The sequence below is a fragment of the Pseudovibrio sp. Ad46 genome (genome assembly GCF_001623065.1).
Taxonomy (GTDB): Bacteria; Pseudomonadota; Alphaproteobacteria; order Rhizobiales; family Stappiaceae; genus Pseudovibrio.
Map to the genome: position 1 here is coordinate 1 of NZ_LMCG01000050.1, position 57,164 is coordinate 57,164.

Annotated in this window: 52 protein-coding genes and 1 pseudogene (1 of these 53 running past the window's edge); 26 read left to right on the forward strand and 27 right to left on the reverse strand. The window is 51.0% G+C overall.

Annotated elements, in window-relative coordinates; all coding sequences use genetic code 11:
• Positions 1-534: 534 nt before the first annotated feature.
• Positions 535-2,181: a DUF1963 domain-containing protein gene (locus tag PsAD46_RS14655; RefSeq protein WP_063291833.1), complete on the reverse strand. Its 1,647-nt coding sequence runs from the start codon at positions 2,179-2,181 to the stop codon at positions 535-537.
• A gap of 383 nt (positions 2,182-2,564) precedes the next feature.
• Here PsAD46_RS14655 and PsAD46_RS14660 point away from each other — a divergent pair, with 383 nt between their 5' ends.
• Positions 2,565-2,831 (forward strand): transposase, encoded by a 267-nt coding sequence (locus PsAD46_RS14660; protein WP_063291834.1) that lies wholly within the window; start codon positions 2,565-2,567, stop codon positions 2,829-2,831.
• Positions 2,832-2,964: 133 nt separating this feature from the next.
• Here the strand turns inward: PsAD46_RS14660 and PsAD46_RS14665 are convergent, their stop codons facing one another.
• From PsAD46_RS14665 to PsAD46_RS14675, 4 genes and pseudogenes are all read right to left on the reverse strand, one after another.
• Positions 2,965-4,692: a M10 family metallopeptidase C-terminal domain-containing protein gene (locus PsAD46_RS14665; protein WP_084404425.1), complete on the reverse strand. Its 1,728-nt coding sequence runs from the start codon at positions 4,690-4,692 to the stop codon at positions 2,965-2,967.
• 278 nt (positions 4,693-4,970) lie between these two features.
• A complete protein-coding gene (locus PsAD46_RS28745) occupies positions 4,971-5,162 on the reverse strand; it encodes a helix-turn-helix domain-containing protein (protein WP_084404426.1) in 192 nt (63 codons plus the stop codon).
• Entirely contained in the window at positions 5,159-5,728 is a 570-nt protein-coding gene (locus PsAD46_RS14670) for a hypothetical protein (RefSeq protein WP_063307233.1), read from the reverse strand. Before PsAD46_RS14670 ends, PsAD46_RS28745 begins: the two co-directional genes overlap by 4 nt.
• Positions 5,729-5,730: 2 nt before the next feature.
• A pseudogene (locus PsAD46_RS14675) lies at positions 5,731-5,996 on the reverse strand (DUF2312 domain-containing protein).
• Positions 5,997-6,559: 563 nt separating this feature from the next.
• On the opposite strand from PsAD46_RS14675, the gene PsAD46_RS14680 reads away from it, so the two are divergent.
• Complete coding sequence (locus PsAD46_RS14680; RefSeq protein ID WP_063307234.1) at positions 6,560-8,590, forward strand: methyl-accepting chemotaxis protein; 2,031 nt, start codon at positions 6,560-6,562, stop codon at positions 8,588-8,590.
• A 67-nt stretch (positions 8,591-8,657) separates the two neighbouring features.
• Here PsAD46_RS14680 and PsAD46_RS14685 read toward each other — a convergent pair whose 3' ends face one another.
• A complete protein-coding gene (locus tag PsAD46_RS14685) occupies positions 8,658-8,954 on the reverse strand; it encodes a hypothetical protein (protein ID WP_063291838.1) in 297 nt (98 codons plus the stop codon).
• 303 nt (positions 8,955-9,257) lie between these two features.
• Here PsAD46_RS14685 and PsAD46_RS14690 point away from each other — a divergent pair, with 303 nt between their 5' ends.
• Positions 9,258-10,550 carry an RsmB/NOP family class I SAM-dependent RNA methyltransferase gene (locus PsAD46_RS14690; RefSeq protein ID WP_063291839.1) on the forward strand — a complete coding sequence of 431 codons (1,293 nt, stop codon included), beginning with the start codon at positions 9,258-9,260 and terminating at the stop codon, positions 10,548-10,550.
• An 80-nt stretch (positions 10,551-10,630) separates the two neighbouring features.
• Here PsAD46_RS14690 and PsAD46_RS14695 read toward each other — a convergent pair whose 3' ends face one another.
• Positions 10,631-11,854, reverse strand: coding sequence for a tetratricopeptide repeat protein (locus PsAD46_RS14695; protein ID WP_063307235.1), 1,224 nt, complete (start codon positions 11,852-11,854; stop codon positions 10,631-10,633).
• Between the two features lie 308 nt (positions 11,855-12,162).
• Here PsAD46_RS14695 and PsAD46_RS14700 point away from each other — a divergent pair, with 308 nt between their 5' ends.
• The 3 genes from PsAD46_RS14700 to PsAD46_RS14710 all read left to right on the forward strand — a co-directional run bounded on the left by PsAD46_RS14700 (position 12,163) and on the right by PsAD46_RS14710 (position 15,102).
• On the forward strand, positions 12,163-12,657 hold the full coding sequence (locus tag PsAD46_RS14700) for a MarR family transcriptional regulator (RefSeq protein WP_057460936.1): 495 nt from the start codon (positions 12,163-12,165) through the stop codon (positions 12,655-12,657).
• Positions 12,658-12,772: 115 nt separating this feature from the next.
• On the forward strand, positions 12,773-14,323 hold the full coding sequence (guaA, locus tag PsAD46_RS14705; RefSeq protein WP_063291841.1) for a glutamine-hydrolyzing GMP synthase: 1,551 nt from the start codon (positions 12,773-12,775) through the stop codon (positions 14,321-14,323).
• A 140-nt stretch (positions 14,324-14,463) separates the two neighbouring features.
• Positions 14,464-15,102: a class I SAM-dependent methyltransferase gene (locus tag PsAD46_RS14710; RefSeq protein ID WP_063307236.1), complete on the forward strand. Its 639-nt coding sequence runs from the start codon at positions 14,464-14,466 to the stop codon at positions 15,100-15,102.
• Between the two features lie 20 nt (positions 15,103-15,122).
• On the opposite strand, the gene PsAD46_RS14715 is transcribed toward PsAD46_RS14710, so the two are convergent.
• Entirely contained in the window at positions 15,123-15,464 is a 342-nt protein-coding gene (locus PsAD46_RS14715) for a TraR/DksA family transcriptional regulator (protein ID WP_063307416.1), read from the reverse strand.
• 106 nt (positions 15,465-15,570) lie between these two features.
• On the reverse strand, positions 15,571-15,879 hold the full coding sequence (locus PsAD46_RS14720) for a PilZ domain-containing protein (protein WP_057460940.1): 309 nt from the start codon (positions 15,877-15,879) through the stop codon (positions 15,571-15,573).
• A gap of 278 nt (positions 15,880-16,157) precedes the next feature.
• Between PsAD46_RS14720 and PsAD46_RS14725 the strand changes: the two genes are divergently transcribed.
• From PsAD46_RS14725 to PsAD46_RS14750, 6 genes are all read left to right on the forward strand, one after another.
• On the forward strand, positions 16,158-16,736 hold the full coding sequence (locus PsAD46_RS14725) for an NnrU family protein (RefSeq protein ID WP_063307237.1): 579 nt from the start codon (positions 16,158-16,160) through the stop codon (positions 16,734-16,736).
• Positions 16,737-16,904: 168 nt separating this feature from the next.
• Positions 16,905-17,483: an NnrU family protein gene (locus tag PsAD46_RS14730; RefSeq protein ID WP_063291844.1), complete on the forward strand. Its 579-nt coding sequence runs from the start codon at positions 16,905-16,907 to the stop codon at positions 17,481-17,483.
• Between the two features lie 227 nt (positions 17,484-17,710).
• The gene (locus tag PsAD46_RS14735) at positions 17,711-18,382 is read left to right on the forward strand and encodes a tetratricopeptide repeat protein (RefSeq protein ID WP_063291845.1); all 672 of its coding nucleotides are present in this window, start codon (positions 17,711-17,713) and stop codon (positions 18,380-18,382) included.
• Positions 18,383-19,729 (forward strand): PQQ-binding-like beta-propeller repeat protein, encoded by a 1,347-nt coding sequence (locus PsAD46_RS14740; protein WP_057460944.1) that lies wholly within the window; start codon positions 18,383-18,385, stop codon positions 19,727-19,729. It abuts the gene before it with no gap.
• 123 nt (positions 19,730-19,852) lie between these two features.
• Positions 19,853-21,259 (forward strand): ribosome biogenesis GTPase Der, encoded by a 1,407-nt coding sequence (gene der, locus PsAD46_RS14745; RefSeq protein ID WP_063307238.1) that lies wholly within the window; start codon positions 19,853-19,855, stop codon positions 21,257-21,259.
• Between the two features lie 218 nt (positions 21,260-21,477).
• Positions 21,478-22,260 carry an inositol monophosphatase family protein gene (locus PsAD46_RS14750; protein WP_063307239.1) on the forward strand — a complete coding sequence of 261 codons (783 nt, stop codon included), beginning with the start codon at positions 21,478-21,480 and terminating at the stop codon, positions 22,258-22,260.
• A gap of 73 nt (positions 22,261-22,333) precedes the next feature.
• Here the strand turns inward: PsAD46_RS14750 and PsAD46_RS14755 are convergent, their stop codons facing one another.
• The 9 genes from PsAD46_RS14755 to rpsF form a co-directional block, all read right to left on the reverse strand.
• Positions 22,334-23,080, reverse strand: a complete 747-nt coding sequence (locus PsAD46_RS14755; protein WP_063288437.1) for an SDR family NAD(P)-dependent oxidoreductase — start codon at positions 23,078-23,080, stop codon at positions 22,334-22,336.
• A gap of 5 nt (positions 23,081-23,085) precedes the next feature.
• Positions 23,086-24,579 (reverse strand): amidophosphoribosyltransferase, encoded by a 1,494-nt coding sequence (gene purF, locus PsAD46_RS14760; protein WP_063288438.1) that lies wholly within the window; start codon positions 24,577-24,579, stop codon positions 23,086-23,088.
• A gap of 46 nt (positions 24,580-24,625) precedes the next feature.
• Complete coding sequence (locus PsAD46_RS14765) at positions 24,626-25,252, reverse strand: CvpA family protein (protein ID WP_057460948.1); 627 nt, start codon at positions 25,250-25,252, stop codon at positions 24,626-24,628.
• A gap of 81 nt (positions 25,253-25,333) precedes the next feature.
• Positions 25,334-26,737 carry a DNA repair protein RadA gene (gene radA, locus PsAD46_RS14770; protein ID WP_063307240.1) on the reverse strand — a complete coding sequence of 468 codons (1,404 nt, stop codon included), beginning with the start codon at positions 26,735-26,737 and terminating at the stop codon, positions 25,334-25,336.
• Between the two features lie 33 nt (positions 26,738-26,770).
• On the reverse strand, positions 26,771-27,922 hold the full coding sequence (alr, locus tag PsAD46_RS14775) for an alanine racemase (protein WP_063291849.1): 1,152 nt from the start codon (positions 27,920-27,922) through the stop codon (positions 26,771-26,773).
• 135 nt (positions 27,923-28,057) lie between these two features.
• Entirely contained in the window at positions 28,058-29,545 is a 1,488-nt protein-coding gene (locus PsAD46_RS14780; protein WP_057460951.1) for a replicative DNA helicase, read from the reverse strand.
• A 336-nt stretch (positions 29,546-29,881) separates the two neighbouring features.
• Entirely contained in the window at positions 29,882-30,499 is a 618-nt protein-coding gene (gene rplI, locus PsAD46_RS14785; RefSeq protein ID WP_063307241.1) for a 50S ribosomal protein L9, read from the reverse strand.
• A 150-nt stretch (positions 30,500-30,649) separates the two neighbouring features.
• Positions 30,650-30,895, reverse strand: a complete 246-nt coding sequence (rpsR, locus tag PsAD46_RS14790) for a 30S ribosomal protein S18 (RefSeq protein WP_008552033.1) — start codon at positions 30,893-30,895, stop codon at positions 30,650-30,652.
• Between the two features lie 6 nt (positions 30,896-30,901).
• A complete protein-coding gene (gene rpsF, locus PsAD46_RS14795) occupies positions 30,902-31,342 on the reverse strand; it encodes a 30S ribosomal protein S6 (RefSeq protein WP_057460953.1) in 441 nt (146 codons plus the stop codon).
• Between the two features lie 516 nt (positions 31,343-31,858).
• Between rpsF and fabD the strand changes: the two genes are divergently transcribed.
• The 8 genes from fabD to PsAD46_RS14840 all read left to right on the forward strand — a co-directional run bounded on the left by fabD (position 31,859) and on the right by PsAD46_RS14840 (position 40,475).
• Complete coding sequence (gene fabD / locus PsAD46_RS14805; protein WP_063307243.1) at positions 31,859-32,812, forward strand: ACP S-malonyltransferase; 954 nt, start codon at positions 31,859-31,861, stop codon at positions 32,810-32,812.
• A 115-nt stretch (positions 32,813-32,927) separates the two neighbouring features.
• Positions 32,928-33,665 carry a 3-oxoacyl-[acyl-carrier-protein] reductase gene (fabG, locus tag PsAD46_RS14810; protein ID WP_063307244.1) on the forward strand — a complete coding sequence of 246 codons (738 nt, stop codon included), beginning with the start codon at positions 32,928-32,930 and terminating at the stop codon, positions 33,663-33,665.
• Between the two features lie 274 nt (positions 33,666-33,939).
• A complete protein-coding gene (locus tag PsAD46_RS14815) occupies positions 33,940-34,176 on the forward strand; it encodes an acyl carrier protein (RefSeq protein WP_008551920.1) in 237 nt (78 codons plus the stop codon).
• 153 nt (positions 34,177-34,329) lie between these two features.
• A complete protein-coding gene (gene fabF / locus PsAD46_RS14820) occupies positions 34,330-35,595 on the forward strand; it encodes a beta-ketoacyl-ACP synthase II (RefSeq protein ID WP_057460955.1) in 1,266 nt (421 codons plus the stop codon).
• 192 nt (positions 35,596-35,787) lie between these two features.
• Positions 35,788-36,963, forward strand: a complete 1,176-nt coding sequence (mltG, locus tag PsAD46_RS14825) for an endolytic transglycosylase MltG (protein WP_063291852.1) — start codon at positions 35,788-35,790, stop codon at positions 36,961-36,963.
• Positions 36,964-37,209: 246 nt separating this feature from the next.
• Entirely contained in the window at positions 37,210-38,100 is an 891-nt protein-coding gene (locus tag PsAD46_RS14830) for a YicC/YloC family endoribonuclease (protein WP_063307245.1), read from the forward strand.
• A gap of 92 nt (positions 38,101-38,192) precedes the next feature.
• The gene (gmk, locus tag PsAD46_RS14835; RefSeq protein ID WP_063291854.1) at positions 38,193-38,885 is read left to right on the forward strand and encodes a guanylate kinase; all 693 of its coding nucleotides are present in this window, start codon (positions 38,193-38,195) and stop codon (positions 38,883-38,885) included.
• 210 nt (positions 38,886-39,095) lie between these two features.
• A complete protein-coding gene (locus PsAD46_RS14840) occupies positions 39,096-40,475 on the forward strand; it encodes a multicopper oxidase family protein (protein WP_063291855.1) in 1,380 nt (459 codons plus the stop codon).
• An 85-nt stretch (positions 40,476-40,560) separates the two neighbouring features.
• On the opposite strand, the gene rsmA is transcribed toward PsAD46_RS14840, so the two are convergent.
• From rsmA to lptF, 6 genes are all read right to left on the reverse strand, one after another.
• Positions 40,561-41,400, reverse strand: a complete 840-nt coding sequence (gene rsmA, locus PsAD46_RS14845; protein ID WP_063307246.1) for a 16S rRNA (adenine(1518)-N(6)/adenine(1519)-N(6))-dimethyltransferase RsmA — start codon at positions 41,398-41,400, stop codon at positions 40,561-40,563.
• On the reverse strand, positions 41,400-42,416 hold the full coding sequence (gene pdxA, locus PsAD46_RS14850) for a 4-hydroxythreonine-4-phosphate dehydrogenase PdxA (RefSeq protein WP_063304766.1): 1,017 nt from the start codon (positions 42,414-42,416) through the stop codon (positions 41,400-41,402). Before pdxA ends, rsmA begins: the two co-directional genes overlap by 1 nt.
• A gap of 34 nt (positions 42,417-42,450) precedes the next feature.
• A complete protein-coding gene (locus PsAD46_RS14855) occupies positions 42,451-43,392 on the reverse strand; it encodes a SurA N-terminal domain-containing protein (protein WP_063291857.1) in 942 nt (313 codons plus the stop codon).
• 208 nt (positions 43,393-43,600) lie between these two features.
• A complete protein-coding gene (locus PsAD46_RS14860) occupies positions 43,601-46,003 on the reverse strand; it encodes an LPS-assembly protein LptD (protein ID WP_063307247.1) in 2,403 nt (800 codons plus the stop codon).
• Entirely contained in the window at positions 46,003-47,094 is a 1,092-nt protein-coding gene (lptG, locus tag PsAD46_RS14865) for an LPS export ABC transporter permease LptG (protein WP_063307248.1), read from the reverse strand. The genes PsAD46_RS14860 and lptG overlap by 1 nt, the downstream gene beginning before the upstream one ends.
• Positions 47,094-48,287, reverse strand: coding sequence for an LPS export ABC transporter permease LptF (gene lptF, locus PsAD46_RS14870; RefSeq protein WP_208981860.1), 1,194 nt, complete (start codon positions 48,285-48,287; stop codon positions 47,094-47,096). The genes lptG and lptF overlap by 1 nt, the downstream gene beginning before the upstream one ends.
• A gap of 284 nt (positions 48,288-48,571) precedes the next feature.
• Here lptF and PsAD46_RS14875 point away from each other — a divergent pair, with 284 nt between their 5' ends.
• The 5 genes from PsAD46_RS14875 to PsAD46_RS14895 all read left to right on the forward strand — a co-directional run bounded on the left by PsAD46_RS14875 (position 48,572) and on the right by PsAD46_RS14895 (position 53,116).
• Positions 48,572-50,062, forward strand: coding sequence for a leucyl aminopeptidase (locus PsAD46_RS14875; protein WP_063307250.1), 1,491 nt, complete (start codon positions 48,572-48,574; stop codon positions 50,060-50,062).
• A 721-nt stretch (positions 50,063-50,783) separates the two neighbouring features.
• A complete protein-coding gene (locus PsAD46_RS14880) occupies positions 50,784-51,233 on the forward strand; it encodes a DNA polymerase III subunit chi (protein WP_063288455.1) in 450 nt (149 codons plus the stop codon).
• The gene (locus PsAD46_RS14885) at positions 51,230-51,922 is read left to right on the forward strand and encodes a methyltransferase domain-containing protein (protein ID WP_063307251.1); all 693 of its coding nucleotides are present in this window, start codon (positions 51,230-51,232) and stop codon (positions 51,920-51,922) included. The genes PsAD46_RS14880 and PsAD46_RS14885 overlap by 4 nt, the downstream gene beginning before the upstream one ends.
• Before the next feature lie 76 nt (positions 51,923-51,998).
• The gene (locus PsAD46_RS14890) at positions 51,999-52,553 is read left to right on the forward strand and encodes an ATP-binding protein (RefSeq protein WP_063304771.1); all 555 of its coding nucleotides are present in this window, start codon (positions 51,999-52,001) and stop codon (positions 52,551-52,553) included.
• A 110-nt stretch (positions 52,554-52,663) separates the two neighbouring features.
• A complete protein-coding gene (locus PsAD46_RS14895) occupies positions 52,664-53,116 on the forward strand; it encodes a hypothetical protein (RefSeq protein WP_063291864.1) in 453 nt (150 codons plus the stop codon).
• Positions 53,117-53,193: 77 nt separating this feature from the next.
• Here the strand turns inward: PsAD46_RS14895 and PsAD46_RS14900 are convergent, their stop codons facing one another.
• The 3 genes from PsAD46_RS14900 to PsAD46_RS14910 form a co-directional block, all read right to left on the reverse strand.
• Complete coding sequence (locus PsAD46_RS14900) at positions 53,194-55,080, reverse strand: ABC-F family ATP-binding cassette domain-containing protein (protein WP_057465405.1); 1,887 nt, start codon at positions 55,078-55,080, stop codon at positions 53,194-53,196.
• 120 nt (positions 55,081-55,200) lie between these two features.
• Complete coding sequence (locus tag PsAD46_RS14905; protein WP_063307252.1) at positions 55,201-55,638, reverse strand: DUF1801 domain-containing protein; 438 nt, start codon at positions 55,636-55,638, stop codon at positions 55,201-55,203.
• Between the two features lie 106 nt (positions 55,639-55,744).
• Positions 55,745-56,278: a DinB family protein gene (locus PsAD46_RS14910; protein ID WP_057465351.1), complete on the reverse strand. Its 534-nt coding sequence runs from the start codon at positions 56,276-56,278 to the stop codon at positions 55,745-55,747.
• A 493-nt stretch (positions 56,279-56,771) separates the two neighbouring features.
• Between PsAD46_RS14910 and ndk the strand changes: the two genes are divergently transcribed.
• Positions 56,772-57,164: the 5' portion of a nucleoside-diphosphate kinase gene (gene ndk / locus PsAD46_RS14915; protein ID WP_057465350.1), read on the forward strand. It continues 30 nt past the right edge of the window; the window shows 393 of its 423 coding nt (coding positions 1-393); the start codon lies at positions 56,772-56,774; the stop codon falls past the right edge of the window.

Below are 57,164 nucleotides of genomic sequence, written 5' to 3' on the forward strand. Positions count from 1 at the left end.
AACGCAGAACTATTCAAAACCGACGCTTGCGCTACCACGCACAAGCCGCTTAACATCAACACGCAATTGGGCCAGACACTCCACTAATCGAAAGCCAATTTTGTCCAACTATCTTTGACGACGGACACCTCCTTAAAAGTTCGCGACAGAGCATAAGCATGGAACGGAAGAAAGAACGCACTCAAAGTCAGAGGGCCATAATGGTTCATAAGTAACCTGTCCGCTAATTAGACTGTAGGTACGTGCGTATTACCATCAAGGCCACGGCCCGCGTGCCGATAAACAGGTCGGATACATAGTAGCGACTTCAAGGTTCCAAGTAAAAACTCTCTTGCGAAATGCAGGCGGTCCATACTTAATGGCCCGAACTTCTAGACATTCCTGACACGTAGCGCGTGAGCATTGCAGACCTTCGCATGTTTCCAACCGTGGTTGAGAACCGATTAACTAAGTCATTAAGAAACTGCACATTGAACTGGATATTGTCTTTGCCCATTTCCCTGTCGAAGCCATGTGGACCGATGTGGAACAAACTTACCAAGTTTTTTCGCGCATTTCTTCCAAAAGTTGATCATGCATAACGGTGTCTTTTCCATAACTGGCAACAATCGATACCTTTGAGAAATCCCGGTTCAACAGATGATCAGGGTGGATCCAAATAGTTAAACTATTCACGTCCCCGATTATCAAACGCATTCCATCATCGTAGCTAAATTCAGCTAAGAGTATGTACCCATCAGGTGGGTTCTCATTACGGTAAATGATTGTTTGGGCGCCTAAAAACCGATGGAACAATGAATGGTATTGCACGCGTTCATATGGCCCATCCGGATTGCGTGTAGGAAAAACCTCAACACGGCTCAATGGTTTGTGATAATGGCTCTCATACCAAACTATTTCTGGTGGAAAGCCACTTGGGCCACATTCAGGGTGCCAAATTTGGTCTTTTAAAACATCGTGAATAGATCGGTTCAATTCTCTGCCTAAGATAGTTTGCCTAAGATCTAGCACTGACTTTCTGAGGTCAAACTCCCGATTGCTGGTGTCTGCAATAGATTTTAACGAGTTCAGAAACTCCAGACGTCGATTATCTGGCATCACTCCCATAATGGGGTGCTTGTCGGCCTCATTCAGCCAAAACGATAGGTGGTGAATGGCACGCAGAATAAGTTCTTCATTTTCGGAACTTAACTCCTCTTTCTTTAGCTTATGCTTTAGGTCATGGTTCATAGTAACGCAAAATCTGCGAACTGCGAGCCAAGTGATTGGGGTATCTAACGTTCCCTCCCAAGGTGCTTGTCGAAAATGCGGATCAGTTCTTGTCTCACTTACTCCAAAAGTTGCAATCCAGCTTTCCCAGAGTAATTTAGTATGTATTTCGCGCAAAGCTGATTGCTCACTGCAATTAAAAGCAATTCGCTTAATGCGAGGTATATCTGAAGAGTTAGCCTCTTCTGTTTTACCTTCACTTTCGAGTGCGCTGCTTTGGTTCCAGTCATCGCGATAACTATTGAATAAGGCAAACTCTAGCGGCCATTTTGCGAGTACCGTCGGGAATGGCCCTTCTTTGATTTCATGGAGTTTCTGGGGGCCAAATACCGGACCCGATTTACCTTCACCCCATGGACCTTCCCACCATGGGGGAGCATCAGGCGGATTGCGCTCTGAAAGAAAACTCGCATCTATACCACGATAGATAACATGGCTTTCGTCGGTATCAGTTTCAGTCGCATCAAAGTATGCGTTTAAATCTGGGCCAGCAAAGAACCAAAGCGTACCGCTTTTAGGCAACCAATAACGCTCCGTTGAGCGAGGTAAGGTTGCACAATCAATTTGGCCTAGAAACATCCGTGGTTTGTTTGAGATAGGATCCCGAGGCCAAGCAACATCCGCAGGTAATCGGGGCAATCCTCCTAAGTAGGAGGATGCAAATTTTGTTGGGTCGGGTGGATAGACACGTGCCATGCCAATCGCAAGAGTTTTAGTTTCAACAATGATGTCGTGTAATTCATCATAAGTGTATCGCTTCTCTGGACTACTCTCCTCCTGCATTTTCAATGCAATTTCCTTAACTTGAGCACCGATTGGGACATGGGACTCAAAGTCAAGCTGATGTGTGGACGTAGATGAAGGAGGTTTCTTTTGCTTTCCTTTGAACCAGCTATAAAGACTGCGCCGCATATCACCCTCAACAGCAAAGACTTCTATTGAAATCATGGCAAAAAAAGTAATTAGTGGAGGTAGGCCAACCGCCCCAAAAGCCGGTATTTACTATTGGTAGGCTCTAAGCCATTTAGAGGCAACCTCAACATTCAGGGTTCAATGTCACTTTGGGTGAATAGCGTGCGTTCTGCGTAGAGCCGATCTGAATAGGTTTGCTAATTTTGCGTGTAGATAGGTTTCGGTAGTTGTTTCGTGCATAGCCCAGATTGCGTCTGAGAGCTCTGCGTTCTGTTAAGCGCCCGCGTTGGGCTCTCATGCTAGAAGGGATCCAAACTGATGTGTGACAAGCGGTCTTTGAAACGCTCCACGGCATCAGCGTTCGGATCTTGCCTCAACTCTTGATGGAAACCCTCGAATGTCCGTTGTTGGCCCTCACGCGGCCGCCCAAAACATGGCCTTATCTCGACAATGGCTCGCTGGAGCTTGACAACAACACCGCTGAGCGGGCAATGAGACCTGCGGCTCTTGGGCGGAAAAATTATCTCTTCATGGGATCAGAAGGTGGCGGCAAAGCTGCGGCAATCGCCTATACCTTCATCGAAACAGCCAAGCTCAAGAATTTGGACCCTTCAAGCCTGGCTCACGTGGTTTCTGATCCAAATCGCTGATCACAAGATCACTCACATCAACGACCTCATGCTGTGGTGTTACGCTGCAAAGTCAGCGTAACAGGGCCCATTGCTGGTTGGTAGGTCGCCTTCACCAAACGCTTACCTTACACCCCAATGTTGGGATTCTAAATTATACGAAGATGAAGTCCTCGGCGCCAATAAGTGAGAGATCCGTATTTTGTAAAATGATCTCACTATCTCCAAAGGCGACAATGACGTCGGCATCTCTATTGGTCAAAGACAGCTCTGTAAAGGAGTCCGCGCCAAATTCAGAGCCGAGCTGAATAAAGTCAATTGTGTCCTGAAAGTCAGCAATAGTGTCAGTGTCACCTATACTCGTGAAACTAAAGGTATCACGTCCCGCACCACCCTCTAAAAGGTCATCTCCTTGAGCTCCATCAAGGAAATCATCGCCGGAGAAGCCCTGAAGTACATTCTCCAAGGAGTTTCCAACCACAGTATCACTGCCAGCGCCACCAGAAGCATTTTCTATCTCAACACCATTGGCGATGGTATACCCTCCGCGTACACCCTCTGCATAGGAGAGTACACCACCGCCTGTGCTGCTGTAATCAAGAGTAGCGGCTACAAGCGAGATATTGACGCTGCTGAAGCCCGTATACGCGATTGTATCGATGCCGCCGGTGTCCCAGATGCACGAATAAAATGTGCCCGAACCGTTAAGTTCTGGTAGGAGATATGTATTATTATCTATATTCGCGTCTTTTGCTCCGTATTTCTCCTGTAGAAGCGCCAAGTCGAACGCCATAGGGCCCACCGTCGCGCCATAAGTACTCGGCCATTCCGGATAAAGCTCTGCATGGCCGACATTATAACTCATCATGGTATAGATACCTTGATTGAGATCGAAGTCACCGTAATCGCCGCGTGAGCTAGAAACCCCGTTCATCACACTGGAACCGCCACCAGTATCATGAGGGTGCGCCATACCCAGTCCATGACCAACTTCATGTTGAAACACAAAGTACTCAAGTGAGCCTGGATCTAGGTTTGCTAAATTCATATTAGAGGTATTGAAAACGGCTACACCTGGATTTGCTTCACTCGGAGGATTCATATAAGCATAAGTACTGCCGCCAAAGGCAGATGTTACAAATTTAAACTCTGCATTATTTGAGCTGCTTGCTACCGAAAAAGTGAGATTTGTCCCTTGCGATAAGTCGTTTAACGACGCCATCGCCCCATCAATCTGCGCCTGCGTCCAGCCATCTGAACTTTGGCCATCAAAAACTTCGCCAGCTTGCGCAAAGTAGACAGAAATATTTGTTGTATCTACAGCTGAACCACCCCAATCGAGCGCATCCAGCGGTGATGGAGGCAAGGTCTCCTCCACACTGACAGTATAACTTCCGGTCTGCCCATCTGAGTAGGCAGCGGCGCTGATGTAAAATCTGCCTGACGTGGATGCCAGGAAGTCTAAAGATGAATTTAAACCAGACCCGCCGTCATCGTCAAACGCAACTAGGTTTCCGGAGGCATCGTATATTCTTAAATAAGTATCTGTAACCGGCGCAGCTCCGCTCCCATTAAGGTTGATCGTATAATTTGATCCCGCACTAAGGTCGATCGCCACCCAGTCGCGGTCCCCATTGGTTTCAAGTGTACCTGAAAAGCTATCCCCTGCGGCAATGAGGTATTGCGTCGACGGCCCTGCGTCAGCATCTTCTCCCTCATTCAAGACTAGAGTATTTGCGAAGAAATCCGCCACCTCGACCTGTGTTGTAACCTGATCGGCAGCTTGCGCGCTGAGGGCCGCTTTTTGCTCCGTTACGCTTGAGTTGTAGGATATGCTTTCTGCAGTTACATGTAGTTGATTCATCATGCATAATTTACACATTTTCTACATCCTTTAATATAAAAGCAATCATGTAAGTATAAAATTAAATATGATTCTTGCAATATTTAATTACATAAATAGTATTCATTAGTATATTTAATCATTACATATATTATGTGGGGCTGTTCTTCGTATATTTTACATGTATGAGTCATTCGGTGTAAAACTGTGCAAATTACAGTATTGAGTTTCGTAAGTACTTCAAGCGCATTGGTTTTCCCTGGATTGGCCTCCTTGTTCTGGATGCTGTTTCACGCGACTGATTGCAGGGGAAGGTTTCAACCTCCCGTGTGCCTGCAGGTGTTTTGGATAAGGTACTCTTGAAGCGCTTCAGTGGTGTAGCGCACAGTACGTCCGATTTTGCAGAACGCAGGTCCCGTTCCCTTGCAACGCCATATGTTTAGGGTTTGCGGGGAAATTCTCAGGCGGTCTGCGGCTTCTGCTGTGGTGAGAAGTTCGATCGGGTTCATGCGGCTACCCCTTTCGGTTGGAAGTTTGCACAGCTCTCTTCCATCATCTCCGCCCAGTCCAGAGCGGCCATTTCAAGGCTTTGGGGTATGATGGTGGAGGTTAACGGCAGGGTTGGGCCTGACATGCTTCTGCGGGAGAGTTGGTTGAGGGTGGTCGTTACCGCTGCTCGGCGGATCTCCTCCAGCTTGGCGGTTTCAACCATGCTTAGCTTGTCCTGGCGCGGAATGAGCTCACTCAAAGCTTTTGCCAGCTCACACAGGCCACCGGTTGGACGGTGCACCAATGTTTGAGCCTGATCGCATTCAGCTTCCGTGTAAGCCAGATGCGCCAGGATGACCTGTAGGCCGGTCGTCATCATCAAGGGCCGGAGAGCGCGCGGTGTGAACCGCGCTGCCATTATGTTGAACTGCGCCTGCGAAAAGAACGTATCCGTCAGATTGTGCAGGGCAGCCACGCGGCCCAACACAATGCCCAGAGTACGCCAGGTGATCCTGGAGGAGGCCGGGGGTGTCAGGTTGATGTAGTTGCCCTCTGGCAACGGAATGAAGTTCATCGGCTCTGTCATGCTTAAGCATTCTCCGCGACAGGACCTGTCATGCCGAGGGCGTCGAGGTAGAGATCGAGGATCGCTTCTTCTTCCTCGCGCTCATGAGGTTTGCGTTTGCGAAGGGATACGATTTTGCACATGACTTTCACGTCAAAGCCGTTGCCCTTGGCTTCTGCGTAAACGTCCTTGATGTCATCTGCGAGGATGGCCTTTTTTCTTCGAGGCGCTCAATGCACTCTACAAAGGCTCTGAGTTGCCCAACTGCGCCGCCGCCTGCATCTGCCATTTGGGTGTCCCGTGATTTGGGTTGAAAGGGTTCTAAGATTGATTGCTTCTCGCTGAACGAGCAGCATGTTCCATCCTTGAGATGGTGAGGATGGTTGGCTTCAGTTCAGCTGGCGCTTTGTCATAGCCACGGCCGAAACGGCCATTTAGAAAGTAGGTAAATGATCTGACCTGCAGTGGGGGTGTAATTGCGCTTCTTGGCCTAAGGCTGCAAAGGCGCGTAACTGAGCAAATATATTAGATTAAATTTCGCCGGCAAAGTAATTTGAAGTATCGAAATGCGTGCCATAGTTGATTTTTTAGATATGTGATGCGTGCACATTAAATATAAATATTCATCTATATCTAGAGTGATCTCACGTAGAGAATTTAGTTTTGTATATTGGTAAGATATTCGTTTGAGGTAATTAGTTTATATAATGCAATGGTTTAAATAGGTATCAGGTGAGTGCGTCAAAATGTATTACTAGATTTCCTTTGAAAAGAACTAGACTTAAGTTGCAATTAATTTTTCAGGGATAGAGAGGTTGAGAATAAATTGAACTAATTCAATGGAAAATAATCATGTCACTGCGCCTAAGGATATTCGCCGCTGCGAATGCCGTGTTTTTGCTTGGCTTTATTGCACTTATCACAGTTGTTTCCGTCCTTATGTCCAATTCCTCAGAAGAGGCCGGTCAGGAATTACTTATTGAGAATGCCCAGGTTCAAGCGGATCTGGCCAATCAAACAATTAGCGAAGCACAAATTATCACGGCAAGTTTTGCAGACCAGCTCGAACAAACATTGCGCCATGCCGATCTAACTCGTGAGCAGATCGCCCAGATCGCCCGAGACTTCTTTGCCAACAATCCGTCCATTGATGGCCTGACCACCTCCTTCGAGTCAAATATGATTGGCGAAGATGCTAGCCACGCTGGTCAGGATTATTCCGGAAAAACCGGCCGTTTCTCACCTTACTTCTCTCGCAAGGATGGCAAGGTTGGGTGGCGTATTGCAGGTGCGGACGAAGCTGATGCTGATAGCTGGTATGGTCTTCCGCTCAGACTGGGTCACGACGTTGTCACACCGCCGTACAGCTTTGAATCACAAGGGGACACCGTAATGGCTGTCTCCATGTCGTCACCTATCTTCAATGGCAATGGTAATGCAATTGGTGTCATCACTGGCGACGTGTTCCTTAACGGCTTGATCGCAAGTCTGGAAGCTTCCAGAAAATTCAAAAGTGGGTTTGTCGGCCTCGTTAGCAACGATAGCAAATGGGTAGCTCACTCCAATTCGGAGTTGAAAGGCGAAGAAATCCCAGCAGAGATTGCTCAACTCCTCACTGAGGCAGGTACGCAGCCAACTGTTGTTGAGCTTGGTGATAAGGAAATAGCGACCTATCCGCTGACACTGCGTGGTACAGAGCAGGTCTGGTCCGCAATTGTGTCCGTGGATAAGTCTGAACTACTCGCCGCTGCCAACGCAACACGAAACAACGCTATCATTACGGCGCTTATCTGTCTTGCCTTTGGTGTCGTCGTTCTCTGGTTTGTTGGCTCCTCCATTGCAAGACCTGTTGTCGGTATCACTGCACGGATGAACTCTCTGACAAAGGGCAATGTAGATGATCCTGTCGCCTTCACTGACCGTAAAGACGAGATCGGACAGATGGCGAAGGCTTTGGAAGTCTTTGTTAGCAATGCAGTTGAGCGCATGAATCTGCAAAGTGAATCCGAACAGGAGCAAGAAGCCCGTGCACTTCGCCAAAAGCATATTGATGAGCTTATTACTGACTTTGATGAGACCATTCAGGAAAGTCTGACGACAGTCGCGGATAACTCAACTGAAATGGAAGTCTCTGCCAAGGCACTGACTGGCATCGCTGAGCATGCCACTGAGCAATCAACAACGGCTGCCGCCTCTTCTGAGGAAGCGTCTACCAATGTACAAACGGTAGCGTCGGCAGCAGAAGAGCTGGCCGCATCCATTGATGAGATTAGTCGCCAGGTCGGTCAGACTCAGAAAGTCGTCGCAGATGCTACATCTACGGCCCAGGTCACAAATGATAAAGTCTCCAGTCTGGATAGTGCTGCGCAGCGTATTGGCGAAGTGGTCACACTCATCCAAGCGATCGCAGAGCAAACCAACTTGTTGGCTCTGAATGCGACCATTGAGGCAGCTCGTGCCGGCGAAGCTGGCAAGGGCTTTGCTGTTGTTGCAGCTGAAGTGAAAGAGTTGGCCAATCAGACCTCAAAGGCGACCGAAGAAATCTCCAGCCAAATTGTAGGCATTCAGAATTCGTCTCAGGAAGCCGTTGGTGCAATCAGCGCGATCACCAAAACCATGTCTGACGTCAATGATATCACAGCAACTATCGCAGCTGCTGTTGAGCAGCAGGGGGCCGCAACCACTGAGATTAGTGAGAACGTGCAGCAAGCAGCTGTAGGCACTCAAAATGTTGCTGAAGGCATGGCGGGTGTATCATCTGCCGCATCAGAAACCAGCGCAACTGCAAGTCAGGTACTGTCATCCTCTCAGATCCTGAATAAGCAAGCAGACCTGTTGCGGGACAACATTGCAAGCTTCTTGCGCAATGTAAAAAGCGCCTGATAACAATCAAATGCTAATAATTAGATGGCTCATTCTGGTTTCGGGTGAGCCATTTTTTATGTCGCAGTTATCGGTGAATTCTGAGAGTGAAGAAGCTCAGGATGCTTAAATATGTCAAAAGGCACACCACTGAGTAATACCATGTTGCTGAGACAGAAAATGCTAGTTCCAGAAGAGCAAGGCATCCCAGTGTCAGAACCGAAGAGAGCAACGCATCCATAGTAAATGCGCCTGCTGCAAACACGTAATGGTTCTGCTTCAAACCAACTGATGAGTTGGATGCAATCGAAGCACCGATGAGGTCTGCTTTCAGGAAATACAATATTGCATTGCCAAGCAGAAAGATGGAGACCTGATAAAACATGAAACGCAACACGCATTGTTTACAGTGATCTGATGAGTTGCGAGGCAGGATCTACGTTTTTATTAAAATGCGCTATGTGTCATGAGGTAGCGGAAGCAGGCCGTAAATATCTGTATTTTTACTGTTATCTGCTAAATTCAGCATATATGAGTTATGCAACACCCAAGAAATTGTTGAATGAGTTGATGTGAGGTTTGCCTCACACATGCTATGCACTATTGAAAAGCCTTGAGTATTGGCATACACGCTGCAAAGCCAAACAAATAAATCGTAAAATAGAATTCACGGAATTAAGGATCATTCATGCGCGACGGTGGACGAATTGCGGCTGCAATTGAAGTGCTGACAGAGATTAATGAGCGCCGCCGTCCTGTGCAGGAAGCCCTGAAGGACTGGGGCAACAAGCATAGGTTTGCAGGATCCGGTGATCGGGTTGCTATCGGCAATCTGGTGTTTGATGCGCTGCGCCACAAACTCTCCCATGCTCAGGCGATGGGATCTGACAGTGCGCGCGCGCTTGTTTTGGCAACCTACATCTGGGGCTGGGGCAATCAGGTGGAAAAGTTGGAGCAGGTGATGGAAGAAGACCGTCACGCACCAGAAGCGCTTTCCGACGCTGAACGTGACGCATTGATTGAAAACAAGCAAGTCGGCGATGACGACCAGATTTCAGCAAATGTTCCAGAATGGCTCTGGCCGCACTTTCAGGATAACTTTGGTGACGAGACGCTGGCCGTTGGGCGTTCTCTTTCTGAACGTGCGCCGATTGATATGCGCGTGAACACTGTCAAAAGCTCGCAGGAAAAAGTCCTCAAGCGTTTGTCTCACCTTCATCCAGAAGTAAGTGGATTGTCTCCCGTCGGCGTTCGTCTTGAACCTGTAATTGGGCCACGCAAATCACCTCACGTTCAGGCTGAAGAAAGCTTTCGCAAAGGCTGGTTTGAATTGCAGGATGAGGCCTCTCAGATCGCGTCCATCCTGTCAGGCGCTCAACCGGGTGAACAGGTTCTGGATCTATGCGCAGGTGGGGGCGGTAAAAGCCTCGCTTTAGCTGCGCAAATGCAGAACAAAGGACAGATCTACGCTTATGATGCCCATAAGACGCGTCTAGCACCACTTTATGACCGCATGGCCCGCGCAGGGGTGCGAAATATCCAGACGATTGATCCGCAAACCGGTTCTCTTGATATCTGCGAAGGCAAGATGGATCGCGTGTTCGTGGATGCTCCTTGTTCAGGCACTGGTGTATGGCGTCGTCGTCCAGATACCAAGTGGCGTGTAACCGAAAACGCTCTGAATGGACGTGTTGAAGATCAGGCGCAGGTTCTGGAGACTGCGACACGCTTTGTGCGTTCAGGTGGCAAGCTGATTTATGCAACTTGCTCTTTGGTGCCAGCGGAAAATCAGCTGCAAGTCAAAGCGTTCCTTGAAAAGCACGCTGACTTCAAGCTTGTTGATCTAGCGCCGGTTTGGGAAGAGCATTTTGGTGCAATAGCATCCCGTCGTCCACTGTTTAAGGATGGCGGTATGATCACTCTGACGCCTTATCATACCGGTACTGATGGCTTCTTCATCGCGATGATGGAACGTATTTGATATCAGTACCTTGGCTTTAATAAAAAAACATGTCGCATATGAAATGCGACATGTTTCGAAACGGCAAATAAACCATGTGATTAGCTGGAGGCTTTCTCTTCAAGCTCATCAGGTACCTCAGATTTACCCTTGACGACATCTTCCGCCAGCTCTTCAGAAGCGGCATCTTCACTCTGTGCCTCAAATATGCTTTCACCGGCCTCTTCCAAAGCTCTGGCTTCTATGCTTTTGCTGTGCTCTGAAGGCTCGGGTATAACTTTCTCCTCGCGTACAGGCCGCTCATAACCTTGCTCAGCAAGATACTCGACCTCTTTGATCGCAGCTTCAGTCGCCTCTAAAAACTGACTGTTTCTGGATGAAGAGGTCAAGACATCGCGAGCGGCATCAGTGGCACCAGCTGCTGCAAGAGCTGCGCCAAGTGCGTTGCTGACTTGCTTATTGCCTGGTGCAAGCCGCCATGCGGCAGCCGCGTGATAAACTCCGGCATAAACAAGACCAAGTTTGCGCTTGCCAATGCTCAGATGAACGAGCGCAGCCGCGTTCTCAGGCTCACACGCATGAGCCAGCTCAAAGCTTTCTACAGCACTGGAGGTGTTTTCTTCCAGCAAGTACGCGTGCCCCATTGCGACAAGCACTTCAACATTGCGAGGCTGCAGGTCATGGGCCTTGTCCAGATGCGCCAGTGCCTCCTCACTCTTTTTACGAATGATGAGTAGCTTCGCGAGGCCAACCAGAGCAGGAACATATTGCGTGTCAATTCTGAGCGCAGCCCGATAGTTCAGGGTTGCCGCTTCCGCCTTGGTCTCCGCACTCAAAGCATCGCCAAGAAGTGAAAGAGCAGGGGCGCTGTTTGGGATCAGTTGAACAAGGCGTCGGGCATATGGTTCTGCTTCTGCATGCCCATGCATCTTGATCAAAATGGTTGCGAGCCCATAAAGCGCATTCCGGTTCTCCGGCTCAGCTTCCACCACCGCATCAAAGGCTTCTTTAGCTTGTTCCAGGTACCCCAGCAAAAGCAGCGCATTACCCATGTTGGAGCGTGCAGCCAAGTGTTCTGGCTTCATGAACAATACTTTACGCAAATGGGCGACGGATTCCCTCAAATCTCCATTGCGCAACATAATCGTTGCCATCTTGAAAAGAAGCTCGACATCATCAGGGTAGCGTCCAACAAGATCCTGATAGACTGGGATCACTTCATCAAAGCGCTCGTCCTGTTCCAAGTAGGCAATAGCATCAAGTGCAGCATTGATTTTTTCTTGCCGGGCGTTAGTGTCCGGTGTACCGCGCAGTGTCTCTGTCATCTTTTACGGACCCCCTCGTTGGGCAGTGCCGCCCGTAGATCCATTCGGATGGATCTGCTGACAGGCAATTCTGCGAATCAAATTCGTATCTATGCACGATGAAGCCTAAGCGGTTGGCAAATCAGCGTCAAAGGTGGAACGGGTTGATCCTGAAGGAAGGCGTGGATAGATGATATTGAACGCATCAAAACCACATTCAGGGGCTAGTGCCTGGGAAAAATCACCAATATTCAAGACAGCTTAACCATTTTCCGTTTTCTTATCGGTCAATGGAATGAAGCAAAGCATCCGACGCAGGGCAAAGGGTTATGGCGGAGAAATACCGTGCGAAAATAACGACACAGGCAAGTTTGTTTGAAGACGAACATAACGTCGAGTTGTTGAACTATTTGCCTCTGCGCATCATCGCGACTGGCCGCTTTATTGAGCGCCGGCTTTCCGAGCATTTACAGAAGCAATATGGTTTATCGCTTCCCTCGTGGCTCGTGCTGAGTGCGCTGGAGCGGATGGGTGCTGTGTCTGTACGGGAGTTGGGGCCAGTTATTGGATTGGATACGGTGGCTGTATCGCGTGCTGTAAAGCGCCTGTCAGAAGCAAATCTTATCAAAAAACATGAGCACCCTCGAGACCGTCGCCTTGTCCGTTTGAACCTGGCAGAAGATGGACGCGTTGTTTTGCGAGCTCTAGAGGCCCAACTCGAACAGCTGGAGAAGAATCTGCTGCCGCAGTTAGACGTGCAGGAGCGCATCAGATTGGGGCAAATGATGAGCCGTATCGAAGAACACGAGCAGTCGATATTGTAGCTGACTGGACCTTCGGACAAAGCACACAGAAAAACATCATCTGCCCTTAACGGAACCACGATTTTTCCGCGTAAAAGACCTTTCCAAATCAATGCGCACAGAGTAGAAGCTGCGCATGACAGACCGCATCCTCATTATTGATTTTGGTTCTCAGGTCACTCAGCTGATCGCGCGCCGTGTGCGCGAGTCTGGTGTGTACTCCGAGATCGTTCCGTTCCAGTCTGCAGAAGCTGCTTTTAAGGAGATGAATCCAAAGGCGGTGATCCTGTCAGGTGGTCCGGCATCCACGACTGAAATGGGGAGCCCACGAGCACCCCAGATCGTATTCGAGGCAGGCATTCCTGTTCTCGGAATCTGTTATGGTCAGATGACCCTTTGTGTCCAAAATGGCGGCAAAGCGGAAGGCTCTGATCATCGCGAGTTTGGCCGCGCCTTCCTTGAAATTAAAGGGAAAAGCCCACTATTTGATGGGGTTTGGGACGAAATTGGCTCCAAACATCAGGTTTGGATGAGCCATGGTGACCGTGTTGTGGAGCTGCCCGAAGGTTTTGAGGCAATTGCAACCTCTGAAGGTGCACCATTTGCTGCTTATGCAAATGAAGCCAAAAAGCAATATGGTGTTATGTTCCACCCAGAAGTGGTTCACACTCCCGATGGTGCGAAGCTCATCGAGAACTTCACTCATAAGATTGCAGGTTGCTCAGGCGACTGGACAATGGCTGAATATCGTCAGCAGGCGATAGAGAGCATTCGTCAGCAAGTTGGCGACAAAAAAGTCATCTGCGGCCTGTCTGGCGGCGTTGACAGTTCTGTTGCAGCAGTGCTGATCCATGAAGCAATCGGCGACCAGCTCACTTGTATCTATGTTGATCACGGTTTGATGCGTATGGGTGAAACGGAGCAGGTTCTATCCATGTTCCGAGATCACTACAACATCCCGCTGGTTCATGTGGATGCTGCTGATCTGTTCATTGGTCAGCTGGAAGGCGAGAGCGATCCGGAAGTCAAACGCAAAACCATCGGCAGGCTCTTCATTGAAGTTTTCGAAGAAGAAGCGAAAAAGCTTGGCGGCGCAGACTTCCTCGCACAGGGCACGTTGTACCCTGACGTGATTGAGAGTGTATCCTTCACGGGCGGTCCATCCGTGACCATCAAGTCACACCACAACGTGGGCGGCTTGCCAGAGCGCATGAATATGCAGCTGGTTGAGCCACTTCGTGAACTGTTCAAAGATGAAGTTCGTGACCTTGGTCGCGAATTGGGTTTGCCAGACAGCTTCATTGGACGGCACCCATTCCCAGGTCCGGGTCTTGCGATCCGCTGTCCGGGCGGTATCACGCGTGAGAAACTGGATATCCTGCGTCAGGCAGATGCCATCTATCTGGATGAAATCCGCAAAGCTGGTCTCTACGACGCCATCTGGCAGGCATTCGCTGTTCTGCTGCCAGTTCAAACCGTTGGCGTTATGGGCGATGGTCGCACCTACGAGTTCGTCTGTGCCTTGCGTGCAGTGACCTCGGTTGATGGCATGACAGCAGATTTCTATCACTATGACATGGAATTCCTTGGCCGGGCTGCAACCCGCATCATCAACGAAGTCCGCGGTATTAACCGCGTCGTTTATGATGTGACCTCAAAGCCTCCGGGAACCATTGAGTGGGAATAAGTTAAACAGAAACCGGGGAGGGCAACTTTCCCGGTTTTTTCTTATCTAGTGATCAACTCGGCTTCTAATTTTGCATGGATTTCTAATTTTATAAGTTCGTTCATACTGTTTGATGTTTTGAAATTTGGGGGCAGTCGTCAATGGATCTACCTGATGCGGAGTTATATCTAACTGAACAGCATAGAGAACTCTTGCTTTGCCAGCGAACCGATTTGATTGGCAAAGATGAAGACGCAGTCCTCCATCTATACCGAAAACACATTGCCAAAGCTGTTCGAATGTTGAAGGATCACGTCCCGGGTCTTGCTGCGAAAGGGCGTTTTCTGGATATCGGCTGCGGCCTCGGATTTGGCCTGCTCGTTTTAAAGGAGCTTTATGGGGCGGATCATTGTTTCGTCGGCTTAGACAAAGATGGCAAAGACACAGAAATCAAATATGGTTTTAAGCTTCATGCAGAAATATACAACGACCTGACGCGCACAGCCGAAAATTTGCAGCTCAATGGGATTGCACCTGAAAACGTCAGTCTTATCAATTTGGATCATAACGCGTTTCCTGATGGTACTTTTGATGTCGTTGTGTCTTTTCTCGCTTACGGTTGGCATTTTCCAATTTCAACGTATTTTGAAACATTGAAGCAAGTTACCAGAAAACAGAGCATCATCTACCTCGACCTACGCCGTAAGACAGACGGCCTCTCAATGATGGCTTCAGAGTTTGATCTTGTCTGGGCAAGAGAAAATAAGAAGGGTGTCAGTACAATTTGGCGAGCGCGTTAGAGGTAGTCTGAGCGTCAAGGCTACCCAAACAACTTCGCGCAGCTGATGCAATAAAGAGCGGCTGGGTCTACGCGCAGTCGGGCTTCGGGAATGTCGTCTCCGCATTCAAGGCAGAAGCCGTACTCCTCCTCTTTGATCCGCTGCAGGGCGCTATCGATCCGCTGAAGTTCTCTGGCGCGTTGGCGGTCGTTGGCTTGAGCCATCGCTTGCCGTTGCATAGCGTCCATGCGCGAGAGGCGGCCAACGGACTGTTGGTCAAGAGCAACCGTTGCACGATCTTCCTCAGAGATCGCAGTGAGTTCTGTCAATTCTGCCTTTCGTGCAAGAAGTAACTTCTCTGCATCATTGAGAGCCAGTGTCATCAGATCATCTCCCGCCCAAACCGTCAGGTAGTAAGTATGAGCGCGAATTGAGAAACTGTGCAAGCAAAACAAAACGCCCAACATAGTGGGCGTTTAAGGGAGTGGACTAGATTTTCATCAGGCTGGAAACAGTTTCTTTTTCGCCCACAAACTCTACACCCAGTGTATCCGCTGTCCTCCAGCGGACTTCGGTTTGCACGCGCTGGCGCAGATGAACCAGATAGAGTGTAAACTCATCGGGAATATCGATCGTTGTTTCCATCTTCAAGCGGGCACCAAAATCGGACAAATCTCGAATAACACAGTCGAAAACCATCGACTGGCTCGCGAAAACAATGCGCCCTTCCTTAAGCGTACGCCGACGGCGAACGCGGCGACGTTCACTAGTTTCTGTTGCACTGTCACTTTCGGACATAGAACTTTCCAGGCACTGTTTCTGTTTGTGAAACCTTAGATCTTGCGCAAATATAGGAGTCAAACAGTCAAGTTATGATATATGCAGATAAACAACTCACCCTGATTTAGCGAGAAAAGCAGCATGAGCTCAAGGGTTCTGCGAAAAAGAATTGGGTAAATGTATAAAACACCTTACGCAGCGACGGTCAGGCTTATTGATATTTCACCGCGTATGGTCACAGTGCACAAGCCTATCTAAGGGCTTTAACGTAAAATACAAATCTAAAGGGTCACTCGATGACGCTGTTATTAGTTGGGCTATTCATCTTTCTGGGAATTCACTTCGTCCCATCTTTTCCTGGGTTTCGTGACTCAGTCGTTCAGCGCATTGGACTGAATCCATACCGGGCGATCTACTCACTGATCGTGCTGACAGGCCTTTTCTCCATGATCTACGGCTTCGTTCTGGCGCGTGAGGAAGACCTGTTTCCGCTGTACGTAACGCCATTCTGGCTACGTCATCTGGCTATGACATTGCTCTTACCAGTCTTCATTCTGGTTTTTGCGAAGTTTATTCGCGGTAACATCGCCAAGTGGACCAAAGACCCCGTTATTCTGGCAGTAAAGATCTGGGCAATCTCCCATTTACTGGTCAATGGTGAGCCATATTCCGTTGCTTTGTTCGGTGGCTTTCTTGTCTGGGCGATCTGGGCGCAGATCTCCTTGAAGAAATTCAATCGCAAAAACACTGCAGTCGAAGAGTTCCCACAGGCTCTGCGCAATGACATCATCAGCGTTGTGTTGGGCATGCTCCTCTACGGTTTGTTTGTTTGGAAACTACATGCGCTGCTGATCGGTATGCCGATCCTGACTTAAGCAAACTCTCAAATCGCGAGTGTTTCAGCAAAACCGGGTGCGTGACTGATCAGTTGCGCACCCGGTTTTGCTTTAGGCTGAGTATTTTGACAGATCCAAAGATTGTTTTGCAATTGAGCACTCTGTGAAATACCTTTGCCCTCAATTGATCTTGGGGGAGAACAATTTATGGCATTATTGATTTCAGGCCTCACCGCATTTTTTGCGGTGCATTTGATCCCGTCGTTCTCGGCGCTTCGGGACACGTTGGTTCAACGTCTGTCGTTCAACGGATATCGCGGACTGTACACGCTCATTTCATTGGGTGCTCTGGTCGCAATCGTCTATGGCTTCGGTGCCGCCTGGAATGGTGATTATGCGCCATGGTATGTCGCACCAAGCTGGGGTCGTCACGTCACCATGCTGTTGATGCTGCCTGTTTTTCCACTCTTCTTTGCCTCTCAATTGAAGGGTAATATCACACGCGTCACCAAGCACCCGTTGATCAACGCAACAAAGCTTTGGGCTGTGGCTCACTTGTTTGCAAACGGTGAACCTTACTCTGTGTTGTTGTTTGGCTCATTTTTGATCTGGGCAATTCTTGTAAGAATTACCATTGCCCGCCGCGAGCGTATCAATCCACCAAGCCGGGACTACCCAAACGCAACGCGAAATGATGTGATTTCCGTAGGCCTCGGTTTGATTTTCTACGGCCTGTTCGTGTGGAAACTACATGCAATTTTGATCGGGGTACCGATCATAGCTTGACCTTTTGCATGGGGTAAGGTTTCAAGACAGACATCAAAGTGGTCTCTCTCAGCAATTACACTTGTAAATGTTGGCAGGGAAAACTCTTTCATTGCCCTAATAAAGCCACTAATCGGTTGAAAGAGGTAGAGAAAGAGGTTTGCCTGCGGCTCTCTTGGTTTTAATGTGACGCCGCCCATTGGGATACCACGAACCTAAGAATCGTTGCTGCAGGAACATTTGAAGTTATGTCCGACATTTTTCGCGAAGTCGATGAAGAAGTAAGAAGCGACCAGTTTTCAAAACTTTGGAAGCGCTTTGCTCCGGTTGTATACCTGACAGCAGGTCTTATCGTTGTAGGTACCGCAGGTTTTCGCGGCTATGAGTACTGGCAGAACAAACAGTCTCAGGCAGCAGGCACTGAATTTCTGGAGGCTATCAAGCTTTCAGACGCAGGCAACTACACCGAAGCGCAGGCAGCTTTCGTTTCCATGGAAGGCAGTATTGGCGGTTATCCTATGATGGCCAAGATGCGCATTGGAACCGAGTTGGCGCTGGAAGGTAAACCTGACGAAGCCATCAAGGCTTTTGAAGCGGTCGCCGCTGACAGTGCGACACCAATCATTTACAAGGGTCTCGCCAACATCCGCGCTGCTTATCTGCTGCTGGATAACGGCGACCTTGCCGCGGTGAAAAAACACACAGAAGTACTAGCTGTTGCTGGTAACACATGGCGTTTTTCTGCTTTGGAAATTCTGGGTGCAGCTGAGTACAAGGCTGGTAATCTGGATGCAGCTCGCACGCGCTTCAGCGAAATTGTGAATGATGCAGCCGCTCCGTCAGATGTTTCCGGACGCGCACAAATTTATCTTGAACTAATTACCTCTGCATTGGGTAAAGACGAAAAGGGGACTGAATAAGTGAGCGAGACCAAAAGAAAGTCTTGGAAGGCTTTGATTGGAACCGGCGCGCTTGCGCTGACGCTGGCTGGTTGTTCTTCTCTTTCCAGTCTAAATCCATTCGGCGGCGATGATGAGTTTCTTGAGGGAGACCGTCAGCCACTATATCAAGGCGCATTAAAGCCATCTGCAACAGGTGGAGATGCCAAGATCGGTGCGGCGACAGGTGGGTCAACCTGGCCAACCGCTGCTGGTCCTAAGAGCAATGATCCGGGCAACATCGCAATCAATGTGAGCGGTGGTGTTGCATGGTCGTCGAGCATCGGTCAGGTCCGTTCTCCCGGCTTCTTTGGTATCGGCTCCAGCAACCCGCGCACCGCAGCGCGTCCGGTTTCTGATGGCCAGCGCATCTACGTCTATAAGTCGGATGGCAACCTCGTTGCTCTGACAACTGGTGGCGCCAAGGTCTTCACAAAGAACCTGGGTCTGGAAGGCGAGAATGAAGTTGCCGCAGGTGGTGGTGTCGTGCTTGACGGTGGCAAGATCTTTGTCGCAACCGCATACCGCAATGTTTATGCACTTGATAAAGGTGGTAACGTCCTTTGGACCAAGCAACTGGAAACACCGGTTCGCGGTGCGCCAGCAGCGGCCAATGGCAAAGTTGTCGTTGTAACACAAGACAATGAAGTGATCGGCCTCAACCAGTCAGATGGGGAACAGGCATGGTCATTCGCTGGCATCGCAGAGCAAGCAGGCCTGCTTTCCTCTGCAAATCCGGCAATTTCAGGCAACACTGTTGTTGTGCCGTTTTCCTCAGGCGAGGTTATGGCACTTGACATTAACAGCGGTGAGCCTAAATGGATCGATACCGTTGCACGGTCCTTCCGTACACGCGCGCTCTCTGGCCTGACAGATGTTTCTGCAAGCCCGGTCATTGAAGGCAACAAGGTTATTGCAACCTCCGTTGCTGGACGCACACTGGGCATTGCTCTGAAAGATGGCGAGCGTTTGTGGGAGGCTGATTTTGGTGCCGTACATACTCCGGTTGTTTCCGGTGGTACGGTATTCTTGATCGGCTTGGATGATAAGTTGCATGCAATCTCAAGTAAGACCGGCAACCTTATCTGGAGTGCCAAGTTGCCAACTGGCGAAAGCGACGCCAAGAATGTCAACTGGGCAGGTCCAATTCTGGCCAACGGCCAGCTGATCGCCATGTCCAGCAACGGTTATCTTGCATCTGTGAATGCAAAAACCGGTCAGGCATCCGCATCGCGGAAAGTGACCAGTGGCGTATTTGTATCACCAATTGTTGCTGGTGGACGCATGGTCGTCCTTACCAGTGACGGAGCGGTTGCAGCGCTGAACTAAACGTGTCCTACGGAAAGTGGATACCGGTTTTCGAAACTGGGATACGTTAAAAAATAAAAGCTTAGAGTAGGGCGCATAAGGCGAACTACTCTAAATGCTGCATACCAGACGAGGAGTATTCGCGTGACTGCGACAGTCGCCATTATTGGCAGACCTAATGTTGGCAAGTCGACGCTCTTCAATCGCCTTGTAGGCAAGCGCTTAGCGCTTGTTGATGATACCCCAGGTGTGACCCGTGACCGTCGGTCCGGTGATGCACGCTTGGGCGATCTGCGATTCAAGATCGTTGATACTGCCGGCCTGGAAGAAGCAGAGGCAGCAAGCCTCGAAGGGCGTATGCGCGCTCAAACCGAAGAAGCAATCCGGGATGCGGATGCATGCTTATTCCTTATTGATGCACGCGCTGGCTTGATGCCACTTGATGAGCACTTTGCGAACCTTCTTCGCCGTGCCGACACCCCTGTAATTCTTTGCGCCAACAAGGCGGAAGGCAAAGCAGGCGATGGCGGTCTCTATGATGCGTTCACGCTTGGGTTGGGTGATCCTGTTCCTCTTTCTGCGGAACACGGAGAAGGCCTGTCCGAGCTTTATGATTTTCTGCGCCCGATTGTAGATGCTGCAGGCGAGATGGAAGGTTCTTCCGAATTTACTGAAGCACGTACAGATGTTGATGTAGAGGACGAAGAGATCGACGAGCCGGTTGGCACACTCGAACGCCCTTTGCGCATGGCAATTGTTGGCCGTCCAAACGCAGGCAAGTCTACTCTCATCAACCAGATGTTGGGTGAAGAGCGTCTTCTGACCGGACCAGAAGCTGGCATCACACGTGACAGTATCTCTGTTGAGTGGGAATGGCAGGATCACCATGTAAAGGTGTTCGACACTGCAGGTATCCGCAAAAAGGCACGCGTGCAGGAAAAGCTGGAAAAGCTCTCCGTTGCGGATGCCCTTCGCGCAATCAAGTTTGCTGAAGTTGTTGTTGTAACGCTCGATGCCACCATCTCTTTCGAGAAGCAGGACTTGCAGATCATCGATCTGTGTGCCCGTGAAGGTCGCGCAATCGTTATTGCACTCAATAAGTGGGATTTGATTGAGGATCGTGAGGATGCTTGGGGTCATATCAAGGATTCACAAGCACGCTATCTGAATCAGCTACGTGGTGTTGAGATTGTCACCATGTCCGGCATCAACGGGCAGGGCCTCGATAAGCTCATGCAGGCTGTTTTCCGGTCTTACGAGATGTGGAACAAGCGCGTTGGTACATCTGGCCTCAACCGCTGGCTGGAAGGTGTTCTGATCCACCATCCGCCGCCAGCAGTGTCTGGACGTCGTGTACGCTTGCGTTTCATGACACAGCCAAAGACACGTCCACCGCATTTCGTGGTGTTCTGCTCCAAGCCAGACAATCTGCCGGAGAGCTACACCCGATATCTTGTGAATGGTATTCGCGAGCGTTTTGACATCAAAGGAACGCCCATTCGTCTGTCCTATAGAAAGGGCGACAATCCATACCACAAGAAGAGAAGGTGATTTCGCTTTCACTTAATTTCATAAAAGGGCAGCAGTCAGCTGCCCTTTTATTTTGCCAAGTCCCGGAGAACCAGGAACTGTCAGGGTTCTGACCACTGTCGCGTACTTGAATTTTTCTCTAGAAGTATCAGTCAGTGCCGCTAATAAGTTGCAATTCTTCCTGAATCTGCTTTTAATCGCGCTCTCTTTCCGCATTCCCTACATTTAATAGGATTATCATGTCACAAGACCGTTTTACGTTCGCCAACGCTCTGGTTAAGCGCGCTGGTGCCTATGCGCACGAATATTTTACGCGTTTGGAGACCCTCAATATTGAGAGTAAAGGTCATCAGGACATGGTCTCTGAGGCCGATCGCGATACTGAAATTCTTGTCCGCAAAGCCATTGTCGAAGCATTTCCAGATGACAGCATCGTGGGAGAAGAGGGTGATCCCAAACCGGGTACTTCTGAGTATACTTGGATCATCGACCCGATAGACGGTACGGCGAACTTTGTCTCCGGCATTCCACAGTGGTGTGTGATCATTGCTTGCGTCAAAAATGGCGAGAAATACATTGGCGTCACTTATGATCCGTGTGCTGATGAACTGTTTGCAGCTGAAAAAGGCAAAGGGGCAACACTCAACGGTACGCCAATGAAAGTGTCCACAAGCGATTCATTGTCCAATGGGTCAATCGGTCTGGGCTTCAGTGCACGCGGGCGCAATCAGGCTGTCAAAAGCGCGGTTGATGCACTGCTGGATGAAGGTGGGATCTTTTTCCGCAACGCGTCCGGTGGTCTTATGCTGGCATATGCTGCTTCTGGCCGTCTCATCGGCTATATCGAAGAGCACATGAACTCCTGGGACTGCATGGCAGGCCTGCTCCTTCTGGAAGAAGCTGGTGGGAAATGTCAGGAAATTGACGTCGCCAACGCAGTCATGAACGGCTGTAAAGTTGTTGCTGCTTGCCCGGGTGTATTTGATCAAACCAAAGCGCTAACTGATAAGTACTTCATCTAAAGCACCTCAGATTGAACAACAAAAAAGCCCCGGCTCATCACCGGGGCTTTTCGTATTTGTGGGCTTATGCCGTTTAGCTGGTCAGCTGCACGAAGTCCCTCAGTTCTTTGCTCGGGAAATCGTAGAGGCGACCATTCTCCTGGCTTTCTGGCAAGCAGAAGCGCACGATGTCCTCAGAGATCTCAGAAGGATGCGGCAGGGTCTTTGGGTCTTCGCCCGGCATTGCTTTCGCACGCATGCCAGTCCGCATCGGGCCTGGATTGATGAGCATGGATTGGACGTTGGTCTTCTGCGTTTCGTTCACATACGTGCGTACAAGCGCCTCCAGAGCCGCTTTTGACATGGAGTATGGTCCCCAATAGGCGCGGCACTTGTGTGGCGCTCCTGAGGTCAGGAAGACCGTGCGGCCCGCATCGGACTGACGTAGCAGTGGATCAAGCGAACGAATAAGACGCCAGTTCGCAGTCACGTTGATTTTCATCACGTCATCGAACTTCTTCGGGTCCACATGACCCAATGGAGAAGTCGGGCCGAGAATACCGGCGTTACCGACAAGAATGTCGAGCTTTTTCCAGCGTTCAAAGATAGCAGCGCCCAAACGGTCAATCGCGTCGAAATCAGTCAGGTCAACTGGCACAAGCGTAGCTGAGCTACCGGCCTTCTGGATCTCGTCATCCAGTTCTTCCAGTCCGCCAACAGTCCGTGCGATCGCAACAATATGCGCACCTTCTTCAGCAAGCTTTTTTGCAGCAAAATAACCAATGCCACGGGAGGCTCCCGTGACAACAGCAACACGACCTTCAAGTCTTTTCGAACTCATTGAACTTAACCAGTTTCTACAAGGCGGGGAGCCTGACGTGTGTCCACATCGTCAGACAGATCTGTAAGCGGGGTCGGATAGTCCCCGGTAAAGCAGTGATCAGTGAACTGCGGGTTCTCGTTGTCACGGCCATTTTCATGGCCCATGGCACGGTAGACGCCGTCAATGCTCAGGAAGGCAAGGGTATCTGCGCCAATGTATTTGCGCATGCCTTCAAGATCATACTTGGCAGCCAGCAGCTTTTCGCGAACCGGCGTATCGATGCCGTAGTAATCGGAGAATTTGATTGGCGGAGAGGCCAGACGGAAGTGAACTTCTTTCGCGCCAGCATCTCTAATCATCTGAACGATTTTCACACTGGTGGTGCCGCGTACAAGGCTGTCATCCACCAGCACGACACGCTTGCCTTCAATCTGCGCTCTGTTGGCAGAGTGTTTGAGCTTAACACCAAGCGTACGGATCTGCTGTGTCGGCTCAATAAACGTGCGGCCCACATAGTGGTTGCGGATGATGCCAAGCTCAAACGGAACACCGCTTTCGGCAGCAAAACCAAGAGCTGCTGGAACACCAGAATCTGGAACCGGGACAATCACATCCGCTTCAACAGCACTTTCCTGCGCCAGCACACGTCCAAAACGCTTACGAACGTCATAAACGGAATGACCATTCAAAACACTGTCCGGGCGGGAGAAGTAAATGTACTCGAAGATATCTGGACGGGAAGGACGCTTTCCAAACGGGAAGTAGCTTTCGATACCACCCGGCGTACAAACAACAACCTCGCCATTCTCAACTTCGCGAATGAACTTAGCACCAATGATGTCCAGCGCACATGTTTCACTTGCAAAAATCGGAGCACCATTCAGATCGCCAAGAACCAATGGGCGAATTCCATAAGGATCACGCGCACCAATCAGCTTTTTACGGGTCAGTGCGACAAGGGAATAAGCACCTTCCATCTGGCTAATGGCCTCGATGAAGCGATCTACGATCTTTTTCTCGCGAGAACGGGCAACCAGCTGCAGAACCACTTCACTGTCAGATGTAGACTGGCAAATCGCACCGTCCTTGATCAACTGACGGCGTACGGTCATCGCATTGGTGAAGTTACCGTTGTGACAGATCGCAATCCCGCCACCATCAAGCTCAGCAAACAGCGGCTGCACATTGCGCAGTGCAGCTTCACCAGTGGTGGAGTAGCGCACATGGCCGATTGCGTACGGACCCTTCAGGTTGTCGATGGTTTCCTGCTGAGTGAAATGATCACCCACAAGACCCATATGACGTTCTGAGCGGAACTGATCGCCATCAAATGTCACAATGCCTGCAGCTTCCTGTCCGCGATGCTGAAGCGCATGAAGCCCCAGAGCCGTCAGTGCTGCTGCATCATCATGTCCAAGAATGCCAAAAACACCGCATTCCTCGTGCAGGGTATCGCCGTCAAAATCTGCCTGTAGCTCTTTCAAAGCGGCAGAATTGTTTGATACGCCACTGCTCATGGCATCACTCCTTGGTTCTTACTTGGGCCAAATATCAAAATTAAGCTTAGTTCCGGCCTTCGCCGGAGGCCGTCAGCTGGTCCAGTCCGCGCCGCTCACTTGGGGAGTAACGGGCTTCTTCATCACTGGATGCGCCTGTTGCAGAGCCGGTCGTGCCGCCCTGCTTACGAATCTGGTCCATAATTGCGCGTTCAGGATCTTCCGGCAGTGCGGCAACTAAACTTTGACCACTGGTCACCAACAGGTGTCTGGATTTGGCATCCATAATCCAGTTTGGTTGGCGTGGCTCTGGAACAAACCAGTTAAAGAACAGCAGCGCAACGACAACAAGAAGGAAGCCGCGGGCTGCGCCAAAAACAAAACCGAGGGTTCTGTCGAGCGCGCCAATTCGGCTGTCCAGCACGAAGTCTGAAATGCGCATGGTGATGTAGCTCACCACGATTAATGTCACGAGGAAGACAGCACCTGCAGCAATGGCAGTTGCCAGTGTGTCATTGGTTACGTGCTGCAACACAAATGGTTTCAGGCTGCCATAAAAAAGATAGGCGGCGACTGCTGCTGCGACCCATGATGCAATAGAAAGCACCTCACGCACGAACCCGCGAATCATAGCAAGAACGCCAGAGATCAGCATGATAACCAGTAGAATTCCGTCTAAGAGTGTGATCGGCATCTGTCGACACAAGTCCCTTGTTTGACTGGCAGGCAAACCAACAAAAATGCCTGCCGGTTAAAATCAGCCTAGGTTAAACCCTTAAGCGTTTTCCATTTTCTGTGCACTGGCAACAATATTTGCCACCAGATCTCCCAGCTCCTCAAGTCCTTTAACGTGACCGAGAGCATTGGAGCCTTCTTTCATATTCCCGTCGGCGATAACCGCCTGACCGAATCCAAGCTTCTGAGCTTCCTTTAATCGGGAAGCTGCCTGAGCAACTGGTCGAACTGCACCAGACAGACTGATTTCGCCGAAATAGACGCATTCGAGGGGAAGAGCAACCCCACTAAGCGATGAGATTAAAGCTGCCGCAACGGCGAGGTCAGCTCCTGGCTCATTAATTCTCAGTCCACCAGCGACATTCAGATAAACGTCATGTTGCGCAAACTTAACACCGCAGCGTGCTTCAAGCACGGCCAAAATCATAGAAAGGCGCGCGCTGTCCCACCCGATCACCGCTCGGCGTGGTGTGCCAAGGGGGGAGGGTGCAACAAGTGCTTGCATTTCGACCAGCAAAGGCCGCGTACCTTCTATCCCGGCAAACACGGCTGAACCTGGAGCAGTTGCGCTTCGTTCACTAAGGAACATAGCACTGGGATTCTTTACTTCTCGTAGCCCCATGTCGGACATCTCGAAGACGCCAATTTCATCCGTCGGGCCAAAGCGGTTCTTCACGGCACGCAAAATGCGATACTGATGTGCGTTATCACCTTCAAAATAAAGCACGGCATCAACCATGTGCTCTACAACGCGTGGGCCAGCGATCTGGCCGTCTTTCGTCACATGACCAACAAGAACAACCGTTGTTCCGGTTTTCTTGGCAAAGCGGACCAGAGCCTGCGCAGAGGCGCGGACCTGTGTCACCGTTCCCGGAGGAGAATCGGCCATCTCGGTCCACAGTGTCTGAATACTGTCCAGAATTACAAGATGAGCACGTTCATCGCCCTTCTTGGCTTCCAGAGTTGCAAGAATATCTTCAATACTTGTCTCAGCAGCCAATTGAACCGGAGCATCGCGCAAACCAAGACGCTCTGCACGCAAACGCACCTGATCCACCGCTTCCTCGCCTGAGATATAAACGATATTGTGCCCTTGATAGGCAAGATGTGCGCTGGCCTGCGTCAATAGGGTGGACTTGCCGATACCGGGATCGCCGCCTACCAGCAGAGCAGAACCTTTTACAAAGCCGCCACCAGTCACACGGTCCAGCTCGGCCACACCTGTGATAATTCTCGGAGCGTCTTTGGTTTCACCCGAAAGTCCAACCAGCGGAACAACCCGGCCCTTGGAACGCGAAGCGGTCTTGGGCCCAGCTCCGATGCCGCTGGCCTCTTGCTCTTCCTGAATTGTGTTCCATTCACCGCAAGATTCGCAGCGGCCTGCCCATTTGAGTGTGGTTGCCCCACAAGACTGACAGACAAATGAAAGGGAGCGTTTCGCCATATCGAATTCAGGTTCCTGCCAGTGTTTAGCTCGCTAGCGTTTATAGTGGCGTGTATAGCGTGCTCCGAGGCTACACAGCAATTCATATGGGATGGTTTGAGCAAAGTTTGCCAATTCATCCACGTTTACATGTGCGCCCATAATCTCAACCGGTGCACCGCGTGACAGATGTTCCTCGGGAATATCTGTCACATCAACTGCAATCATATCCATGGAGACACGGCCAAAGATGGGAGCAAAATGCCCGCCGATATAAACCCGTGCGCCATCAGGCTGGTCGTCAGAGCTGCCAACCAGTCGGTGCAGACCATCCGCATAGCCTGCATTTATGGTTGCAATCCGGCTTTTTCGCGGTGTTACACGGGAAGCCCCGTAACCCACAGGATCGCCAGGGGGAACCTCACGCAAACTGATGATTTCCGCCAGAACATGTGCAACTGGAAGCATCGGGTTGCTGTCGTCAGGAACTGGGTTTCCTCCATAAAGCGCAATGCCTGGGCGAACCATGTCGAAGTGGTAATCAGCTCCCAGAAAAATACCGGCAGAGTTGCTCAAGGATTTGCGGGCGCCCGGAAACAACTCACAAACCCGCTGGAAACGATCCAGTTGCTTTGCGTTGAGCTCGTGGTCAGGCGTATCGGCGCAAGCAAGATGGCTCATGATCAGATCGATCTTGATGTCCTTAAGGAAATGAGGCGACTCACCAGTCTTCAGCGCATCTTCAATAGACATGCCCAAACGATGCATGCCTGTATCAAAGTGCAAAGCCGCAGGCAGCTCTTCATCCAGACCTTGTGCAAAAGCGGACCATTCAGCCGCTTCCTCAAGACTGTTTAAGACCGGTTTGAGACTGAAATCGTAATAGAATTTCTCACGGCCACGGAAGAGGCCATTCAGCACATAGATTTCTGCATGTGGCAGTTCTTTGCGCAGGTCGATTCCTTCTTCAGGAAGCGCAACAAAAAAGACACGGGCTCCGGTGTGATAAAGTGTTTTGCCAACTTCTGTAGCACCAGTCCCATAACCATTGGCCTTGAGTACCACAGCGCAGGTACAGCCATCACCCACCTTGCCATTCAAATAACACCAGTTCGAGCGTAGAGCGGTAAGGTCGATGGTTAGCTTTGCAGCACCGCCAGCAGAATGAGCTGCGCGGGCAGATGTAGGAGCGGCAGAATGTGTCACGCGATTGCCCTCAGATTCTTTGAATGCGCAATAACCTACAAAAAATATCTGAATTTAAAAAGAAAGACCCGGAGCACTGCACAACTGATGTGCGTTACCCCGGGCCAATCGCTAATTCAGTAGGATGAACCAGACTTACTCCATAATTCTGTCAGGAATATGGGCGTCGTCTGCCAGATCGGAGAAGCGAGTGAACTCGCCCTGGAACTGCAGATCAACAATGCCAGTTGGACCGTGACGCTGCTTGGCGATAATGACTTCCGCCTTGCCGCGCAACTGCTCCATCTTGCTACTCCATTCTTCGTATTCTGGAGTGCCTTCAGGCGGTTCTTTTTTGCCCATGTAATACTCTTCACGATACACAAACATGATCACATCCGCATCCTGCTCGATCGAGCCAGATTCACGAAGGTCAGACATTTGTGGACGTTTGTCGTCACGGTTTTCAACCTGACGAGAGAGCTGGGACAGCGCGATGATCGGAACATTAAGTTCCTTCGCCAGCGCTTTAAGGTTGGTGGTGATCTCAGTAATTTCCTGAACACGGTTGCCCTGATTCTTGGAAGAACCAGAGAGCAGCTGAATATAGTCGACCACGATCATATCCAGCCCCTTTTGTCTCTTCAGCCGTCGGGCTTTGGAAACGAGGGACGCGATGGAAATACCACCTGTTTGATCCACATGAAGTGGAACGTGTTGCATATGCTGTGTCGCCGCAACCAGCTTCTCAAATTCAATCTCGTTGATGTCGCCGCGGCGAATCTTGGAGGAAGAAATCTCTGTCTGCTCGGAAATAATACGAGTAGCCAGCTGTTCGGCACTCATTTCCAATGAGAAGAAGCCAACAACGCCGCCATTCACAGTCCGAACAGTGCCATCTGGCATCTCTTCAGTCTGGTAATTTTCAGCAATGTTATAAGCGATGTTCGTAACCAGCGATGTTTTACCCATCGCAGGACGACCAGCCAATACGACCAAATCCGAAGACTGCAAGCCACCCATGAGTTTGTCCAGGTCACGCAAACCTGTTGAAACACCGGAAAGGGCGCCTTCACGCTGAAAGGCCGCTGCAGCCATCTCAATAGTTTCGGTCAGTGCACTGCCAAAGTCCTGAAAACCACCATCAGACCGGCCAGTCTCCGCCAGTTCAAACAAACGACGCTCAGCATCGTCAATCTGAGAGGACGGTGGCATGTCGATTGGCGCGTCATAGGCAATGTTCACCATGTCTTCGCCAATGGTGATCAGGTTACGGCGAGTCGCCAGATCGTAAATGGTCTTGCCGTAGTCTTCTGCGTTGATCACAGAAGTCGCATCACCTGCAAGACGCAGCAGATACTGAGTTGCAGACAGGTCTGCAATCTTCTCATCTGCCGGGAAAAACGTTTTGAGCGTAATAGGTGAGGCAATCTTGCCTGCCTTAATCAACGCTCCGCATTTGTCATAGATATCCTTGTGGGGAGCTAAGAAAAAATGGCGCGCTTCTAAAAACTCCGAGACACGATAATAGGTCTCGTTGTTTACCATTATGGCACCAAGAAGCTGGCGCTCTGCCTCGGCATTATGCGGGACCACTCTCATGGTCTCACTAGCCTTCTCTAATTTTTGGACTGTGCCCTTCATTCCGCCCCTCGTGCCGCTTGGCAACTTGGTTACAGCTTTAAGGCGGGTAGGAAAAGGGGGCCTTCGCACCTTAAGCCCAGTTCTTTAACAAAATTAAATCAGCGGGGAAAATTGCAGGTTGCCAATTGACAGTCGCTACTCTCTAGACGCGAGAAAAGCTTAGAATAATTGCTTAAAATCAGCCGTATTCAGGGATTTTCGCCCCAACTACAATTATTAACAAACTCTTTTTTGAGGAATAGAATCAGCGGGGCCTTTGCCGATTCTGCCAAGATCAGTGCATAAAAAAAGGCAGAGTCGGAGACCCTGCCTTTTTCATCGAAAAGTGAAGAAAAATTATTCTTCGGTTTCTTTTTCTTCGCCTTCAGCTTCTTCTTCGTCAGAAGCTTCTTCAGCGTTTTCTTCGCCATCTTCCAGCTCTTCGTCTTCGTCGAGATCTTCGTCGAATTCAAAGCTGTCTTCTTCACGGCCTGTGAGGTCTTCGCCTGCTGCCTGACGGTTAGCTTCGTCTTCAGAACGAGCAACGTTAACAGAGATTTCAACTTCAACTTCAGGGTGAAGAACGATGGATACGTCGTGCAGACCGATGGTCTTGATTGGCGCGCGCAGGGAAACCTGGGAGCGAACAACGCTGAAGCCTGCTTCGGTCAGTTCACCAGCGATATCGCGGGTAGCAACAGAACCGTAGAGCTGACCAGTTTCGCCAGCAGCGCGGATAACAACGATGCTTGCGCCAGCCAGCTTTGTGCCAACTGCTTCAGCTTCAGTTTTACGCTCAAGGTTACGAGCTTCAAGCTGTACACGTTCGCTTTCAAAGCGCTCAAGGTTAGCTTTGTTTGCACGAAGTGCTTTGCCCTGAGGCAGCAGGAAGTTACGTGCGTAACCGTCTTTAACAGCTACGGTTTCGCCCATCTGGCCAAGTTTAGCCACACGCTCAAGAAGGATAACTTTCATGGAATATCTCCTTTGCTGTCCTGCGGAAAGTGTGATCCGCAGTTAGAGAGAGCTTCTCGCTGACGCGATCAATCTCTCAACCGTGATCCCGACATGTTGGGATCATGAAAAAGGCCAGGGTGCAAAACACCCTGACCCAATAACCAAGACTTACTTGATTACGAAAGGCAGCAGGCCGAGGAAACGAGCGCGTTTGATGGCACGAGCCAGTTCACGCTGTTTCTTCGCAGATACTGCGGTAATACGGGAAGGAACGATCTTGCCGCGCTCAGAGATGTAGCGCTGCAGAAGACGGATGTCCTTGTAGTCAATCTTCGGAGCGTTCGCACCGGAGAATGGGCAGGTCTTACGACGACGGAAGAAAGGACGACGTCCTGCGGAAGAAGATTCAGCCATTTTCAATTACTCCGCTGCAGGTGCTTCAGGACGACGATCAGGGCGTGGGCCACGATCACCGCGATCGCCACGGTCCGGACGTGGACCACGATCGTTACGGTCACCACGACGACGGTCGTCGCGATCACGCTTCTGCATCATAGCGGACTGTTCTTCGTCCAGCTCTTCTACACGGATGGTCATGAAACGAAGAATGTCTTCGCTCAAGCCCATCTGACGTTCCATTTCAGCAACAGCCGCGTGTGGAGCATCTACATTCATCAGAGTGTAGTGAGCCTTACGGTTCTTGTTGATACGGTAAGTCAGAGTACGCAGACCCCAAGTTTCGATTTTGCCGACTTTGCCGCCGTTTTCTTCGAGAACAGTTTTGAACTGTTCAACGAGGGCTTCAACCTGCTGAGTAGAAATGTCCTGACGAGCCAGGAACACGTGCTCATAGAGCGCCATGTGGATTGCCTTTCTGAGTTAAACAATTCCGGATATTGGCGCAAAGCCCCTTCGAACGGCCCTCAGAAAAAGGCCCAGAAGATGTTTACACAAGAGCGGAGACACGGGAAGACGGATATCTTTCAACTCCTACAACCCTATAAGGACTGCCTTCCTTTAAGCCTCCGGCCTAATACCGGAAACGAGATGGGCTTTATAGCCAATCCCCTACAAAAGACAAGTACTATCGGGGAAAAAGACCTTTTTTCCAGATGCAGTCTTGACATTGCGCGTGCAAGGCGGCTCATGTCGCCCCGATGAATACGCAGGCAACCAAGGTTTTCCTTGGGTTTCTTGAAGGTGCAAGCAGCTGACCAATAGGGCATCTGCAGTGCTACTAATTTTGGCGGCGGTCATAATTTGCACGTATTTGGTGAATTTATAGCCGCCCCATCTTGGAATACAAAGTGGACCACCCACATTTGAGGCGATTGGCCCACATTGACGCAATATAGAGTGCGACGGAGCTATTTATAAATGACTATTGCATTTACATTTCCCGGACAGGGCAGCCAGACGGTTGGAATGGGTAAAGAACTTGCCGACACGTTCCCGGAAGCGCGCGCTGTATTTGAGGAAGTTGATGCAGCTCTCGGTCAGTCACTGACCAAGATCATGTGGGAAGGTCCAGCAGACGAGCTGACCCTCACTGCAAACACTCAGCCAGCTCTGATGGCTGTAAGTCTCGCCACTATGCGTGTGCTTGAGGCTAAAGGCGTTGACCTCTCCAAAGCTGCAAGTTTTGTAGCAGGCCATTCTCTTGGTGAATACTCTGCACTGGCTGCAGCGGGCTCTTTGATCATTGCCGATGCAGCACGTCTGCTGCGCATTCGCGGTGATGCAATGCAAAAAGCAGTGCCAGTGGGTGAGGGCGCAATGGCTGCTCTCCTGGGGCTGGACTTCGATCAGGCGATGGAAGTTGCACAGGAAGCCGCTCAGGGCGAAGTTTGTCAGGCAGCCAATGACAACGCAACCGGACAGGTTGTTGTGTCTGGTCATAAAGCAGCTGTTGAGCGCGCTTGTGAAATCGCAAAAGGCAAAGGCGCTCGCCGTGCTGTTCTGCTTCCGGTATCTGCACCGTTCCATTGCTCTTTGATGCAGCCTGCTGCAGACGCAATGGCAAAGGCACTGGCTGAAGTTGAGATTAAAGCACCGGTTGTTCCGCTTGTTGCAAACGTTCTTGCTGCACCAATCACTGATCCGGAAGAAATCCGCGCCCGTCTCGTCGAGCAAGTGACTGGAACTGTACGCTGGCGCGAATCTGTAACCTGGATGGCTGACAACGGAGTGACCACGCTCGTTGAAATCGGCACTGGCAAGGTTCTCAGTGGCATGGTGCGCCGTATCGTCAAGTCTCTGGAAGGTGTTGCGATCAACACAGCAGAAGATATTGATGCACTTGTTGCACGTCTTGAAGGCGTCGAAAGCTAATACACAGATTTTGAAGGCTCAGAGGCACCGCATTTTGCACTGCGTATAGACGGAACCTATGGTTCCTCCCTATGAGCTTTCTTCAAACGGATTTTAAGCCGAGGAGACCAACGGCATGTTCAATTTAGAAGGTAAAAGCGCACTCGTAACCGGCGCGACCGGTGGTATCGGTGAAGCGATTGCACGCGCACTTCATGCGCAAGGCGCAACTGTAACTCTGTCCGGCACTCGCGAAGCGAAGCTGGAAGCGCTGGCATCTGATCTGGGCGATCGCGTTCACATTAAGGCTGCGAACCTGTCTGACCGTGACAGCGTTGATGCGCTTGTACCAGCTGCTGAAGAAATGATGGGCGCTCTCGATATCCTCGTGAACAACGCTGGTATCACCCGTGACAACATCTTCATGCGTATGAAAGACGAAGAATGGGATCAGGTTCTTGAAGTGAACCTGTCCGCAACGTTCCGCATCTGCCGTGCTGCAATCAAAGGCATGATGAAGCGTCGTCAGGGCCGCATTATCGGAATTACCTCTGTTGTTGGTGTGACCGGCAACGCAGGTCAGGTGAACTATTCTGCTGCAAAAGCTGGCATGATTGGCATGTCCAAGTCTTTGGCGCAGGAAGTGGCGTCTCGTAAGATCACCGTAAACACAATTGCTCCAGGTTTCATCTCAACCGCGATGACCGACGAGCTGAACGAAAAGCAGCGCGAATCGATCCTGGGCAACGTTCCAGCTGGTCGTTTGGGTACTGCTGAAGAAATCGCAGGTGCAGCTGTTTATCTCGCAAGTGATGAAGCAGCGTACGTTACCGGTCAGACACTGCACGTGAATGGCGGTATGGCGATGATTTAACGAAGAAATACGCAGTCAGTCCGATCCTCTTACAAATGGGGCAATCACTACTGGCGGCTGGTAAACCAGTGCTAATTGTGCTAGGAACCCGCCGATTAGAAGTGACCTCTTGGAAAGAGGAACGGAAAAGCTGCGGTTTTCTTTGGAAGCGGCTTAACATATGGGCCGTTGCGTCTTTTCAAAAGAACCAGAGTATGCAACACGGGAGCCGAGTGAAACAAGGCCCCGCGAAGCGGACCGAAACACTACCTTGAAAACCAATTGAGGACTTAAAATGAGCAATGTTGCAGAGCAGGTAAAGAAGATCGTTGTCGAACACCTCGGCGTAGAGGCTGACAAGGTCGTTGAATCTGCAAGCTTCATCGACGATCTTGGTGCAGACAGCCTGGACACCGTTGAACTGGTAATGGCTTTCGAAGAAGCATTTGGCGTTGAAATCCCGGACGATGCTGCTGAAACCATTCAGTCCGTTGGCGATGCTGTAAAGTTCATCGAATCCAAACAGGGCTAATCCTGTTTCAAAAAGCTAGGCACGCGGTGGGTCATTTGCGCTCGCCGCGCCTGTTTCCTTTTCAGCTGCATGCCTGTCGCAGAGAATGACGCTTATGTCTTCCGGTACGACACAAAGGGCTGGCAGCGCCAATCTAATTAAAGTGCAGGAAATATGCGTCGAGTCGTTATCACAGGCATTGGCATGGTTAGCCCACTGGGCAGCAGTGCAGAAATCTCTTGGCAGCGAATTCTTGAAGGTAAGAGCGGTGCACGGCGCATCGAGGGCTTCGAAATTGAAGACCTTCAAACCAAAATCGCCTGTCAGGTACCACTTGGCGATGGAACCGATGGAACCTTCAATCCAGACGATTTCATGCTCCCAAAAGAACAGCGTAAAGTAGATGACTTCATCATTTATGCTGTCGCAGCTGCCGACCAGGCAATTGCAGATTCGGGATGGAATCCAGAAACCGAAGAAGAGCAGAACCGTTCCGGTACCCTGATTGGGTCTGGAATTGGCGGTCTTCAGGGTATCGCTGAAACAGCTATTATGATGGAAGAGAAGGGCCCGCGTCGTGTTAGTCCGTTCTTTATTCCTGGCCGCTTGATCAACCTTGCAAGCGGTTATGTGTCCATCAAGCATAAACTCAAAGGCCCGAACCACTCAGTGGTTACAGCTTGTTCCACTGGTGCGCACGCTATTGGCGATGCTGCCCGTCTGATCGCATTGGATGATGCAGACGTTATGGTTGCTGGCGGCACTGAGAGCACAATCTGCCGTTTGGGCATTGCCGGGTTTAACGCCTGTAAAGCACTGTCTACTGGTTACAACGATGAGCCAGAAAAAGGTTCTCGTCCCTACGATAAAGACCGCGATGGCTTTGTCATGGGCGACGGTTCTGGCGTTGTTGTTCTCGAAGAATACGAGCACGCTGTTGCGCGCGGTGCGAAAATCTACGCTGAAGTTGTTGGTTACGGTCTGTCCGGTGATGCATACCACATCACGGCACCGGCATCCGATGGCGACGGTGGGTACCGTTGTATGAAAGCTGCGCTGAAACGTGCTGGCATTTCTCTCGGTGATGTTGATTACGTCAACGCACACGGCACCTCAACACCTCTGGGTGATGAGATTGAGCTGGGTGCAGTTGAGCGTTTGGCTGGTGATGATGCCGGGTCTTTGACCATGTCATCCACCAAATCTGCAACCGGCCACCTGTTGGGTGCCGCTGGTGCAGTAGAGGCAATCTTCACCGCTTTGGCGATCCGTGATCAGATTGCTCCACCAACGATCAACCTTGAAAATCCATCAGTTGAAACTGAGATTGACTTGGTCCCTAATAAAGCCAAGAAGATGGAGATTAATTATGCTCTGTCTAACTCATTTGGCTTTGGCGGCACAAACGCGTCTCTGGTTCTCAAAAAAGTCGAGTCATAACTCGCTTTCTTGATCAAGAAATAAAAGGGCCAGACTCCGCATGGCGGAATCTGGCCTTTTATATTGCGGCTCCCGAATGGGTTAGGCTCTGTAATGAGTATTTAAAGCGTATCTGCGAAAAGTGGGCATCGGTTTTCGCTAAGGATACGCTAGTAATGGAGTGCTGTAAGTGCTCCCGTATAGAGGGTTACAATGGCTCAATCGCCTGAAGACAACTCAAATGGGCCTCAAGATCAGTCCGATCTTCATATTCAGCCGGGTGGGCAATCTGCACCGCGGAGTCCCAGCCGCGCTATTCAGCCAGAAGCTGCACCACCACCTCCGCCGCGTTCCCGTCATGCACGCAATCCAGTCGTCATAACCATCAACTTTCTGCTTTCCATAGCTGTACTCGGCATTATCGTTGCCGGCGCTGCGCTTTATTGGGGGAAGGGCGAGTTTGACGCCACCGGTCCGCTGACAGAAGAGAAAATCTTCATTGTCGCGAGTGGCATGAGCCTGCCGCAGATTGCTGCGAAGCTGGAAGACGAAGGCGTCATTACCAATTCACTCGTATTTGAAGCTGGCACCCGCCTGTTCAAAAATGAGAACAAGATCAAAGCAGGTGAGTACGAGTTTCCACTAGGGATCTCCATGAAGACCGTCATGGAAGATCTTGTCGGTGGCCGTGCTGTGTACCACTCCGTAACCTTCCCGGAAGGCTGGAGTAGCGCTCAGATCATCAACCGCCTGAATGCAAACAAGATCCTGACCGGTGAAATCTCTGCAATCCCAGCAGAAGGCTCACTGCTGCCAGAAACTTATACATTCACCCGCGGAACCACGAAGGCGCGCATTATCGAGCAGATGGAAAAGGCGATGAATGATCACATCGCTCGCATCTGGGAAAAGCGCTCTCAGGGTTTGCCGATTGATACGCCAGAACAACTCGTGATCCTTGCCTCTATAGTAGAGAAGGAAACGTCCAAAGTGGATGAGCATCCGCGCGTTGCCTCTGTCTTCGTTAATCGCCTGCGCAAGGGCATGCCGTTGCAGTCTGATCCAACGATCCTTTACGGCTTGTTTGGTGGCGATGCCTGGACAAAAGATCGCTCTGCGATCACGCGCTCCATGCTCAAAGAAAAGAACCCTTACAACACCTACCAGATCAAAGCACTGCCTCCGGGGCCAATCGGCAACCCGAGTGCTGCGGCTCTGGAAGCAGTCGCAAACCCTGCTCGCACAAAGGACCTCTACTTTGTTGCCGACGGAACGGGTGGCCATGCCTTCGCTGAAAGCTATAAACAGCATCAGCGTAATGTAGCCAACTGGCGTAAGGTTGAAAAAGAGATCCGTGCCAGACAGGCTGCGGAAAAGAAAAAGAACTGATCTGCAAACCTTGCAGGACAAAATGAGAAAAACCTGCCCAGTTGAAACACCGGGCAGGTTTTTTTGCTGAAAGCAAGCGTCATGCCTGAAAGATGCATACTGGTTTTCAGATTAGGTTAGGCGCAAAGGCCGGGGCAACGACATACCTCATGGGCATGGACCGATTTCACGGGTAAGCTCAGGGCCAGCAAATATTGAATGAGAACGCCAACACACAGGCGGTGTTCAGATGAGGAGTTTCAAGGGATGGCACTGGCGAGCATGACCGGCTTTGCGCGCGTGGAAAGCAGCTATGAAGAGACGCGCTGGGTGTGGGAACTCCGTTCCGTCAATGGCAAAGGCATGGATGCCCGCTTGCGCCTGCCTCAGGGGCTGGACGGAGTAGAAGCGGAAGTGCGTAAGCGCCTTGCTGCGAAGCTGAAACGCGGCAACGTCTCTGTAGGCCTGCAGATGCAACGTTCGCAGTCTGATACAGCGCTGGTTGTAAATGAAGACGCTCTTGAGCAAGTACTCAAAGCCATCTCCATTCTGCGGGACCGCCTGCCAGATGCGCCTGAGCCAACACTCGACGGCATTTTGGGCTATAAAGGCGTTTTGGAGTTTGAAGAGGCTGAAGAGAGCGAAGATGAAAAGAACGCTCAGATTGCGGCTCTTCTGTCATCCTTTGATGAAGCACTGAATGAGCTTGTCGAAATGCGCAGAAGCGAAGGCAATGCCATTGCCACTTTGCTGAAGGGCCAGGTCGATACCATTGAGGCTTTGGCCCGGCAAGCTGAAGAACTACCCTCCCGCAGTCCAGAGGCTATTCGCGCCCGTCTTGAAACTCAGGTCAACGAGCTGCTTCAGGCGAGCAGCCAGCTTGATCCTCAGCGCTTGCATCAGGAAGCAGCCGTCCTTGCCACCAAAGCAGACATCCGTGAAGAACTGGATCGCCTTTACGCGCACGTGGAAGCTGTCGGTGACTTGCTTGTTAAAGGTGGAGCCATCGGACGTCGCCTCGACTTCCTGGCACAGGAATTTAACCGCGAAGCAAACACACTTTGTTCAAAGTCCAACAGCGTAGAGCTGACTGCAATCGGGCTGGAACTGAAAACAGTGATCGACCAGCTCCGCGAACAAACTCAAAACATTGAGTGAAGAGGTGCTGCGAAAGTCAGGGATCGGTTTTCGCAGCAGAACATGAAGACAAACGCTTGAAGTGCAGATAAGCAAAAGAAGACAAAATCAATATGACCTCTAAAAAATCAGATGCGACAACCGTATCAGCTCAGGATATCGAAGAGGCGCGCCGCGGCTTCATGCTGGTGTTAGCTGCGCCCTCCGGAGCTGGGAAGGGAACGATCGCAAACAAACTGCTGGCTGATGATGACAAACTGGCGCTCTCTGTGTCAGCAACGACCCGTCAACGCCGCGCAGCCGAAGAGCATGGCGTTCATTACTACTTTCTCGAAACGGATGAGTTCGAACGCAAGATCAAAGCCAACGAACTTCTGGAATGGGCCAAGGTCCACGACAACTATTACGGCACCCCGCGTGAGCCGGTTGATGCCAGCCTGAACGCAGGTAAGGACATCCTGTTTGATATTGATATCGCAGGCGTACGCCAGCTGCAGGAACAGGCCGGAGAAGACGTTGTTGCCATCTTCGTTTTGCCGCCATCAATCGCAGAAATGCACGCCCGTTTGACGGGCCGTGGAGATGACGATGACGCAGCCATCAAGCGCCGCATGAAGACCGCGATTGACGAGGTCTCCGGTTGGCAGGAGTTTGACTATATCATCGTAAATGATGACCTGGATAAAGCCGTTGCAACAGTGCAGTCAATCATCGCCAGTGAACGTCTGAAACGGGTTCGCTTGCCAAAGCTCTCCGGGAAAATGGAAGGTATGATTGCCGACCTGAAGTCCACCATTGCTGAATAATCAGACAAGAACAATGCAAAATCTTGTAAATTCAGAATGTTGACGTGGTTTTGTGATTCAAACTATTAGCTACTTGAATCAAATTATGAGCCAGATACAAGCAGGGCGTTATTTGCAAGAGCAGGTGCCCTGCAAAACAGCAGCCGTCGTGAGTGAATAGCCATTGACCAGCCAAGTACAGAGACGGGCTGAACTTGAGGACAAAGAGCGATGATCACACGACGTCAGGCGCTGAAAGGCGCTTTGTTTGGCGGGGCTGCTGTTGCTGGTGGCTTGGCTGGCGCCTCCAGCCTTTGGGCCGTTCCAAAACGACATGACATGATTGCACGCAACATCGATCATCAATTGATGAGCGGTGCACCTGCAACGAAAAACATGTTCACCTTTGGGGATGCAATGCCACCAACCCTGCGCGTAAAGCAGGGGCAGCCGTTCCACAGTCGCCTCATCAACAAACTGCAAGAGCCAACGACGATCCATTGGCATGGCATGCGCCTGCCCAATGATATGGACGGCGTGGCATTCCTGACCCAGCACTACGTGTATACCGACGATCATTTCGATTATCGCTTCACACCACATGATGCAGGTACATTCTGGTATCACCCGCACTGCAACTCGCTGGAACAGCTGTCTTACGGCATGACTGGCCTGATGATCGTGGAAGAGGATGAAGATCCGGGGTTCGATCATGACATCCCGGTGAACCTGCGCGACTTCCGCCTTGGCAGTGATGGTCAGTTCATCAAACTGTTCCAGCCACGCAAATCCGCGCGAGCAGGGACATTTGGAACACTCCGCACGTCCAACTGGCAATCTGCGCCAGTTATGGATGTAAAAGCCGGTTCCCTTGTCCGCCTGCGCCTGTGCGTTACTGATGTAACTCGCATTTACAAACTGTCCTTCCCACAAGGCACGGATGCAAAGATCATCGCCATGGATGGCAATCCGGTTGAACCATTTGCAGTCAACAAGCTGGCATTGGGGCCGGGGCAGCGTGCGGACATCGCAATGCGCATTCCAGATGGAGAAGGGGAGCAAATTGAGCTGACCAACTTCTCTTCGTCCTCTCCATGGCCGGTGCTGTCACTGAGAGCGATCGGGCAATCCTTGAACCGCGACCTGCGTGAGATCAAACCGTTGCCAGCCAATCCGATCCCGCAGCCTGATCTGAAAAACGCGGAGTACATCCCGCTGGAGTTCTCAGCCACAGCAGAAAAACGACCAGCCAATCCAATCTGCGGAAGACTGGGATTCTCATTCTGGGCGGTCAACAAAGAGGCATGGCAAGGCGCAGAGCGCGGCCCATTAGATCCGGTGCAAGTTCTAAAGCGCGACAAGTCTTATGTGTTCGAGTTCATCAACCGAACCCCGCACACGCACCCGATCCATATCCACGGCATGACCTTCCAGCTCCTCAAGAGCAACAAACGCCAGCTCGCCCCATGGTGGACCGACACCGCGCTCGTGCTGCCAGACGAACGCGTTCAAGTCGCCGTGCGCCCGGACTACGAAGGCGACTGGCTCATGCACTGCCACATCATAGAACACCAGGAAAGCGGCATGACCGCCTTCATGCGCGTGGAGTAAAATCACTTCTGCGAAGACACCCAAAAGCCCTGAGCTCGGATAAGATCTCAGGGCTTTATCATGTTAGAAACTGAACGAGCTTGCTCTAGTCCTTGTCAAAAGCATGTGCCAGGGCAATGAAGCCGGTCACGTCGATCTCTTCTGCTCGGGCAGTTGGCTTGAGGCCGGCAGCTTCGATACGATCCTCCGCATCTGGCTTAAGGCCTTTTAAGCTTGCTCTGAGCATTTTACGGCGCTGACCAAAGGCATGAGCGGTTACTCGCTCTAACGCTTTCAAAGGGCACTCCAGAGGCTTCTCGCGCGGGTGTAGTTGCACAACAGCGGACGTCACCTTTGGTGGAGGGGTGAAAGCCTTTGGGTTCAGATCAAAAAGTATATCCGTATGACACCGCCAGTTTGCCAAAACACCGAGGCGGCCATAGGCTTTATTGCCTGTTTCAGCAACAATGCGCTGTCCGACTTCTTTCTGGAACATCAATGTTAGAGAGTCCCAAAACGGAGGCCATTCCTCTGTTGTCAGCCACCCAAGCAGGAGTTGCGTACCCACATTGTAAGGCAGGTTAGCGATAATCTTGATCGGGCCGTCAGCAAGCTCAGCAGGATTGTACTTGAGGGCATCACCCTCAATCACTTCCAGCTTGCCATTGTAGTGCTCTGAAATCTGAGAAAGCACAGGCAGGCATCGCGTGTCTTTCTCAATCGCAACCACCTTCTTGGCACCAGCTGCAAGCAAGGCGCGTGTCAAACCACCGGGGCCTGGGCCAACTTCAACAACGGTGCAGTTGCTCAGATCCCCGGCACTGCGGGCGATGCGCGAGGTAAGGTTGAGGTCCAGAAGAAAATTCTGACCAAGGGATTTGCGGGCATCGAGCCCATGCTCTGCAATCACCTCACGCAGAGGTGGCAGATCATCAATTTGTGCCATTAAACGAGCTCAGGTTGTGCGAGGGCTGCTGCAAGGCGCAGGGAAGCCATCAAGCTGTTTGGAGAGGCCTTATTCGTTCCCGCAATGGAAAATGCGGTTCCGTGATCAGGTGATGTGCGCACATAGGGGAGGCCGAGTGTCACATTCACAGCTTCATCAAAGGCCAGAGTTTTGACAGGAATGAGCGCCTGATCATGATACATGGCTACAGCCACATCATAGGTATCCAGCGCTTCACTGTGGAACATGGTGTCAGCGGGCAAAGGACCACGAGCATCTATGCCTTCACTGCGCAGTTGGGCAATAGCTGGAGAAATTGTTTCGATCTCTTCCGTCCCCATAGCGCCACCTTCACCTGCATGAGGGTTGAGACCTGCAATCGCGATACGTGGTGAGGCAATGCCAAACCGTTCGATCATGTCTTTGTTGATGGCCCGGCAACGGTCGACGATGAGATCCTTCGTCACCAGCTTTGGTACGTCCACTATTGGAACATGGACCGTAAGCGGAACAGCCATCAGCTCAGGACCAGCCAACAACATGATTGGTTCCACGTCCTTGTCCCAGTAGGTTTTCGCCAGATCGCCAAGAAATTCGGTGTGACCCGGATGATGAAAACCAGCGTCATAAAGGATTTTCTTGGAGATAGGGTTGGTGACAACCGCTGAAGCCCTGCCATCCTTCACATGCCGTACCGCAGTCTCGATGGATTCGATGACAAGAGCAGCATTTGTGCCAGAAGGAGCGCCGGGACTAACCTGGACCGGGCCAGAGAGAGGAACCACCGGAAGAGCCTCATCAAAACAGTCACATGCGGCTTCTGGTTCCACCACTTTAATTGGGATTTTCAATCCGAGATGCTTTGCGCGGGCTTTGAGGAGCTCTGGATCGCATAGGACGTAGAACGGCTGAACAGCTTGTTCAAAGCGAACTTTCCACGTTTTAAGCGTAATATCAGGTCCAATACCTGCAGGCTCGCCCATTGTCAGGGCGAGCGCCAATTTCACTCTGCGCATAATAAAAAAACATCTCCTGCTGCTGATCAGGCGATCAACGCTGCTCGATTACAGCATTGGAGCGCAGGTCACGAAGGTAACGGCGAGAAAGCTGTTGCCCTTTTTTATTCCGCAACTCGCCCTCGATAGTGCTTCGCGCAGTCGCATCACTGTTGATTGTCTCTTTACCACAAAGAGCAATCATCTCAAATCCGGAGTCTACAGGGGTAGGCGCTGTGACGCGGCCGATAGAGATTTTATTCAGCTTTTGCACGAAGGCTGCTGGCAGATCAGTTTCAAGGCGTTTGCCGATTGGACGCACGATGACTTCATTCAAACCGGATGCAATGCGCGTTCCTTCTTCACAAGATGTGAAGCGGGCTCGAAGCTTCTTCATTTCAGTGACGCGCTTGTTTTTGAAGGACTTGCTGGACTTCTTCGGGACGACAAAAATGATGCGCTGCAGATCGTATTCAACGCTGGTCGCGCCATTGTCATCTTTGTTTTCTTTGCCCTGAAGCGCAGCAATCACGTCTGACTCATTAATCCGAACGGTCGCGCGAAATCGCTGCATGACAACTTCAGACCAGGAAATTTCAGCACGAAGGCGATTTTTCAGTGTGCGAGGATTAACGCCGCTTTGAGAAAGCGCTTGCTTGAATTGAGAAGGCGAGAGTTTAACACGCTGTGCGATTGTTGCAAAAGCATCATCAACTTTCTTGTCAGCGATTGAAACTCCGACCCGTTTTGCTTCCTCAAGCTTCAGCGCTTCATCAATCAGCTCATCCTTAGCTTTCCTTTTGGCAACGCTGGACGGTGCCCGTGTGGTGAGCGTGATAAGCTTTGACCGCTGTTGCAGTTCATAACTGGTAATCGGACGGCCATTGACGACAGCAACGATTTTACTTGCGGCTTCCGCAGAAGTAAGCATCGGACCAAGTGGCGCCAGCATGCTGGCAGCGACAACAAGCGAAGCACAGAAGCGAGTAAGTTTCATTTTGTTAAGCTCTCCGTCCCAAAGGCGATTGCCCTCAATGGACGCTCCCTAGATAGCACTGGTGCATATTTGGCACAGCTTGACTCAAATTAGAAGGGTGCAGCCCGGAAAAATTTATTCAAACTAATAATAACAAATGTAGGCGACATTCTGTCATGCCTCTGGCTATTTCCTGTGCACAGCCAGAGGTTTAAGCTTATATACTTACTCAATCATTTGGGGATGAGTCAGAAGTTGAGGTCGAAAGGCTGGTATCACCAATGGTTCTGAGACCGAATCGGAAGAAGAAGATCCGCTCTACGGGCTCACCATTGTTCCGACTTCTGTCCTCGCCGTAGGAGAGTGAAGCAGAGAAACCTTCGTCGTCATAACCAAGACCAACAGTGTCCTGAACAATGTTCTCGTTGATCATGTCATAACGCAGTGAACCGAAGACACGCCAGTTTTCCTGCAAGTTCAGATTTAAGGCACCAACAAGTTCAGAGCGCTGTTCATCAATCCCAGCGTCTGGACGCTCTGCCAAATAGGCATAGGACAGAACTGTCGAAGCTGGACCATAACGACCACTCGCGCTGACTTCTGCACGTTCTACACCGAAGTCATGTTCGCTAAAGCGTGCATTGCCGCCGACGCGGAAGCCAGTATTGGTGTCGAAATATAGGCTCGTAACGTAGTCAGAACCTGTGGTCTGCAGGCCAGAGTCGCCAGTTGAATCTAGAATGCCTGGGACTGAATAAGAATTCCGTCCTGCAAGCTGGAAAGAACGACCAAACAAACCACTGATGAACGACCCTTTGTCGAACTGAAGCTTATACTGCAAACCTAAGTTTGCACGAGTGCCACCCTCGTTACGATCGAAGCCTGAGAATTTATCCCACTCAAACAGTGTGGAAGCGTCAAACACGATGGATTGTGCATCTTCGTTTGGCAATTCCCCAATTTCCGCCTCGTTTGGACGAACAATGATCTGCGCAATCGGCTCAATTACCTGATTGCCACCTTTGAATGTTGCAAGGAATGGATAACGATATTCCAAGCCAATCGCAGGCATTCCGCGGAAGACAACTGCTTCATCGGAAAGTGCGGTGACATCATGGTCAGCATTAGCGAGGAAATACAGGTTGGTCTTTGCATAGGCAAACGGCGTGAACACCTGACCAATCGGATCGATAAGTGTGCGCTGCCAAGTCAGGTTTGCGCTTAGACGACTAAACGTACCTTCAACACCACGGAAGCGGTTTTGGCCATTCACAGAGAAGGCGTCAGTTGTCTGGCGTGTCAGACTTGTGAGGTTGCCATCGTAGTTTAGTTGTCCACCAACGACAGACTTCTCAAAATAAATGGCATTGTCTATGACAGGATGAACAAAAGGCTGCTTCTCTTGAAGGTCTGCATTGACCTGAGAGAATGGCCCAATTGGATTCATCGGCTGCGTTGGGCTTGGGTTGTCTTCCTGCGAAATCTGGAAGGCATATGCATTTGCGTCAAAGAGATTCCGCTTTGTTTGACCATTCAAGAAAAGCTTGGAAACTTCCTGAGCGCTACCAAATCGTGCAAACCCATAGTCCTCGCGGAATGCCCGATCTGTTGCATAAGTAATGTCCCAACCGGCTTCCCAGCGTTGACTCAGATCGAAGCTTCCGTCCGTGTTGACAATGAAGCGACCACGTACATCGCCGCTGGAGCCATTAAAGGCACTTGGGTCTGCTTGAGAGATCCCGCCAAGTGAAACATTGTAGGAACCAGTATCAAACTGTTGCCGCCAATCCAGCTGGCCCAATACACCCTGCTGCGTGAGCGGCGTGAGTGTCACGGTTAGATCGTATGTTGGCGAAAGGGACCAGTAATACGGAATCGCGGCACCAAAACCGAGGCGATTCTTGGTAACAAAGCGCGGAAGTAGGAAGCCAGATTTACGGCCGACTGATGGATCTGCGATTGAGAAGTAAGGGATCTTGGCGATCGTATTTCCGAACAGCTCAATGGAAGCACCCTCAAAATAGATGCGTTGCTTTTGCTGATTGTGAATGATTGTTGTTGATTTGATCCGCCATAACGGTGGCTTGGGAGCCTTCTTATAGACAGAATAAGTGCCATTCCTCAGTGTGGTAACGTTGTCATTAGAGCGCTCAGCGCTCTCGGCAACGAAATGCGTAAACTGAGGAGTGTCAATCTGCAAAGCATTGACGAAACCCTCAGAGAAGTCATCACTCAAAGTCAGATTGTCTGCGAGTATGAGATTGCCATCAGGCTCTGTCATTTCCACATTGCCGTGCGCAGAAAATTTGCCGTCCTTACGATTATAAGTCACACGATCTGCGAGCAATGTGTAGTTGTCAAAATAGATCTCAACACTACCCGTCGCGATAATGACGTCATTGTCAAAATCATAGCGAAGCTCTTTAGCTTCAAGCAACATTGGTTGAGATGTGTCGACAGCCTGCTGGGCAGACTGTGAAAGGTCGATCTGCGCAACTGCAGGCGCGCTGAGGACCGCAAGGCCAGCGCCGCACAGCAGAGCAACTGCAGAGACAGTGCGAAGGTATTCTGGCGATACGCAGCCAGCACCAACTCGCTTGATTTTCTGTTTCAGGATCAAGGCCGAACCCATCAACCATCCTCCTGATTCAACAGAATTGTAAAACCCATAAGAACCCCAAATACGCCAGGTGCCCATGCTGCAACCGTTGTGGGAACGATTCCAGCACCGCCCAGATCCTTTGAGACTTCGGAAACGGCATAAAGCACGAAACCAGCAATAATGCCCCAAACGATCAAGCGGCCAATCCCCCCAAAACGCGATACACGCAGCGAAACAGCAGCAGCAATGACAATCATTGCCACAAGTAACAGGGGTTTGGCTAGAAGAGTCTGATATTGTAAAGAATACCTATACGCGGGTAGTCCAGCCCTTTGGGATAACTCAATAAAGCGTGGAAGACTCCAAAAACTAATAGATTCCGGCGAACCTATGCTCTCCTTGACCTCCGTCGGGGTCAAAAAAGTACTGACAGAGTAGTTCCCATAATGCTGTGGATCAGTGTCTACAGCATAGACAACAGCATCAGTTAGCCGCCACATGCCCTCAGCTAGGACGGCGCGCCGTGCTTCGATTCTCTCTGAGAACTGGCCTTGGCGATCAAAAGAGAAGATCGTGACACCATTGAGTGACGCACCTTGCCCGCTGGTGTGGCGTGCATGAAGAACTGACTCACCATCGGTGCCGTTCTGCCTGAGCCAAACCTCTCCAGACCCTTCGAGCAAATAGGTTTGCTCCACACTGAACAAGCCCTCTGCCACCTCATCTGATTTTTGCTGCAGATATACAGCACCAGGATTGTAACCAATCACAGCAGCAACGCCTATGAACAGGCCAGTCAGAAGAGCAGGGGCAGTAAACTGCCAGACCGAAATACCAGCCGCACGTGCGACCACCAGCTCAAGGCTTCTGGAGAGCGTAACAAACGCCCAGATGGAGCCAAAAAGGACGGCAAACGGAATAACCTGTTCAAGCAAAAGTGGAACGCGCAAGGCAGAAATCGCAGCAATACGCAGAAGAGAAAACCCTTCACGATCGCCACCACGGCGAACAAGCTCAAGCACGTCAAACAGCAAGATCAAAACGGCAGCAAACAGAAAGAGGGCCAGAATTGACTTCATAAACCGTTTGGATATGTAAAGACTAAGCGTTCTTCCGGTCATTACAGTCCTGCTGTCCCTTGGTTCTTGCGGCCTACCAGTTTGGAGAACACACGACCAATGCCATTAAAGAGGCTTTGTGTTCCATCGACCAGACGCTGAACAAACCAAGGTCTTCTGTTCAGGCTAATGGACCACGCAGCAAGCGCAATTGCGATTATTGGGATTGCGTAGAGCAATGGGAACATATCAGGAGCCGAACTCACGATGAGCGTTGCGCCAAAACCTGCTGTTCTCAGCAGGGTCGCAACTGCGATTGTTGTTGTTATTGCAAGGCCTTGGTCCTGACGAGTGGTCTTGGGAGAACCCAGGAAAGCATAGATGATCAGACCAAAGGCAATGGGGTAAAGCGGGACACTTAAACGGTCGTGGAATTCCACAACTAGCTTGTCCCAATGCTTTGCAGCGTAAGAATCATCAGGGCTTGCACTCAGCAATTCGAAGGTTGGACGCTCACTTGCCTTGAATGTTGGCTCGCGAGCTTCGGGAATCATCGAGGACAAATCGAAGCCATAACTCTCAAAGCTGACGATGGACATATCCTGCCCACCTTTCGGGCGGCGTTGGATCGTTCCATCAAGCATGACAAGTAGTGTTTTGTCCGCAGCCTCGATAATCCGACCAGTCTCAGCCGTATAGGTGAATGAGGTTTCTGGATCGCGGGCATCATCCAGTAAGAGACCTTCAAGGATCCCATCACCGCTTCTGTTGCGGATATGGAAGGTCAGATTCTCTTCGATCGGAATGAAACGTCCAGGCTTGATGATGTTGGCAACCAAATCAACACGCACGCGCGTCAACTCACTGCGCAATTCCGCCAAGCCTGTCGGGGACAGATACATGGACAGGAAATACATCAGGGCTGTGATCGTGAGTGAAAACACCATGATTGGCCGGAGAACAAGCAACTTGGAAGCGCCCGAAGCGTTGATGACAATAAGCTCACTGTCGCGGGACATGCTGTTAAGCACGATTATAAACGCCAGCATCATTGCGAAGGGGGCAACGATCAGGATGAGGAAAGGCAGAGCCAATGCAGTGATGTAACCAAACTGCAAAAGGGTCTGGCCTTTTGAGGTGACCAGATCCAGCTGGCGCAGCGCTTGGGTGGACCAGACGACGCCAGTCATGGCGGCCAGTGTCACAATAAAGGCGGTAAAGCTGCGTTTGACGATGTAGCGTTCAATAGTTTTCATTGTGCCGTGCAACAGAACCTTTTCTTGTTCGTTATGGGGGAGGCCAAGCCGCAAAATGATTCAAGTCCACTCAATAACACGGAATACGGCAGAAAGCCGGATCACCGGATCTTTTAATGAATAAACTCGCAAGTTTCTTCACATAGCCTTGAAACGGGACCATTATCGCGCCATGTTCTGCCATGAATTTTAAGAGTAGCTGGACCACACGTCCGCCTGTGGTTGCTAGCATATTCTGCTAGAAATTGCCTATCGCAGGTCATCCCGAGGAAAGAAACGACATAATGACGCAATTCACATCCATTAAGATCGCGCAGTATTCTGATGCAACAGCACCCGTTCAGGTCGTCTTTGCAGGTGAAGAACTCAGCTTTGCAGCAGAAGCTGAGGGTGTGATGGGCTCCGCTGGAAAAACTGTTGAGCGCGCCGCTAAAACTGCTGATTTCACAGGTAAGAAGTCCGGTATCATGCACTTGCTCGCTCCAGAAGGTATGGATGCAGACCGTTTGATCGTTGCAGGCCTTGGCAAAGTTGACGATCTGAAAGAGCAGGACTGGGTTAACCTGGGCGGTGAAGTTGCTGGCAAATTGCTCGCGCTCAAAGCGGAAGGTGCAGAAGTGACCTTCCCAGCTGCCGCAACAGCTCAGCAGGTAGCTGATTTTGCGCAGGGTGCTTTGCTGCGTGGTTACAAGTTCGACACCTACCGCACTGTTAAGAAAGAAACAGACGGCGACAAGGCCTGCGAAATCACGCTGAAGGTGCAGGATGCAGCAGCCGCTGAGCCACTTTGGGCAGAAGCTGAGGCTGTGGCAGAAGGCACACTTCTCGCACGTACTCTTGTTGATGAGCCTGCCAACACGCTTGGCCCGGTTGAGTTCGCTGCAAAAGCTCAGCAGCTCTCTGAGTTCGGTGTGGAAGTTGAAATCCTCGATGAAGCAGAGATGCAGGAACTGGGCATGAATGCACTGCTGGCCGTTGGTCAGGGGTCAGTTCGTCCTTCCCGTTTGGCAATCATGAAATGGCATGGTGGCAAGGAAGGCGAAGCTCCAATCGCATTCGTTGGTAAAGGCGTTGTTTTTGATACCGGTGGTATCTCCCTGAAGCCGGGCGCTGGCATGGAAGACATGAAGGGCGATATGGGCGGCGCAGCAGCTGTCATCGGCCTCATGAAAGCTCTTGCAGGCCGTAAAGCTGCAGTCAATGCAATCTGCGTGCTGGGTCTGGTAGAAAACATGCCGGATGGTAACGCGATCCGTCCGGGCGATATCGTCAAAACAATGTCTGGTCAGACCGTTGAGATCCTCAACACCGATGCGGAAGGCCGCTTGGTGCTGGGTGATGCGCTTTGGTACACACAAAGCCGTTTTGAGCCGAAGTTCATGGTAGACCTTGCAACACTGACAGGCGCTTGTCTGGTTGCACTGGGCGGCCATCGCGCAGGTGTCTTCTCTGCTGATGATGAGCTGGCTGCGCAGATCTGCGAAGCTGGTGAAACCACTGCAGAAAAAATGTGGCGTCTGCCTTTGGGGGATGAGTACGACAAGATGGTCGACACCCCAAATGCCGATATGCGTAACACCGGTGGCAGCCGTTGGGGTGGTGCAAGCACTGCAGCTGTTTATCTGCAGCGTCACACCAATGAGGCCAAGTGGGCACACATCGATGTGGCCGGCACTGCAATGGGCTCCAAGAAAAACGCAATCTCTCAGGGCTGGGCATCCGGTTTCGGCGTGCGCGCACTGAACCGCTTGATCAAAGATCATTACGAAGGCTAAGCCTTGCATCAGGCAACAAAATGCCTGCGCTAAATTAAATGAAAAAAGGCCGGTCACAGAAGCTGTGGCTGGCCTTTTTTGCTGCTCATCACTGAGACAACAGAGACTTCTCGATGACGGCAAAAAAAGAACCCCACTTCAAACTGAAGAGGGGCATTCTTGATCTTAAAAGAGTTCAATGCGCTAAGCGCTATATTCAAAGAAAATTTTATATTTGAAAGAATTAGTTGGCTTTCCAGTCAATCAGCAGGTCTGATAATGAGTACAGGAGCTGGAGGCTTCTGGAAGCATTGCACCCACTGCAGCTGTTACGCCAACAAGACCGGATACAAGAGCAAAGAACAATACAATACGCGCTGCCATTTGGTCGTTTCCTAAATATACAATGCCTGCGGTCCCACAACACCACAGAGATGAGAGCATTTCACTCTCCATAATTTGGCGTCGGTTTCGCTAAGCTTAACACCACACCGAAATTCCCCAGGAATGCGGTCAAGTCTAGCCCTTTAAAGCGTCTGGGTTGGGTTTATCAACGATTCCTATGAATATCCCGATGTAATTGGGATCATTCACGACAATTTTTAGGATAAAATGTGGTCAATTGAGAAACACAGTGATTTGGGCTTTACATATTCCATGCGCAGCCTGATGCAGCATGCGTCGCACGGCGTATTGGGCTGCAGGACGCAAAAAGCCTGCCGGATAAACGGGAAACCAGAATATGAGTGAAGTGCTGTTCTACCAGCTCTCTAAATTTCCGCTGGAACGGGCCTTGCCCACTCTCCTTGAAAAGTGCTTGGAGAGAGAATGGGTTGTGACCATCCAGTTTGGAACGGAAGCACGGTGTGATGCCATTGATTCTTACCTCTGGACCTATTCTGATGATGGTTTCCTGCCTCACGGCACCAAAAAAGAAGGCCATCCGGAATTTCAGCCCATCTACCTGACAACGGAAAACGACAACCCCAATGAGGCAATCGTCCGTTTTTTGGTGGACCGCGCACCGTTGCCCGATCCGGCGCAGTACAAGCGCGTTGTTTATATGTTCGACGGCAACGATCAGGATGCCTTGCAAGAAGCCCGGCAGCGCTGGCTTGAGGTCAAAAACGGCGACCACGAACTCACATACTGGGCGCAGACCGACAATGGCGGGTGGGACCGGAAAGCATGACCACTGACGACATAGATCATCGCAAACAACTGCGTGCGCGTCTGGATACGCTGGAAGGTGCAAATGGTGGTGGCTGGGAAAACCGCAAAAGCTGGTTTGAGCAAGTCTACACCACTGCCGATGGCGACACCAACGAGATCCCGTGGGCCGAGCTGAAGCCAAAAGCGCCATTGGTGGAATGGCTGGAACACAACAAGGGTGAGGGGCGCACCGCGCTGGATGTGGGCTGCGGGCTGGGCGACAACGCCAATGCGCTTCATGAGGCTGGTTGGAAAACCTCCGCCTTTGATGTAGCGCCCACAGCTATCGAATGGGCGCAAAAGCGCTTCCCATCTGGTGAAATCGAGTTCCGTTGTGCAGATCTGTTCAACCCGCCAGCAGATTGGGTTGGCAAGTTCGATCTGGTCTACGAATGCTTTACCCTGCAGGCCATCGGCATCGAAATGCGTGGTGATGTGGTCAAACCTCTCAAAAGCCTCGTCGCCCCCGGCGGCTCGCTGATCATCCTTGGGCGGTACTATGATGGCACCGGCGACCGCTCTGGCCCGCCATGGCCACTGACGGATGAAGAGATCGCAGAGTATTACGGTGATGGCTTCGAAGAGGCTTCAAGAACAACCTTCGTTCAACACAAAGACGATGGCCGCAACATCCCCCACATCTGGCTGGAGCTGAAACGCAAGGGTTAGAGCCGAGTGTCAGTAGAGAACAATCAAGCGCCTCACTTCGAGCACGGAGAGAGACGTTTTATCTTCAGGGGGCAGCATGAGGATTGCAATCACTGGAACCCACGGCAGCGGCAAAACAACACTCATAGAGGACTTCGCCGATCAACACCTGAACTATGAAGCCACTCAGGAGCCTTATTGGGACCTGGCAGAGCAGGGCGTTGCACTCTCAGATGAGCCCTCCATCGAAAGCTTCACAGAGCAGCTGAGCCACAACCTGAAAACGATCCTCACTTCCGGTGCAGAGCAAAACATAATCTTCGATCGCTGCCCGCTGGATTTCATGGCTTATTTGGAAGTGCTGAGTGAACAAGACGACGATGAATGGGAGCCGTCAGGTCAGCTCCTGAGGCAGATCGAACAAGCCCTCACCACACTGGACCTGATCATCTTCCTTCCGCTTATCTCACCTGATGAGATCACCACCACCATCGAATACCCCAAACTGCGGAAACAAACCGACACCCGTCTGAAGCAAATTCTTCGCGATGACACGCTCGGATTGCTGGATGTCCTGCCCGAAACGGTGGAGCTGACAGGTTCGAAAAGCGACCGAATGAAAGCCCTGTCAAAACTGGTTTCTAAGGCCTAACATGGTGTGAGCCGTTCACTTGAATCAGTTTGTGAAGCCGGTGAATCTGTATATTAGAAAATTAAGTTAACCGATTGTTATAACTAACTTATTGAATTGGAAGAGGCCTGATGACGCAACCGCTGGTGAAGCTTGGGCTGTTGGTGTGTTTGCCAATTCTCTTGCACACTTTCGTCCCTATGCAGGCTTGGTGGCCTGCGCTCAGATATTCAAGTTCCTACAAGCAAGATGCTCAAAAGCGCGCTGTTGAATTTGCAAAGCTCAGTCTCGAGGTTGCGGGCAAAGCGATCGTGGTTATGAACGAGCGCGACAAAAGCCATATCCTCAGCGAGCGCACACATTTAAAACTGCTTAAGTTGCAGGGCGACAGGCGCGAGCCATCTCTGGTCGCAATGCATTGCAAGGGAAGTGTCTGCACCAACCAGCCAAGTGACGCTTACTTCGCAACACTCATGTTAGTCTTGACTGCTTTGATCCTGGCCTTTGCCATGAAATTTGGGCTACGCCGGTCCTTCCCGTTGGGGGAAGCTACCGACATAGGTATGTCCGACAGGGATGCATAAGGCGCTCTACACGTAGCAATAAAAAACCCGGCACTGCTTCCAGTCCCGGGCATAACAATCTCTCGAAAGCGATAAGCCTAGCCGCCTGTCAGCTCTTCCAGTTCAGCGGACATCTTCAGCCAGTTCTCTTCGGTCTCTTCCAGCACCTTCACATAGGCGGCACGGCGGATGGCGTGTTGTTTTGCTTTGTCCGGTGCCTCGGTGTAGATGCGCGGATCAGCCAGCAGGGCATCTAGCTTTTTGATGTACTTCTGGTACTTGGAGATCTCTTTTTCCGCAGCTTCAATGTTCTTTTTCAGCGGTGCAGTTTTGGCACGGCGCTCAGCAGCTTCCTTACGGCGCGCCTGCGCATTCGCTTTCTCGCTGTCCTCCTCAACCGCGACTTTGGACTTGGAGCCACTGTCGCCCTTCAGGATCAGCTTGCGGTACTCCGCCATGTCGCCGTCGAAGTTTCTTACACCACCATCGGCAACCAGCCACAACCGGTCTGCACAGGCCTCTACCAGATGCCTGTCATGGCTGATGAGAATGACCGCACCGTCATAATCGTTGATCGCATGCACAAGGGCTTCGCGGCTGTCGATATCAAGGTGGTTGGTCGGCTCATCGAGGATAACAAGGTTCGGTCCGTGGAACGTGGCAAGGCCCAGCAGCAACCGGGCTTTCTCACCACCGGAAAGATCCTTGGCAGGGGTCAGCATCCGGTCTGTCGGCAAACCAAACCGGTCCACACGCGCGCGGATTTTGGATTCCAACGCACCCGGCATTAGCGGACGCACATGCTCAATCGGATTGCTCTCCGGCATCAGGTCATCCAGCTGATGCTGCGCAAAAAACGCAGTGCTCAGCTTGGTGGCCTTAGTCATATCACCAGACATCAATCCAAGGCGCCCGGCAATCAGCTTGGCGAAGGTCGATTTACCGTTACCATTGGCACCAAGAAGAGCAATGCGGTCGTCATGGTCAATGTTCAGCGTCAGGTTCTTCAGGATCACCGTGTCATCATAGCCAACAGAAGCCTGTTCCAGCTTGATGATCGGCGGAGAAAGCTTGGCCTCAGGCTGCGGAATGTGCAGCTCCAGTCCTGAACCTTCATCCAGCACGGAAATTGGCTGCATCTTCTCAAGCATCTTGATACGAGACTGCGCCTGTTTCGCTTTGGTAGCCTTCGCGCGGAAACGGTCAACGAAGCTTTGAATGTGCTTGCGTGCCTTTTCCTGCTTATCAGCCGCCTTCTTCTGCAGCAAAATGGTTTCACGGCGCTGACGGTCAAAACTGTCATAACCACCGCGATAGAAGGTGAGCTTGCCCCCATCCATATGCACGATGCTGTCGACCGCATTGTTCAAAAGGTCGCGATCATGGCTGATCAGAACAACCTGATACGGATAACGCGCAATGAAGTTCTCCAGCCACATCGTACCCTCAAGGTCGAGGTAGTTGGTCGGCTCATCAAGCAGCATCAGGTCTGGCTTGGAAAACAACAAGGCTGCAAGCGCAACACGCATACGCCAACCACCGGAGAAGTTGGCACACGGCTGCTGCTGTTCGTCATAAGAAAAGCCCAGTCCGCTCAGGATCGCAGAGGCCCGCGCTTCAGCGCTGTGGCTCTCAATATCGACAAGTCGCGTATGGATCTCCGCAATCCGGTGCGCATCTTCAGCCGTTTCGGCCTCAGCCAAAAGAGCGGTGCGTTCCGTATCAGCCGCCAGAACCACTTCCAAAAGCGTTTCCTGCGTGCCCGGCGCTTCCTGAGCCACCTGACCCACGCGGGCCTTTTGCGGCATGTGCACACTGCCGCTCTCAACGGACAGCTCACCGCACAGCAGTTTGAACAGCGTAGACTTGCCAACGCCATTGCGCCCGACAAGACCGGTTTTCGCACCACTTGGAATAGTAACGGAGGCATTGTCGATCAAAAGACGCCCGGCAATGCGATATGTAAGATTAGAAACCTGAAGCATGCCACGCTGTTTGCCCCCTTAAGATACGCTTGGCAAGTCTTGAGAGGAGGCGTGATCGAATAAATTTCTACAGATGCAGGCAAATCACAGGTTTCTGCGCATTTTTAATAGCCGCTAAGCCTACCTCTTCCCATACCTGAACGCCTCAGCCACAAAATGCTCAACCGCATCACGCGGATAATCGCCATCGGAAGGCACCCACAAACACCGGTTTCCCTCAAATGAGAGCACATCGCCATAAAGCGTGCGCATGTCGGCGATGAGCGTTGTCTGGCAGTGCACGAACAGCCCGACCCGATTGCCAAACTTGGGTTTCCAGTGAAGGCGCACCGTGGTGCCGCCATGTTTTGGCAAAGGGCGATAGGAAGGCTCACCCCACTTCAGGGTCTCTGTCAAAGAGGAAGGGCCATGTAAGCGCTGGGCGCAGTCCAGGATAAGCGAGCGCAGGTCCAGCAGGCGGACGCGTTTGTCCTCAGGGTAAGCGGCAAACACCGCCGCAACGTCATCAGGCAAGGGCGCCTGAGCGGACTGTTTGCCGGGCTTTGTAACACGCTCCATAAATGCATCCCTGAAAAGATCATGATCAATACCAGATCATAATTGACCTCTTCAGGGAGAAACAAGAGCACACGCCTGATTATCAGGCGAAATCAGCTGCCTTTCGTCAGGCGGTAATCATGTCCTCTTCTTTTGCCATCCATTGCCCGGTCTCACGCTGGAAGTAGATCATGTCCAGCGCCGCAGGCGTCCGGCCCAGCTGGGTCAGCATGGCATGCACCTGTCCGCGGTGGTGGGTCTGGTGGTTGAAGAAGTGGAACAGCGCAGCGCCAAGGGGCTGCTGCATCACCAGTGGCTTGCGCACAGTGCGATAGATCATGGTGCGCAGGAAGTCTTTCTCCTGCATCTGATCAATTACCGAGCAGATACGATCGTCCAACAGACGGCGCTTTTCCTGCAAGGTTGCAAGGTCGCCGGTCAACTGTTCGTCAAGGCTGTCAATCGGGTCGCCCTGGCCGGTAAAGCGGTAAAGCCAGACTTTATCTGCCACATACTGGTGATCCATGGTGCCATGAATGGAATTGAAATAAACGCCAAGATCACGGTGGTACTCTTCCGCAGTGATCTGGTCGCATTCCTGAAGCAATAGATCGTTAGCCCACTTGTTATAGGAGGCATACATTACAAATGCTGCTTTCATAGGGGTGTCCTCTTGCTATGTCTGTTGCAAGAACAATGCACGCCTTTGAACCTCTATAAATTGACCCATCTCAAACAAAATCAGCCGTAGGGGGAGACGTGTAGTCGCAACCCGAAAGACGTAGTTGTCCATGCAGCGCCAGAACCTGTTGGAACCTCAACTCTTTTCGCCAAAAGCCTGCATTCGCGACATTGCCTCCTTGGGAAAACCTCCCCTTAAAATCAAAGGGGGCCATAAGGAAGAGACGGGAGGGGTGCCTCGGAGCAGGGCTGATAACAGCATTACAACCGTCATCAATGAGTCATAATCGCCTGTTTTCTGCAGTTTTCACGCAGGACAACGTGGGAATACGGATATACCCTCTTGCTTTTTAAGGGAGAGTTTAAGTATATCTCGCGCGAACCTTTGTGGCGCTTTGTTAAGGCGCTACAGGAAAAAGATTTTTAATGAGAGCTGCCCTTCGCAAGCTCGTGACAAACTGCAGGTAATAACGATGGCGATTGAACGCACGTTTTCCATGATCAAGCCGGACGCAACCAAGCGCAACCTGACCGGTGCTATCACCGCTAAGCTCGAAGAAGCTGGCCTCCGCGTTGTTGCATCCAAGCGCGTTTGGATGTCCCTGCGTGAAGCCGAAGGTTTCTATGCAGTACACAAAGAGCGTCCTTTCTTTGGTGAACTGACAGAATTCATGTCTTCCGCTCCAACCATCGTTCAGGTTCTGGAAGGCGAAAACGCAATCGCGAAGAACCGTGAAGTCATGGGCGCTACCAACCCTGCAGATGCTGCTGAAGGCACCATCCGTAAGGAATTCGCTCTGTCCATCGGCGAAAACTCCGTACACGGTTCTGACGCTCCTGAAACAGCTGCTGAAGAAATCGCTTAC

What these genes read in the sequence shown, in the direction of transcription:
- PsAD46_RS14885 (WP_063307251.1), top strand. Translation starts at nt 51,230, where the DNA reads ATGACCACTGACGACATAGATCATCGCAAACAACTGCGTGCGCGTCTG.
- PsAD46_RS14720 (WP_057460940.1), bottom strand. Translation starts at nt 15,879, where the DNA reads ATGTCCGAAAGTGACAGTGCAACAGAAACTAGTGAACGTCGCCGCGTT.
- rpsR (WP_008552033.1), bottom strand. Translation starts at nt 30,895, where the DNA reads ATGGCTGAATCTTCTTCCGCAGGACGTCGTCCTTTCTTCCGTCGTCGT.
- PsAD46_RS14910 (WP_057465351.1), bottom strand. Translation starts at nt 56,278, where the DNA reads ATGAAAGCAGCATTTGTAATGTATGCCTCCTATAACAAGTGGGCTAAC.
- PsAD46_RS14660 (WP_063291834.1), top strand. Translation starts at nt 2,565, where the DNA reads ATGGAAACCCTCGAATGTCCGTTGTTGGCCCTCACGCGGCCGCCCAAA.
- PsAD46_RS14905 (WP_063307252.1), bottom strand. Translation starts at nt 55,638, where the DNA reads ATGGAGCGTGTTACAAAGCCCGGCAAACAGTCCGCTCAGGCGCCCTTG.
- PsAD46_RS28745 (WP_084404426.1), bottom strand. Translation starts at nt 5,162, where the DNA reads ATGAACCCGATCGAACTTCTCACCACAGCAGAAGCCGCAGACCGCCTG.
- PsAD46_RS14765 (WP_057460948.1), bottom strand. Translation starts at nt 25,252, where the DNA reads ATGCCGATCACACTCTTAGACGGAATTCTACTGGTTATCATGCTGATC.
- PsAD46_RS14655 (WP_063291833.1), bottom strand. Translation starts at nt 2,181, where the DNA reads ATGCGGCGCAGTCTTTATAGCTGGTTCAAAGGAAAGCAAAAGAAACCT.
- rsmA (WP_063307246.1), bottom strand. Translation starts at nt 41,400, where the DNA reads ATGGCACAAATTGATGATCTGCCACCTCTGCGTGAGGTGATTGCAGAG.
- PsAD46_RS14875 (WP_063307250.1), top strand. Translation starts at nt 48,572, where the DNA reads ATGACGCAATTCACATCCATTAAGATCGCGCAGTATTCTGATGCAACA.
- PsAD46_RS14900 (WP_057465405.1), bottom strand. Translation starts at nt 55,080, where the DNA reads ATGCTTCAGGTTTCTAATCTTACATATCGCATTGCCGGGCGTCTTTTG.
- PsAD46_RS14710 (WP_063307236.1), top strand. Translation starts at nt 14,464, where the DNA reads ATGGATCTACCTGATGCGGAGTTATATCTAACTGAACAGCATAGAGAA.
- PsAD46_RS14895 (WP_063291864.1), top strand. Translation starts at nt 52,664, where the DNA reads ATGACGCAACCGCTGGTGAAGCTTGGGCTGTTGGTGTGTTTGCCAATT.
- radA (WP_063307240.1), bottom strand. Translation starts at nt 26,737, where the DNA reads ATGGCGAAACGCTCCCTTTCATTTGTCTGTCAGTCTTGTGGGGCAACC.
- PsAD46_RS14680 (WP_063307234.1), top strand. Translation starts at nt 6,560, where the DNA reads ATGTCACTGCGCCTAAGGATATTCGCCGCTGCGAATGCCGTGTTTTTG.
- PsAD46_RS14750 (WP_063307239.1), top strand. Translation starts at nt 21,478, where the DNA reads ATGTCACAAGACCGTTTTACGTTCGCCAACGCTCTGGTTAAGCGCGCT.
- rpsF (WP_057460953.1), bottom strand. Translation starts at nt 31,342, where the DNA reads ATGGCGCTCTATGAGCACGTGTTCCTGGCTCGTCAGGACATTTCTACT.
- PsAD46_RS14780 (WP_057460951.1), bottom strand. Translation starts at nt 29,545, where the DNA reads ATGAAGGGCACAGTCCAAAAATTAGAGAAGGCTAGTGAGACCATGAGA.
- fabG (WP_063307244.1), top strand. Translation starts at nt 32,928, where the DNA reads ATGTTCAATTTAGAAGGTAAAAGCGCACTCGTAACCGGCGCGACCGGT.
- PsAD46_RS14685 (WP_063291838.1), bottom strand. Translation starts at nt 8,954, where the DNA reads ATGTTTTATCAGGTCTCCATCTTTCTGCTTGGCAATGCAATATTGTAT.
- purF (WP_063288438.1), bottom strand. Translation starts at nt 24,579, where the DNA reads ATGAGCAGTGGCGTATCAAACAATTCTGCCGCTTTGAAAGAGCTACAG.
- PsAD46_RS14715 (WP_063307416.1), bottom strand. Translation starts at nt 15,464, where the DNA reads ATGACACTGGCTCTCAATGATGCAGAGAAGTTACTTCTTGCACGAAAG.
- PsAD46_RS14840 (WP_063291855.1), top strand. Translation starts at nt 39,096, where the DNA reads ATGATCACACGACGTCAGGCGCTGAAAGGCGCTTTGTTTGGCGGGGCT.
- PsAD46_RS14735 (WP_063291845.1), top strand. Translation starts at nt 17,711, where the DNA reads ATGTCCGACATTTTTCGCGAAGTCGATGAAGAAGTAAGAAGCGACCAG.
- rplI (WP_063307241.1), bottom strand. Translation starts at nt 30,499, where the DNA reads ATGAAAGTTATCCTTCTTGAGCGTGTGGCTAAACTTGGCCAGATGGGC.
- PsAD46_RS14730 (WP_063291844.1), top strand. Translation starts at nt 16,905, where the DNA reads ATGGCATTATTGATTTCAGGCCTCACCGCATTTTTTGCGGTGCATTTG.
- PsAD46_RS14860 (WP_063307247.1), bottom strand. Translation starts at nt 46,003, where the DNA reads ATGGGTTCGGCCTTGATCCTGAAACAGAAAATCAAGCGAGTTGGTGCT.
- PsAD46_RS14890 (WP_063304771.1), top strand. Translation starts at nt 51,999, where the DNA reads ATGAGGATTGCAATCACTGGAACCCACGGCAGCGGCAAAACAACACTC.
- PsAD46_RS14855 (WP_063291857.1), bottom strand. Translation starts at nt 43,392, where the DNA reads ATGAAACTTACTCGCTTCTGTGCTTCGCTTGTTGTCGCTGCCAGCATG.
- PsAD46_RS14690 (WP_063291839.1), top strand. Translation starts at nt 9,258, where the DNA reads ATGCGCGACGGTGGACGAATTGCGGCTGCAATTGAAGTGCTGACAGAG.
- PsAD46_RS14830 (WP_063307245.1), top strand. Translation starts at nt 37,210, where the DNA reads ATGGCACTGGCGAGCATGACCGGCTTTGCGCGCGTGGAAAGCAGCTAT.
- PsAD46_RS14880 (WP_063288455.1), top strand. Translation starts at nt 50,784, where the DNA reads ATGAGTGAAGTGCTGTTCTACCAGCTCTCTAAATTTCCGCTGGAACGG.
- PsAD46_RS14815 (WP_008551920.1), top strand. Translation starts at nt 33,940, where the DNA reads ATGAGCAATGTTGCAGAGCAGGTAAAGAAGATCGTTGTCGAACACCTC.
- lptG (WP_063307248.1), bottom strand. Translation starts at nt 47,094, where the DNA reads ATGACCGGAAGAACGCTTAGTCTTTACATATCCAAACGGTTTATGAAG.
- fabD (WP_063307243.1), top strand. Translation starts at nt 31,859, where the DNA reads ATGACTATTGCATTTACATTTCCCGGACAGGGCAGCCAGACGGTTGGA.
- PsAD46_RS14700 (WP_057460936.1), top strand. Translation starts at nt 12,163, where the DNA reads ATGGCGGAGAAATACCGTGCGAAAATAACGACACAGGCAAGTTTGTTT.
- PsAD46_RS14725 (WP_063307237.1), top strand. Translation starts at nt 16,158, where the DNA reads ATGACGCTGTTATTAGTTGGGCTATTCATCTTTCTGGGAATTCACTTC.
- PsAD46_RS14695 (WP_063307235.1), bottom strand. Translation starts at nt 11,854, where the DNA reads ATGACAGAGACACTGCGCGGTACACCGGACACTAACGCCCGGCAAGAA.
- PsAD46_RS14755 (WP_063288437.1), bottom strand. Translation starts at nt 23,080, where the DNA reads ATGAGTTCGAAAAGACTTGAAGGTCGTGTTGCTGTTGTCACGGGAGCC.
- pdxA (WP_063304766.1), bottom strand. Translation starts at nt 42,416, where the DNA reads ATGCGCAGAGTGAAATTGGCGCTCGCCCTGACAATGGGCGAGCCTGCA.
- guaA (WP_063291841.1), top strand. Translation starts at nt 12,773, where the DNA reads ATGACAGACCGCATCCTCATTATTGATTTTGGTTCTCAGGTCACTCAG.
- mltG (WP_063291852.1), top strand. Translation starts at nt 35,788, where the DNA reads ATGGCTCAATCGCCTGAAGACAACTCAAATGGGCCTCAAGATCAGTCC.
- PsAD46_RS14665 (WP_084404425.1), bottom strand. Translation starts at nt 4,692, where the DNA reads ATGTGTAAATTATGCATGATGAATCAACTACATGTAACTGCAGAAAGC.
- PsAD46_RS14670 (WP_063307233.1), bottom strand. Translation starts at nt 5,728, where the DNA reads ATGACAGAGCCGATGAACTTCATTCCGTTGCCAGAGGGCAACTACATC.
- gmk (WP_063291854.1), top strand. Translation starts at nt 38,193, where the DNA reads ATGACCTCTAAAAAATCAGATGCGACAACCGTATCAGCTCAGGATATC.
- fabF (WP_057460955.1), top strand. Translation starts at nt 34,330, where the DNA reads ATGCGTCGAGTCGTTATCACAGGCATTGGCATGGTTAGCCCACTGGGC.
- lptF (WP_208981860.1), bottom strand. Translation starts at nt 48,287, where the DNA reads ATGAAAACTATTGAACGCTACATCGTCAAACGCAGCTTTACCGCCTTT.